Below are 56,113 nucleotides of genomic sequence, written 5' to 3'. Positions count from 1 at the left end.
CGAGCGCCATGCTCGCCCGGCATACGTCAACATACTTGGTCAGCAGACCATGGCGTATGCGGCCCAAGCGTCCACGCAGATGGTCGCTGGGTTTGACAAGACCTATGACACGCACACCTTACCCGGGGCGGGAAGGCTGTACGTGTCATAGCCGTGTCGACCCGCCCCTTTAGGAAATCCCTGATGCTGGACTCACTCCTCGTACCTACGGCGATCGTTGCGCTGGCCGAAATCGGCGACAAGACGCAATTGCTCGCGCTCATCCTGGCGGCTCGCTTTCGCAAACCCTGGCCGATCATCGCCGGCATCGTCGCCGCGACCCTGGCCAACCATGCGGCAGCCGGCGCGGTCGGCGCCTGGGTCAGCGGCTTTTTCTCCAACGCGGTCCTGCACTGGATATTGGCGGCCAGCTTCACGGCCACGGCACTGTGGACCCTGGTCCCGGACAAACTGGACGACGAAGAAGCCAACACGGCCCGCCGGTTCGGACCGTTCCTGACCACACTGATTGCGTTCTTCCTGGCGGAAATCGGCGACAAGACCCAGATCGCCACGGTGATGCTCGCCGCGCAATACCCGGAGCTGTGGCTGGTGATCATCGGCACCACCGTGGGCATGTTGATTGCCAACGTGCCGGTGGTCCTGGCGGGCAATTTCGCCGCCGAGAAGCTGCCCCTGACCCTGATCCGCCGCCTGGCCGCCTCGGCGTTCTTCGTCCTGGCGATCGTGGCGGTGTACAAGGCGATGCAGAGTAGTGGGTGGGTTTGATACCGCGTCATCGTTCATCGCGAGCAAGCTCGCTCCCACAGGGGCTGCAGATCATTGTGGGAGCGAGCTTGCTCGCGATGAGGCCGACAGCCTCACCACATGGCGATGCTTATTTCTTGGCCTGCTGATACAGCGGCATCACCTTCGGAATCGCCGCTTGCAACGAAGCGATACGACTGCTCGACGACGGGTGGGTGCTCATGAATTCCGGCGGCGCGCCTTCGGAAGCCTTGGCCATCTTGTTCCACAAGGTGATCGCCGCATTCGGGTCGTAGCCGGCACGGGCGGCCAGTTCGAGGCCGATCAGGTCGGCCTCGTTCTCGTTGCCACGGCTGTTGGGCAAGGTCATGCCGTAGTTGGCGACGGTGTCGGCCAATGCCAGGCTGTCCTGGCCAAGGCCGAACAAGGCACCGGCGCCCTGCTTGGCCATCTCGATGCCATAGGCCTTGGACATCGCTTCGCGCCCGTGCTCGCGCAGGGCGTGGGCGATTTCGTGGCCCATGATCGCGGCGATTTCAGCGTCGGTCAGCTTCAACTGGTCGATCAGGCCGGTGTAGAACATGATCTTGCCGCCAGGGCCGCAATTGGCGTTGAGTTCATCGCTCTTGATCAGGTTCACTTCCCAGTTCCACTGGGCCGAATCCGGGCGGAACACCGGCGCCTGGGCAATCAAGCGATCGGCAATGACCTGGATGCGCTTGGCATCGTTGCTGGTCTTGTCCAGCGCCCCCTGGGCTTTGGCCTCGCCCATCGTCTTTTGATAGGACTGGGCGTACATCTGGTTGACCTGGTCGGTCGACAGCATGCTGAACATGTACTGCTTGCGCTCCACACCCACGGCTCCGCCGCTGGTGGTGTTGACCGACTGGCAACCGGCGAGCAGCAGCGCCGCGCTCAGCGCACTCACCATCAATGTCTTGTTCATGAAAAAGAAGCTCCCTGGAAACGTGGGCGTATCCTAGGCCTTGATTTGTATCGGCGCCAGATACACAACGAGGGATTAGCGTTTTTTCGGACAGATCCCACCCTATCCATTTGCGACACCCACACAGCTATTAGAGTCACCCGACGAACAGCGCCTCATGCCGCGCCACAGAAACGCCGATAAAGAGCCCAGACGTCATTTCCGCGTCCGGAGCCTTTATGAAATTCAAATCGATCCAGTTTTCCGTGGCCGCCCTGGCCGGCGCCATCGTGCTCAGTGTGGTTGCCGCCCTTGTGCTGTACGCGCTGTTTGCCGGCGCCCGCACCCAGGAGATGGTGCAACAGCGCACCAAGGCGCAGTTCGAACAACTCATCGAACAACGCCTCAGCGCCCTGGCGCGCACCCAGGCCAGCCTGATCCAGCGGGAATTGGAGGCTCCGCTGCTGCTCGCCAGTGGCCTGGCCACCACGAACGCCTTGATGGGCATCAACGGCGCGGACGGCAACCCGCAACTGAAGGTGCCCCGCGAGCAGATGATCAGCCTGCTGCGGGAAACCGTGGTGCGCAACCCGAAGATCCTCGGCGCCTACATCGCCTGGGAGCCGAATGCCATCGATCACGACGACGCCAACTATGTAAACAGCCCGGTGGTGGGCATGGAAACCAGCGGGCGTTTCCTGCCGTGGTGGTTTCGCAACCAGGACGGCTCCCTGGGCCTGGAAAAACTCGCCGACGTGACCGACCAGAAACTGCTCTCCACCGGCATCCGCGCCAGTGAGTACTACCTGTGCTCCCAGGACAGCAAGAAAGCCTGCGTGATCGACCCGGCGCCCTATCGCGTCGGCAGCACGATGACCATGCTCGCCTCGTTCATCGAACCGATCATGATCGATGGCAAGTTCCAGGGCATCGTCGGCGCCGACCTGTCGGTGAACTTCATCCAGGACATGCTGGTGGCCGCCGATGGCAAGTTGTACGACGGCGCCGGGGAAATGGCCTTGCTCTCGAGCAACAACCGGCTGGTGGCCTTCACCAAGGACCCGGGCAAACTCGGGGAAAAGGCCAGCGACCTGCTGGATGCCAGCGAATTGGACAACCTGGCCAAGCTGGGCATCGGCGAGGTGCGCTACGACATCGACGAAGAACACGGGCATATCGAGGTGTACATGCCGTTCGGCATCGGCGAGACCAACGCCCGCTGGACGCTGATGCTGCAGTTGCCGCTGAATGCGGTCATGGCCGACCTGCAAGCCTTGCAGCAAGACCTCGACCATCAGCGCCAGGCCGATATCTTCGGCATGGCGATGGTGGGCCTGGTGATTGCCGGCATCGGTCTGCTGGTGATCTGGCTGGTGGGCCATGGCATTGCCCGGCCGCTCAAGCAAATGGTGGCGATGCTCGATGACATCGCCCAGGGCGAAGGCGACCTGACCCGTCGCCTGGTGAGCGACCGCGCCGATGAGCTGGGGGCGATCGCCAGGGGCTTCAACACCTTCCTGAGCAAGTTGCAGGGCATGATCACCCAAGTGGTGACCTCGGTGCAGAGCGTCAGCGATTCATCGGAGCACACGGCCGATATTGCGATCCGCACCAACCAGGGCGTGCACAAGCAAATGTCCGAGATCGATCAGGTCGCCACTGCGGTGCATGAAATGACCGCCACCGCCCAGGACGTGGCCCGCAACGCGACCCAGGCGGCCCAAGCCGCCAGTCATGCGGACCAGGCCGCCAGCCAGGGCATGCAGATCGTCCGGGATACCTCCACCTCCATTGGCGCCCTGGCCGTGGAAATCGGCAAGGCGGTGGGCGTGGTGCAGACCCTGGCCAAGGACAGCGAGAACATCAACGCGATCCTCACCGCCATCCGCGGGATCGCCGAGCAGACCAACCTGCTGGCCCTCAACGCGGCCATCGAAGCGGCTCGGGCCGGTGAGCAGGGCCGTGGTTTCGCGGTGGTCGCCGATGAAGTGCGCAACCTGGCGCAGAAGACGCAGCAGGCGACCGAAGAAATCCAGGCGATGATTCAGCAGCTGCAGCAAGGCACCCGGGATGTGGTGCGGGTGATGGAAGACAGCCAGCACCGTACCGATGAAAGCGTGCAGCATGCGGCGAAAGCGGCCCAGGCCCTGGAAACGATTACCCAGGCCGTGTCGGTGATCAACGACATGAACACCCAGATCGCCAGCGCCGCCGAGGAACAAAGCGCCGTGGCCGACGACATCAACCGCAACGTGATCAACATCGGACAAGTGGCGAACGAAGTGGCCAGCGGTGCCGATGAGTCCAGCGCGGCCAGCGCCGGACTGACCAAACTGGCGGAACAGCAGCGGCGGTTGATCAATCAGTTCAGGGTCTGATCCGAGGCCCCCATCGCGAGCAAGCTCCCACAGGGGAATGCGATCAAATGTGGGAGCGAGCTTGCTCGCGATGGCGTCAGTTCAGCCACCATGAAGTGACTGACACTACGCCTTCGCGAGCGAGCTCGCTCCCACAAGGTCAATGCAGGGTTTCAGAGTTCGCCGAGGGCTTCGATCAGGGCCTGGTTCTGCTCCGGTGTGCCGATGCTGATCCGCAGGAACTGGGCAATCCGTTCCTGCTTGAAGTGCCGCACGATCACCCCCTGTTTCCGCAGTTTCGCCGCCAACCCGGCCGCATCGTGCCGGGGGTGACGGGCGAAGATGAAGTTGGCCGCCGAGGGCAGCACTTCAAAACCCTTGGCTTCCAATTGGGCCACGACCCATTCACGGTGCTCGATGACTAACCGGCAAGTCCGGTCGAAATACTCGCGATCATCGAACGCCGCCGCGCCGCCGACGTTCGCCAGGCGATCCAGCGGATAGGAGTTGAAGCTGTTCTTGATCCGTTCCAGCGCTTCGATCAAGTCCGGATGCCCCACCGCCAGGCCCACCCGCAGCCCCGCCAGCGAGCGCGACTTGGACAATGTCTGGGTCACCAGCAGGTTCGGATAACGATCCACCAGGCTGATGGCCGTCTCGCCGCCGAAGTCGATGTAGGCCTCGTCGACCACCACCACCGAATCCGGGCTGGCCTTGAGGATCTGCTCGACCGCGTCCAGCGCCAGCAGGCAGCCAGTCGGCGCGTTCGGGTTGGGGAAAATGACCCCGCCGTTCGGCTTGGCATAGTCCGCCGGGTCGATGCGGAATTGTTCATCCAGCGGCACTGCCTCGAACTGGATGCCATACAACCCGCAATACACCGGATAGAAGCTGTAGCTGATGTCTGGGAACAACAACGGCTGGTCGTGCTGCAACAGGCCGTGAAAGATGTGTGCCAGCACTTCATCCGAGCCGTTACCCAGGAACACCTGGTTGCTCTGCACGCCGTAGTAGCGGGCCACGGCGCCTTTGAGCAGGTCACTGTTGGGGTCCGGATACAGGCGCAGGTTGTCGTTCAGTTCGGTCTGCATCGCCGCCAAGGCCTTGGGCGATGGGCCGTAGGGGTTCTCGTTGGTGTTGAGCTTGACCAGGCGGGTCAACTTCGGTTGTTCGCCCGGCACGTAGGGCACCAGGTTCTTGACGAACGGGCTCCAGAATTTACTCATTTCAGTTCCCCTGCCCTTTTACGGAGTTCTCATCAAGAATGCGGTACTCGGCGCTGCGGGCGTGGGCGCTCAGCGATTCGCCACGGGCCAGCACCGAGGCGGTCTTGCCCAGTTCGGAAGCACCCTGCTCGGAGCAGAAGATGATCGAGGAGCGCTTCTGGAAGTCATACACCCCCAGCGGCGACGAAAAGCGGGCGGTGCCGGAAGTCGGCAACACGTGGTTGGGCCCCGCGCAATAATCGCCCAGCGCCTCGCTGGTGTGGCGGCCCATGAAGATCGCGCCAGCGTGGCGGATCTGTGGCAGCCAGGCTTGCGGATCGGCAACCGACAACTCCAGGTGTTCCGGCGCGATGCGGTTGGCGACTTCGATGGCCTGTGCCATGTCATCGACCTTGATCAGCGCCCCACGGCCGTTGATCGAGGTGTTGATGATCTCGGCGCGGTCCATGGTCGGCAGCAGCTTGTCGATGCTGGCGGCGACCTTGTTGAGGAACTCGGCGTCCGGGCTGACCAGGATCGCCTGGGCGTCTTCGTCGTGCTCGGCCTGGGAAAACAGATCCATGGCGATCCAGTCCGGATCGGTCTGGCCGTCGCACACCACGAGGATTTCCGAAGGGCCGGCGATCATGTCGATACCGACCTGGCCAAACACGTGACGCTTGGCGGTGGCGACATAGATATTGCCCGGCCCGACCACCTTGTCCACCCGTGGCACGCTTTCGGTACCGTAGGCCAGCGCAGCCACGGCTTGGGCGCCGCCGATGGTGAACACCCGGTCCACCCCGGCGATGCAGGCGGCGGCCAGCACCAGTTCGTTGATTTCACCCCGCGGGGTCGGGACGACCATGACCACTTCAGTCACGCCGGCGACCTTGGCCGGGATGGCGTTCATCAGCACCGAGGACGGATAGGACGCCTTGCCGCCCGGCACGTAAAGACCGGCGCGATCCAGCGGCGTGACTTTCTGGCCCAGCACCGTGCCGTCGGCTTCGGTGTAGCTCCAGGAATCCTGTTTCTGCCTTTCGTGATAATCACGCACCCGCGACGCGGCTTTTTCCAAGGCTTCGCGCTGGGGCACGGTGATCCGGGTCAGGGCCAGCTCCAGGCGCTCGCGCGGCAGGATCAGGTCGGCCATGGACGCCACTTGCAGGCCGTCGAATTTCTGGGTGAATTCCACCAGGGCGGCATCGCCACGCTCGCGCACAGCCTTGATGATGTCCAGCACCCGCTGATTGACCGAGTCGTCAGACACGCTTTCCCAGCTCAGCAGATGATCCAGATGATGTGCGAAATCCGGATCGGCAGCGTTGAGTCGGCGAATCGAAGTGGGAGCGGTCATAGCGAGGGCCTCATTAATGGCAAATGCTCAGGCGCCCTAAGCTACCAGTCCATTCGCGTGGGCACCTGAGAAAATTGGCTATGACACGGATAGACGGGCGCGACTCGAGGTCGCGCAGGTGAATCAGCCGCGGTGTCGCGATTCCACTGCCTTGCGCAGGGTATCGATCAAAGCCTGGATACGAGCATGCTGCATTTTCATCGACGCCTTGTTGACGATCAACCGGGAGGTGATGTCGGCGATGAAATCCTGGGGCTCCAGACCATTGGCCCGCAGGGTGTTGCCGGTGTCGACCACGTCGATGATCTTGTCCGCCAGGCCGATCAGCGGCGCCAGCTCCATCGAACCGTACAGCTTGATGATGTCGACCTGACGGCCCTGCTCGGCGTAATACCGCTTGGCAATGTTGACGAACTTGGTCGCCACGCGCAAACGCCCCTTGGGCTCCGGCGCGCCGACTTTACCGGCGGTCATCAGCTTGCAACGGGCGATCCGCAGGTCCAGGGGTTCGTACAGGCCCTGGCCGCCGTATTCCATCAGCACGTCCTTGCCGGCAACGCCCAGGTCGGCGGCACCATGTTCCACATAGGTCGGCACATCGGTGGCACGCACGATCAGCAAGCGCACGTCGGCCTGGGTCGTGGGGATGATCAGCTTGCGGCTCTTGTCCGGATTCTCGGTCGGCACGATGCCCGCTTCAGCCAGAAGCGGCAGGGTGTCGTCAAGGATGCGGCCCTTGGACAGTGCGATGGTCAACATGGGAAACGTCAGTCCTTATCAAGGTACTCATGCCCGGTCGCAAGCGGCGCCGGACATACATCGAGGGTGCAACCACCCTCGAATGAAACGAAATCAACGGATGCGTCCCTGCATCCATGCAACCAGAACTAGCCCGGTACGCGGCGGATCTTGGCGCCAAGCATCTGCAGCTTCTCTTCGATGCACTCATAACCACGGTCTATGTGGTAGATGCGATCGATGAGGGTATCGCCTTCGGCAACCAGGGCCGAGATCACCAGGCTGGCCGAAGCCCGCAGGTCGGTGGCCATGACTGGCGCGCCCTTGAGCTTCTCGGTGCCAGTGACGATGGCCGTGTTGCCTTCGACCTGGATCTTGGCGCCCATGCGGTGCAGTTCGTAGACGTGCATGAAACGGTTTTCGAAGATCGTCTCGATGACCGCGCCCGTGCCTTCGGCAATGGCGTTGAGGGAGATGAACTGCGCCTGCATGTCGGTCGGGAACGCCGGGTATGGAGCGGTCCGCACGTTGACAGCCTTGGGGCGCTTGCCGTGCATGTTCACTTCGATCCAGTCTTCGCCGCAGGTGACTTCGGCACCGGCTTCCTTGAGTTTCTCCAGGACGGCTTCGAGGATGGTCGGATCGGTGTCCTTGACCTTGACGCGGCCACCGGTGACGGCAGCGGCCACCAGGTAGGTACCGGTTTCGATCCGATCCGGCATCACCTTGTAGGTGGCCGAATGCAGGCGCTCGACGCCATCGATGGTGATGGTGTCAGTGCCGGCACCGCTGATCTTGGCACCCATGGCGATCAGGAAGTTCGCCAGGTCGACCACTTCAGGCTCGCGGGCAGCGTTCTGCAGCACGCTGCGGCCCTTGGCCAGTGCGGCGGCCATCATGATGTTCTCGGTACCGGTCACGCTGACGGTATCGAAGAAGAAGTGCGCGCCGCGCAAGCCGCCTTCCGGCGCCTTGGCCTTGATGTAGCCGCCTTCGACGTCGATCACCGCGCCCATGGCTTCCAGGCCGCGGATGTGCAGGTCCACCGGACGCGAGCCGATGGCGCAACCGCCAGGCAAGGCGACTTCGGCTTCACCGAAACGGGCGACCATCGGGCCCAGTACCAGGATCGACGCACGCATGGTCTTCACCAGTTCGTACGGGGCGATCAGGGTCTTGATGGTGCGTGGGTCGATCTCGACGCTGAGCTTCTCGTCGATCACCGGCTCGATGCCCATGCGGCCGAACAGCTCGATCATCGTGGTGATGTCGTGCAGGTGCGGCAGGTTGGCCACGGTCACAGGACCATCGCACAGCAGGGTTGCGGCCAGGATTGGCAGGGCGGAGTTCTTTGCCCCGGAAATACGGATTTCGCCATCAAGACGAACGCCGCCGGTAATAATCAGTTTATCCATAAGAATCTCGAGGCCCTTGGGCTCAGGTGCGCTCGGCCCAGGCCGCGCTGCTGAAAAATTTCATCGTGACCGCGTGGATGCTGCCATCGGCAATCCATGGGTTCAAATGGGCATAGATGCTCTGCTGACGCTTCACTGGGCTCAATGCCGCCAGTTCATCGCTGATCACGTTCAGCTGGAAGTTGCAGCCTTCGCCTTCAACTTCCACCTGCGTACCAGGCAGCTTTCCTTCAAGGAAGCTCTTCACTTCTACAGCCTGCATGCTCAACCTCAATCGGCGCCCTGTGCGCGCGGGTCGCACATCATACAAAAAAGCCCCGCGCCTGCGAACCCCGCGAAGCAGGACTCTGACGGGGGGACTTTTCCGACAATGTGGGTCAGGAGTGCGCCAACAGCTCGGTCAGCTCGCTGACCTGGGCTATTTCGCGCATGTCTTCGGGCATCCCACGGATGCTCCACGTTTTGCCGGCCGCCTGGGCGTCCCGCATGAAGCACAGCAGCAGCGACAAGCCGACACTGCTGGATTTCTGCACCGCCGAGCAGTCAATGACCACCTCGGCGGCACCGACGGACTTGATCAGCGCCTGGCCCTGCTTGCGCAAGGCAGGGCCGGTGCGGTAGTCCAGCACGCCACTGAGCAGCAGCTCACCCGCGCCGCCCAGACGAACGGCCGACTCACTCACCGACTCGATCATTGTTCCTGCTTCTCTTTGGCTTCTTCGGTCACTTCCTTGGCCTTGGCGACTTCGCCGGCCCAACCGTCGATGGTCTTGTCCAGGTCGTTGCCATTGCGCTGCATCGCATCGGCGAACTGATCGCGGAACAGCTTGCCAATGTTGATGCCATTGATGATCACGTTGCGCACCTTCCACTCGCTGTTGATCTTCTCCAGCGTGTAGGAGACAGGGTAGACCGCGCCGTTGTTGCCCTTGACCTGCATGTCGACGCTGGTGCGGGTGCCGCTTTCGTCCTTGGCCGGGGAAACGGTGATGCCCTGGTTGTTGTATTCCAGCAAGGCGTTGCCATAGAACTGCATCAGGCTGCGCTTGAAGTTCTCCTGGAAGCGGGTCATCTGCGCCGGGGTTGCCTTGCGCGAGTACTTGACGGTCATGATGCTCTTGGAGATGCCATCGGCGTCCACCACAGGGCCGACGATGCCGTTCAGCGCATCATAGAACGCGCTGGGGTCTTGCTTGTACTTCTCTTTATTGGCGGCAAGGTCCGCCAACAACCGGGTGGTCGTGTCCTGGATGATGTCATGGGCCGAAGGCGCGGCCACGGCGTTGGCCATCAACGGCAGCGCCGCGAGCAGCACCAACAGGCTACGTCGCAAGATAGAGATCATTCAAAAGCTCCTCATTTGGCGTCTTTGCTAACGGTATTGAGCAGGAATTTACCGATCAGGTCCTCGAGCACCAGGGACGACTGCGTGTCATGGATGACCCCGCCGTCCTTGAGCACGGTGTCTTCTCCTCCCACGCTGATGCCAATGTATTTCTCGCCCAGCAGCCCGGCCGTGAGGATAGATGCCGTGGAGTCAGTCGGCAGGTTGTCCACGCGCTTTTCCAGCTGCAGCGTCACCCGACCGGTGAAATCCTCGCGGTTCAGATCGATTGCCGTGACCTTGCCGATGGTCACACCGGCCATGGTCACCTTGGCTCTGACCGTCAAACCGGCGATATTGTCGAAGTTGGCATAAAGTTTATAAGTATCGGTGCTTGCCGTCGGCGCCAGTCCACTGACCCGCAAGGCCAGCAGCAGCAAAGCCAGGATGCCAGCCAGCAAGAAAAGGCCGACACCGATTTCCAGGGTGCGGTTTTGCATCAGAAATCTCCAAACATCAAGGCGGTCAGAATAAAGTCAAGGCCCAGGACCGCCAGCGAGGCGTACACCACGGTCTTGGTTGTGGCACGGCTGATCCCCTCTGAAGTGGGGTCACAGTCATAGCCTTGAAACACGGCGATCCAGGTCACGACGAACGCGAACACGGCACTTTTGATCACGCCATTGAGGACATCGTCGAGGAAGTCGACGCTGTTTTGCATGTTCGACCAGTAGGAACCTTCATAGACCCCCAGCCAGTCGACGGCCACCCAGGAGCCGCCCCAGATCCCCACGACGCTGAAAATCATCGCCAGCACCGGCAGGGAAATGAAGCCGGCCCACAGGCGCGGGGCAATGATGTACTTGAGCGGGTCGACACCGATCATTTCCAGGCTGGACAGTTGCTCGGTGGACTTCATGTTACCGATTTCAGCCGTCAGCGCCGAACCGGCCCGCCCGGCGAACAGCAGCGCCGTCACCACGGGGCCGAGCTCGCGCAGCAGCGTCAGGGCGACCATCTGCCCGACCGCCTGCTCCGAACCGTAGCTGGACAAAATGCTGAAGCCCTGCAGCGCCAACACCATGCCAATGAAGATCCCGGAGACCACGATGATCACCAGGGACATCACGCCCACCGAGTGCAACTGCTTGACCAGCAGGCCAAAGCCGCCGCCTGTCGCGTTGCGACCGAGCAGGGCGTGCATCAGGAACAGCGAGGAACGGCCCAGCACCGCCACCACATCGATGCCGGAGCGACCAAACAGACGAACTCTTTCCAACAGTGACTTCTTGCGCATCAGCGCTTCCCCAGCAGATCGGTACGGTAATCCGTGGCCGGAAAATGGAATTCCACCGGGCCGTCCGGATCACCCTTCATGAATTGGCGAATACGCGGGTTGTCCGAATCCGCCAGTTCCTGCGGTGTGCCCTGCCCCAGCACCTGACCATCGCCGACCACATAGATGTAGTCGGCAATGCTGGCGGTTTCGGCCAGGTCATGGGAGACCACGATACTGGTGATGCCCAGCGCATCGTTGAGCAGGCGGATCAGGCGCACGAGTACACCCATGGCGATCGGGTCCTGGCCGACGAAGGGTTCGTCGTACATGAGGATCTTCGGATCGAGGGCAATCGCCCGCGCCAGCGCGACCCGCCGCTTCATGCCGCCGGACAGCTCGTCCGGCATCAGGTCGATGGCGCCGCGCAGCCCGACGGCCTGCAACTTGAGCAGGACGATGTCGCGGATCATTTCTTCCGGCAGGTCGGTATGGACCCGCAGCGGAAACGCCACGTTCTCGAACACATCGAGGTCGGTGAACAGCGCGCCGCTCTGGAACAGCACGCCCATGTGCTTGCGTGCATCGAACAGGTCGCTGCGAGACAACTGGGGAAGATTCTGGCCATTGACCCAGACTTCGCCGGCGCTGGGACGCAACTGCGCGCCTATCAGCCGCAGCAGCGTGGTCTTGCCACACCCGGAGGGCCCCATGATGCCGGTGACCTTGCCCCGTGGTATGCGAATATCGATGTCATTGAAAATGCTGCGCGTCCCTCGCTTGAAGGACAGTCCCTTCAGCTCGACCGCGTAGGCGTTGTCGGCACTCATCTAAACTCCTTGCGATGCAGCCTCACATTCGAATGCCCTGGGCAGCCGACAAGCGCCGGTACCGCCGGGCACGCGAACCGGCGGCGAACTATATCACTGCAACAGCCAAGCGCCCAAGGCCAACGCCCCGCCCGTTAAGCCTGGCTTAAGGTAAAAGCCACATTTTATGTCAAACGTTGCGGCCCCTTGAACAAAGCATGACGAACTTACGTGAGGGAATTGTTCATTACCGCTATAATCGCCGCCTTTTCATCGGGCTATACGATTCCAGACATGAGCCAATCCAGCGACCTGATTCAATCGGCACAACGTACCATCCGCCTCGAGCTCGAAGCCGTGCAAGGCTTGTTGCCCCATATCGACGCTGATTTCGTACGCGCCTGCGAGATGATTCTGGCCAGCAAGGGCCGCGTGGTCGTGGTCGGCATGGGCAAGTCCGGGCACATCGGCAACAAGATCGCCGCCACCCTCGCCAGCACCGGCACCACGGCCTTTTTCGTCCACCCGGCCGAAGCCAGCCATGGCGACATGGGCATGATCACCCGGGACGACATCATCCTGGCCCTGTCCAACTCCGGCTCCACCAACGAGATCATCACCCTGCTGCCGCTGATCAAGCGCCTGGGCATCCAGTTGATCAGCGTGACCGGCAACCCCGACTCGCCGCTGGCCAAGGCCGCCGAAGTGAACCTCAATGTCAATGTCGAGCACGAAGCCTGCCCGCTGAACCTGGCACCGACCTCCTCCACCACCGCGGCACTGGTCATGGGCGATGCCCTGGCCGTGGCGCTGCTGGAAGCCCGGGGCTTCACCGCGGAAGATTTCGCCTTTTCCCATCCCGGTGGCGCCCTCGGCCGTCGCCTGCTGCTGAAAGTCGAAAACGTGATGCACGCCGGCCAGGAACTGCCGCAGGTTGTGCGCGGCACGCTGCTCAAGGACGCGCTCATGGAAATGACCCGCAAGGGGCTGGGCATGACGGTGGTCCTGGAGGCCGACGGCAAGCTCGCCGGGATCTTTACCGACGGCGACCTGCGCCGCACCCTGGACCGCACCATCGACATCCACAGTGCGACCATCGAACAGGTCATGACCCCCCACGGCAAGACCGCCCGCGCCGAGATGCTCGCCGCCGAGGCCCTGAAAATCATGGAAGACCACAAGATCAGCGCCCTGGTGGTCGTCGATGACGAAGACCGTCCGGTGGGCGCCCTGAACATGCACGATCTGCTGCGTGCGGGAGTCATGTAAATGAACACAGACCTGTTGCAACGCGGCAAAGCCATCAAGCTGGCCGTCTTCGATGTCGATGGCGTGCTGACCGACGGTCGCCTGTACTTCCTCGAAGACGGCAGCGAATTCAAGACCTTCAATACCCTCGACGGCCAAGGCATCAAGATGTTGATGGCCGCCGGCGTGCAGACCGCTATCATCAGCGGCCGCAAGACCCCGGTGGTCGAACGGCGTGCGAAGAACCTCGGCATCCCGCACCTTTACCAGGGGCGCGAAGACAAACTGGTGGTGCTGGACGAGCTTCTGGGTCAACTCAACCTAAGCTATGAACAGGTGGCCTACCTCGGTGACGACCTGCCAGACCTGCCGGTGATTCGCCGGGTCGGCCTGGGCATGGCGGTCGCCAACGCGGCCAGCTTTGTCCGCGAGCATGCCCACGGCATCACCACGGCGCGAGGCGGCGAAGGTGCGGTCCGTGAATTCTGTGAACTGATCCTGCGCGCCCAGGGCCGCCTCGAAGCGGCCAACGCCGCGTACCTGTGAGCCATTTATGCTGAGCAAAAAGATTCGCACCATTGTGGTGTTTGCCTGTATCGCGGCGATTTTCGCCGCGGTGGGCTATTGGAACATCAGCCCCGAACGCTTTCTCGACCAGCCTGCGGCCCAGGTCGAGGAACGGATCGACTGGTACGCGACCAACACCCACACCCTGCAGTACCTGCCCGACGGCAAAGTGCAATATGAGATGACGTCCGACAAGGTTGACCACGTAAAGGCCACTGACATTACGCTGGTCACCAAGCCGGACCTGAACATGTTCCGCGGCACCGAATTCCCGTGGCACGTGCAGAGCGAGCACGCCGAAGTCAATTCCGGCGGCACCGAAGTGGAATTGATCGACTCGGTACGCGTCGCCCGAACCGACGAGAAAAACCGCACGACCATCATCACCAGCACACGCATGACCGTGTTCCCACAGCAAGAATATGCGCAGACCGAGCAACCCGTTAGAATCGACGGCGCCGGGGGTGTATCGACCGGCACGGGCATGAAGGCGTATTTGAAGGAAAGCAGGATACACCTGCTATCGAACGTAAGAGGACAGTATGAAGCTCGCTAAAACCCTCCCTATTTTGCTCAGTCTGGGCGCAGCACTGGGAAGCGCGAGCGCCTGGGCTCTTCCCAACGACCGCGACCAACCTATCCGCATCCAGGCCGACGACGCCCAACTCGACGACAAGAATGGCGTCGCCACCTATAAAGGTGACGTGATCATCACCCAGGGCTCGATGAAGGTCACCGGCAACACCGTGACCATCACCCGCACCCAGTCCGGCGACATCGACGTGGTGACCTCGGTGGGCAACCTGGCCTATTTCGAGCAACTGCAGACTGCGGGCGACACCAAGCCAGTACAGGGCTACGGGGTGACCATCCAATACCACGCCTCCCAGGATCGCGTGGTCCTGATCGACCGCGCCAAGGTCGTCGACAAGGACAACAACGTCACCCAGGGCGAGAAAATCGTCTACGACACCAACAAGAAACTCGCCAGCGCCGGCCGCGCCACCGGCAGCAAGGTGACCGAGCAGCGTCCGCGGATCGATATGGTGATCCAGCCTAAAAAGAAAACCGAGCAGAAGGCCCAGTAATGGCAACTCTGAAAGCCCAGCACTTGGCCAAGAGCTACAAGGGCCGGCAAGTCGTGCGTGATGTCAGCCTGTCCATCGACAGCGGCCAGATCGTCGGCCTGCTCGGCCCCAATGGCGCGGGCAAGACCACCTGCTTCTATATGATCGTCGGCCTGGTCCAGGCCGATCAGGGTCGCGTGCTGATCGACGACCTGGATGTCAGCCACCAGCCGATGCACGGCCGGGCGAAGGCCGGGATCGGCTATTTGCCGCAAGAAGCGTCGATCTTCCGCAAACTGTCGGTTGCCGACAACATCATGGCGATCCTCGAGACCCGCAAGGAGCTCGACAAGGCCGGCCGTCGCCAGGAGCTGGAAAGCCTGCTGCAGGAATTCCACATCAACCACATTCGCGACAACCTGGGCATGAGCCTGTCGGGCGGCGAACGGCGCCGCGTGGAAATTGCCCGCGCCCTGGCCACCGCACCGAAATTCATCCTGCTCGACGAACCGTTCGCCGGCGTGGACCCGATCTCGGTGGGCGACATCAAGCAGATCATCCATCACCTCAAGGCCAAGGGCATCGGCGTACTGATCACCGACCACAACGTGCGCGAGACCCTGGATATCTGCGAAACCGCCTACATTGTCAATGACGGCCAATTGATCGCCGAAGGTGACTCCGCCGCGATCCTGGCCAACGACCTGGTCAAGGAAGTGTACCTGGGCCATGAGTTCCGCCTGTAAGCACACGTGTATGGCGAATTGCCCGGGCGTCGTTTAACTTTATTATGGCGACGCTCTAGGCAAACACTTCGGTTTCAGGCATATAATTTGCTTAAGTTTGGCGCTCCGGCGCCCTGTAGTGGATGGCGCATGTGCGCCGGCGAATAAGGTGTTAAGCCCCTGCCATGAAACCATCGCTAGTCTTGAGAATGGGCCAGCAGCTGACGATGACACCGCAGCTGCAACAGGCCATCCGCCTGCTCCAATTGTCGACCCTGGACCTGCAGCAGGAAATCCAGGAGGCCCTGGAGTCCAATCCGATGCTCGAACGCCAGGAAGAAGGCGACGACTTCGATAACACCGATCCGCTGGCCGACAACGTCGAGCAGAAGACCAACACCGAGATCCCGGAACCGTCCTACCAGGAAGCCGCCCCGACGGTGGATAACCTCGAGGATGGCGAATGGAACGAGCGCATCCCCAACGAATTGCCCGTGGACACGGCCTGGGAAGATGTCTACCAGACCAGCGCCAGCAACCTGCCCAGCAGCGATGATGACGAGTGGGACTTCACCACCCGCACCTCGGCCGGCGAAAGCCTGCAAAGCCACCTGCTGTGGCAACTGAACCTGGCGCCGATGTCCGACACCGATCGCCTGATCGCCGTGACCCTGATCGATTGCATCAACAACCAGGGCTACCTGGACGAGACCCTCGAAGAAATCCTCGAAGCCTTCGACCCCGAGCTCGACATCGAGCTGGACGAGATCGAAGCCGTCCTCCATCGCATCCAGCAATTCGAACCGGCCGGCATCGGCGCCCGCAACCTGGGCGAGTGCCTGCTGCTGCAACTGCGCCAGTTGCCTGCCAAGACACCATGGCTGGCCGAAGCCAAGCGATTGGTCACCGATTACATCGACCTGCTGGGCGGTCGCGACTACAGCCAATTGATGCGGCGCATGAAGCTCAAGGAAGATGAGCTGCGCCAGGTCATCGAGCTGGTACAGAGCCTCAACCCGCGTCCCGGCTCGCAGATCGAATCCACGGAGCCTGAGTACGTTGTCCCCGATGTGATCGTGCGCAAGCACAACGATCGCTGGCTGGTGGAGCTCAACCAGGAGTCGGTGCCCAAGCTGCGGGTCAACGCCCAGTACGCCGGCTTCGTCAAGCGCGCCGACACCAGCGCCGACAACACCTTCATGCGCAACCAGTTGCAGGAAGCCCGCTGGTTCATCAAGAGCCTGCAGAGCCGCAACGAAACCCTGATGAAAGTGGCCACCCAGATCGTCGAGCATCAGCGCGGCTTCCTGGAGTACGGCGATGAGGCGATGAAACCGTTGGTCCTGCATGACATTGCCGAGGCAGTGGGTATGCACGAGTCGACGATTTCCCGGGTGACCACCCAGAAATTCATGCATACCCCCCGGGGCATCTATGAATTGAAATACTTTTTCTCCAGCCATGTCAGCACCTCCGAAGGCGGCGAATGCTCGTCCACGGCCATCCGCGCGATCATCAAAAAACTGGTGGCCGCGGAAAATCAGAAAAAGCCGTTGAGTGACAGCAAGATCGCTGGTTTACTGGAGGCACAAGGCATTCAGGTGGCCCGCCGTACCGTCGCCAAATACCGCGAATCCCTCGGGATCGCGCCTTCGAGCGAACGCAAGCGGTTGATGTAACAGGCCACGCCACAGCGTTCCAGTGGCAGGCATTTCTGCCTGCCGCTTTATGCACTGGCAACGAAGGAGAAGCTGTATGCAAGTCAACATCAGTGGACACCAACTGGAAGTGACCGAACCCCTGCGCACCTACATCGGCGAAAAACTCGACCGGTTGGAGAGGCATTTCGACAAGATCACCAACGTGCAAGTCACGATGAACGTCGAGAAGCTGCTGCAGAAAATCGAAGCCACGCTGCATATCCCCGGCGGAGAAGTGGTTGCCAACGCAGAGCACACAGACATGTATGCCGCGATTGACCTGCTGACCGACAAGCTGGATCGCCAACTCAAAAAGCATAAGGAAAAGACCCAGAGCCTCCTCCAGGGCGCGACCGGTCGTTAACCCCCCCAATCCATGATCCGACTAGAAACCATCCTGACCCCCGGCCGTTCCCTAGTGAACGCGCCGGGCGGCAGTAAAAAGAAAGCCCTCGAACAAACTGCCAACCTGATCCACCGCGAAGTGCCGGATCTGGGAATGCAGGATGTCTTCGAGGCGCTGGTTGCCCGTGAAAAACTCGGTTCCACCGGTTTTGGCAACGGCATCGCCATTCCCCACTGCCGCCTCAAGGGTTGCGCCGCACCCATCAGCGCACTGTTGCACCTTGAAGCCCCCATAGATTTCGACGCCATCGACGGCGCCCCGGTCGACCTGCTGTTCGTATTGCTGGTTCCGGAAGCGGCGACCGATGCGCACCTCGAGCTGCTGCGCCAGATAGCCAGCATGCTGGACCGCAAGGAAGTGCGCGAAAAACTGCGCAGCGCGCCGAGTAACGAAGCTCTGTACCAGGTGGTCCTGGACGAGCAGAACGGTCATTAAACATGCGCATGATCATCGTCAGTGGCCGCTCCGGCTCCGGTAAAAGCACGGCCCTCAACGTGCTTGAGGACAGCGGCTACTATTGCATCGACAACCTGCCCGCCGGCCTGCTGCCAGAACTGGCCGAGCGCGCCCTGATCCACACCGAGCTGGCACAGCCGCTGGTGGCGGTGTCCATCGATGCGCGCAACTTGCCGAGCCACCTGTCGCGTTTTCCCGAACTGCTCGAGGAAGTGCGCAGCCGGCATATTCAATGCGATGTGTTGTACCTGGATGCCGATGAAGAGACGCTACTCAAGCGTTTTTCCGAAACCCGCCGGCGTCACCCGCTGAGCAACGCCAACCGCTCCCTGGCCGAAGCCATTGAGGATGAAAGCCAGCTGTTGGGGCCGATCGCCGACCTGGCGGACCTGAAGGTCAACACCACGCACCTGAACCTGTATCAGTTGCGCGACACCATCAAGCTGCGCCTGCTGAACCAACCGGAGCCGGGCACGGCGTTCCTGGTGGAGTCGTTCGGCTTCAAGCGTGGCATGCCGGTAGACGCCGACCTGGTGTTCGATGTGCGTTGCCTGCCCAACCCTTATTGGAAACCGGAACTGCGCGAGCAGTCCGGGCTCGATCAGCCGGTGATCGACTACCTGGCCGCACAGCCGGACGTCGAGGAAATGTACCAGGACATCTCCAGCTACCTGCTTAAATGGCTACCCCGCTTTGCCGCGAGCAATCGCGCCTATGTCACGATCGCCATCGGCTGTACCGGCGGTCACCACCGCTCCGTCTACCTGACCGAACGCCTCGGCCAGCTCCTGCAAAAATCCCTGAAGAATGTCCAGGTTCGCCACCGCGACCTCAGCTAAAGGATTCACACCGCGATGCCTGCTCAGGAAATTGAAATCATCAACAAGCTGGGCTTGCATGCCCGAGCGTCGGCCAAGTTTGTCGGAGTCGCGGGACAGTTCAAGGACACCACCATCAGGGTCGGCCGCACGCCGGAGTCCACGGTCGACGGCAAAAGCATCATGGCGATGATGATGCTCGCCGCCGGCAAGGGCACCAAGATCTACCTGAGCACCGAAGGGGATCAGGCGAAGGAAGCGATGGATGCCCTGGTGGACCTGATCAACCGATACTTCGACGAAGGCGAATAACCCCTGTGGCGAGGGGATTTATCCCCGCTGGGGTGCGAAGCAGCCCCCCAAAAAAGGGCCCATACAATCGACCAGAGATACCGCGAGAGTAGGTTTTTGGGCTGCTTCGCAGCCCAGCGGGGATAAATCCCCTCGCCACAAATGGTCCCTTCCTACGGATGGTCCCTGTCACACAGATTCCCCCTGTCACGCCAACGCCGTATCCAGCACCATCATCAGGCAAAACCCCACCAACAACCCCAGGCTCGCCAGCTTCTCGTGACCATTGCGGCGGGATTCGGGAATGACTTCGTGGGTCACCACCAGCAGCATCGCCCCAGCCGCCAACGCCAGGCCCAGGGGCAAGAGCAGCTCGGCCAGACTCACCAACCAGGCGCACAGCAGCGCGAACACGGGCTCGACCAACCCTGACGCCGCGCCAATCAGGAAAGCCCTGACCCGCGACATGCCCGCCGTGGCCAGCACCAACGCGATCACCAGCCCTTCGGGGACATCCTGCAAGGCGATGCCCATCGCCAGGCTGTCGGCATCCGGCATGCCGCCGCCCGCCGACACACCCACCGCCATGCCTTCTGGAATGTTGTGGGCGATGATGGCGAACACGAACAACCAGATCCGCGGCGCTATGATCGGACGGCCTGGCGCCGCCACCACCCTTTCCGGGCTGGCCGAGACCTTGCGGTCCACCAGGTACAGCCCGAACGCCCCCGACAGAATGCCAAAGCAGATAAGGCCGCTGGCTGCCCAAGGCGTGAATCCCAACTGCTCGGCCGCGGCAATGCCCGGCACGATCAGCGAAAACGCCGTGGCCGCGAGCATCACTCCGGCACCGAAGCCCAGCAGCGAATCGCTCACGGTCTGGGGCATGCGCCGGATGACCAGCACCGGCACAGCCCCCAGCGCGGTGCCCAAGGCACAAAGTCCGCCGCCTTGCAGGGCTCGCAACAGCCTGGGCTCCAGGTCCAGCCACGCCAGGCCCTGGGCCGCCAACAACGTCATCCCGGCCAACAGCAGCAATGACCCCAAGGCATAGCGGAACATCCGCCCGCTTCCAATCGCCAGTGTTTGAGTATCCATAGTCAGCCTTGGAGGGTGTTCATGAAGGACTCGACGCCAGCGCCGCCTGATAGCGCCGGGCGACTTCAGGCCAATTGATCACGTTGTAGAAGGCGCTGATGTATTCCGGACGACGGTTCTGATAGCGCAGGTAGTAGGCATGCTCCCAGACGTCCAGGCCAAGAATCGGCGTGTTGCCATTCATCAGCGGACTGTCCTGGTTGCCGCTGCTTTCCACCACCAGGGTCTTTTGCGGGGTCACGCTCAACCACGCCCAGCCGCTGCCGAAACGGGTCAGTGCCGCTTTGGTGAACGCTTCCTTGAAACGCTCGATACCACCCAGTTGCGCATCGATCGCCGCCGCCAGGGCGCCCTCGGGCAGGCCGCCGCCCTGGGGCGTCATCACCTCCCAGAACAAAGAATGATTGGCATGGCCACCGCCCTGGTTGATGACCGCCGCCTTCAGGCTGGGCGGCAACTGCTCCACGCTGGACACCAGTTTTTCGACGGGCCATCCGGCGTATTCGGTGCCGTCCACCGCCGCGTTGAGGTTATTGATGTAGGTCTGGTGGTGCTTGGTGTAATGGATCTCCATGGTTTGCGCATCGATGTGCGGTTCCAGGGCGTCGTAGGCGTAGGGCAATGCAGGCAAGGTAAAAGCCATGTTCAATGAACTCCATGATGAAGAGGAGCATTGCGCTGCCGGGACGTAGCGGCATTGCAATGCAGCAGGCGCTGGGTGCGTGGGTACTCACCGTGCTCGCTGATGAAATTCAGCAGTTCGACGTAGGTCTTGTGGCTCTGGCGTTGCGCGGCGGCGCGCAGGGCCGGTGCCAGGCGTTCGTCCTGCATCGTCTGCAACAACCGTTGGTGGATCGCACACAAATATTCGGCGCTCTCCTCCGGTTGGTTCAGGCGCAAGTGCAGGTCCGCCAGGTTGTGATGGGAGACGACGCAAGCAGCGACCGCTTCGTCGGCATCGGCCCAGCGCTCGAACAACACTTGGGCCAGCGCCAGGGCTTGCAGGTAGGCTTCGCGGGCATCCACCAGCTCGCCCAGCATGAAACAGCGATTGGCCCGTTCGATCGTACGTTTCCAGTGTTCCATGGTGAGTCCTCCACACAGGTGTCGGGTTACACGCCGCCAGCGGTGAGCTTCTCCGGGTCCAGCAGGACTTCGAGTTCGCTGCGAGACAGGTCGGTGTGTTCCAGGGCGACATCGATGACCGGTCGGCCTTGCTGATAAGCCTTCTTGGCGATTTCAGCGGCCTTCTGGTAACCGATGATCGGATTCAGCGCGGTCACCAGGATCGGGTTGCGCGACAATGCTTCCTTGAGCCTGGCTTCGTTGACCTTGAACGTGGCGATGGCCTTGTCCGCGAGCAAGCGGCTGGCGGTGGACATCAGGCCGATGCTGCTCAGCAGGTTCTGGGCGATGATCGGCAACATCACGTTCAATTCGAAGTTGCCCGATTGACCGGCAATGGTGATCGCCGTGTCGTTACCGATCACCTGGGCCGCGACCATCGCAGTGGCTTCAGGAATGACCGGGTTGACCTTGCCGGGCATGATCGAGGAGCCCGGCTGCAAGCCTTCGAGCTCGATTTCACCCAGGCCCGCCAGCGGCCCGGAGTTCATCCAGCGTAGGTCGTTGGCGATTTTCATCAGCGACACGGCCGTGGTCTTGAGCTGCCCGGAAACCGCCACGGCGGTGTCCTGGGAGCCGATCAGCGCGAACAGGTTCTTGCCCGGGGTGAATTGCACCTGGGTCAATTGCGTCAGTTGTTGGCTGAACAACTCGGCGAAGCGTGGATGGGCATTGACCCCAGTGCCGACCGCCGTACCGCCCTGGGCCAGGGATTGCAGGCTCGGCAACAAGTCCTGCAAGTGGCCGATGTTAGCCTTGAGTTGTTGCGCCCAACCGTCGAGCACCTGGCTCAGGCGCACTGGCATGGCGTCCATCAGGTGGGTGCGACCCGTCTTGATGAACGGGTGGACTTCTTCGGCCTTGCGCTCGATCACCTGCACCAGGTGCAACAACGCCGGCAGCAGTTGCTCATGCAGGGCCAGCGCGGCACTGACATGAATACTGGTGGGGATGATGTCGTTGCTGCTCTGGCCGCAGTTGACATGGTCGTTCGGGTTGATCGCCTCTCCCAGCAGGCCGCTGGCGAGGGTGGCGATCACTTCGTTGGCGTTCATGTTGGAGCTGGTGCCCGAGCCGGTCTGGAAGATGTCCACCGGAAAATGATCCATGAAACGACCTTCGAGCAACCCCAGGGCGGCATCGACGATCGCCTTGCCCTGGGCCGCGCTGATCTGTTCCAGCTCTACGTTGGCCCGGGCGGCCGCAGCCTTGGCCAGGATCAGGGCGCGGATGAATGGCGCCGGCATGCGCTGGCCGCTGACCGGGAAGTTATCCACGGCACGCTGGGTCTGGGCGCCATAGAGGGCGTCCACCGGGACGTGCAGCTCGCCCATGCTGTCGCGTTCGATACGGGTATTACTCATCGGGAGATCCTTGCACCAGTTCAATAAGGGGAATCGATGGCGCCAGGGCGCAGGTCGCCAGCGCCCAGGCATGGCTCTGCCAGCGCTTGAGGCGGCAGCGGCACAGTGATTGGCGTTCGAGATCACGCAGGGGGCGCCAGGCCTGGTCGAGGCAGAGGCTGCGCCAATGCCAGGGCAGCGCGACATCCGAGGCGGTGTCGAGCAGCAGGCGGAAGGCGGTTTCGGAGATCATCCACGGCGAGGTGGCGGTGCAACAGGCCAGGTAGCGACCCTCGGCCAGATAATGCTCGATCAACCGCGGCTCGTCCGGATTCATCGCGCATCGGATCTGGCGGCTCATCCAGCGCCAGCTTTCAAGGTAGGGTTGTTCGTGCAGGGCAGAACTCATGACCGGGGCTCACTCGGCGAATGAGATTCATTATTAGATGATAATAAGAAGCAACACAAGCCTGGGAGCGCATCATTGTGGCGAGGGGATTTATCCCCTCACCACAGGGTGTCCACCGTGTCCCCCGGTCCAAACAGGGATCTGCGAACATAAAAAAGGCGCGTCATCCGCTTGAATGACGCGCCTTTTTTCTGCGCTTGAGGGTCAGCTACCCGCCACCGTCATCCGCTCGATCAGTACCGAGCCGGTGCGGATGTTGCTGCGCAGTTCCAGGTCATTGCCCACGGCCACGATCTGCTTGAACATGTCGCGCATGTTCCCGGCGATGGTGACTTCCTGGACCGGGAACTGGATCTCGCCGTTCTCGACCCAGAAACCCGCCGCGCCACGGGAATAGTCGCCGGTGACCATGTTCAGGCCATGGCCCATCAGTTCCGTCACCAGCAGGCCCCGGCCCATGCGCCGCAGCAAGGCGGCCTGGTCTTCTTCGCCATGGGTCACGAACAGGTTATGCACGCCACCGGCATTGGCGGTGCTCGGCATGCCGAGTTTGCGTCCCGAATAGGTGCCGAGAATGTAGGACACCAGCTCGCCCTTTTCCACGAACGGCTTGGCATAGGTGGCCAGGCCATCGCCATCGAACGCCGAGCTGCCCATGGCCTGCATCAGGTGCGGACGCTCGTCGATGGTCATCCATTCCGGGAACAGTTTCTGGCCCAGCGCGCCCTCGAGGAACGACGACTTGCGGTACAGGTTGCCGCCAGACACCGCCGACAGGAAGCTGCCGAACAGACCACCGGCCAGCTCGGCAGAAAACAGCACCGGCACTTCGCAGGTCGGCACCGGCCGTGCACCCAGGCGACTGGCCGCCCGTTGCGCGGCTTTCTGGCCGATGCTCACCGGGTCCGCCAGCAAGGTGCCCTGGCGGTTGACGTCATACCAGTAATCACGCTGCATCTGGCCGTTGGCTTCGGCGATCATGACGCAACTGAGGCTGTGGCGGGTCGATGCATAACCGCCGATGAAACCGTGGCTGTTGCCGTAGACGCGGCAGCCTTGGTGGGTGTTGAGCGTCGTACCGTCGGCATTCTTGATCCGCGAGTCGGCATCGAACGCCGCCGCTTCGCAACGCAGCGCCTGTTCGATGGCCTGTTCAGGGGTGATGTCCCAGGCGTGAAACAGGTCGAAGTCGCGCAGTTCCTTGCACATCAGTGCGGCATCGGCCAGGCCCGAGGCTTCGTCTTCGGAGGTGTGCTGGGCAATCGCCAGTGCCGCGGCGACGGTTTCGCGAATAGCGTCCGGGCCGCTGGCCGACGTGCTGGCCGAGCCTTTGCGCTGGCCCACGTACAAGGTGATGCCAAAGCCCTGGTCGCGGTTGAATTCGACGGTTTCCACCTCGCGCTGGCGTACCGACGTCGACAGGCCTTGCTCCAGGGACACCGCCACCTCGCACGCACTGGCGCCTTGTCGCTTGGCCTCGGCGAGGATCTGCTCGACTTGTTCCTGCAGTGCCGGCAATGCTTGCGGGCCGACGCTTTGAACTGCACTCATGGTGTTCTCCACTCAAATTCTGTTTTCGGTGATGGCCATCGAGCGACCGGGCCGGACAAGCGGCCCCCGACTGGTTATCATGGCGGCGTTTCTTTGCGGACTGCCACCATGGTTGATTCTTACGACGACTCCCTCTACGAGGGTGAAAAAAGCAAATCCCAGGTCAAACGCGAGCTGCATGCTCTGGTTGACCTCGGCGAGCGCCTGACAACACTCAAGCCTGACTTGCTGGCCAAATTGCCTTTGACCGACGCCTTGCGTCGGGCCCTGGCCGATGCGCCCAAGCACACCGCGCATATCGCGCGTAAACGGCACCTGCAGTTCATCGGCAAACTGATGCGCGATCAAGACACTGACGCCATCCTGGTGCTGCTCGATCAACTCGATGCTTCCACCCGGCAGTACAACGAACGCTTCCATAACCTGGAGCGCTGGCGCGATCGCTTGATCGCAGGCGACGACGGCGTGCTGGAAAAATTCGTCATCGACTACCCGGAGGCCGATCGCCAGCAATTGCGCTCCCTGATCCGTCAGGCCCAGCACGAACTGGCGCAGAACAAGCCACCAGCTTCGAGCCGTAAAATCTTCAAGTACATCCGTGAGCTGGACGAAACTCAACGCGGCTTGCGCTGAGTTTCACCTGGTCCGTAGGAGCTGGCGAAGCCTGCGATCTTTTGATCCTTCGCTTGGGATTCAAGGGTTTTTGGAAAGATCGCAGCCTCGTTGCACTCGACAGCTCCTACGCTCATACACCAGCTCCTACGCAGCTCATAGGGGACCGTATCATCCTTACGCGCCCGTGCCACCCACGGTAATCGCATCGATCTTCAGGGTCGGCTGACCGACGCCAACCGGCACCGATTGTCCGTCCTTGCCGCATGTGCCCACCCCGCTGTCCAGCGCCAGGTCGTTACCGACCATCGACACCTTGCTCATCGCCTCCGGCCCGTTGCCGATCAGGGTCGCACCCTTGACCGGTGCGGTGATCTTGCCGTCTTCGATCAGGTAGGCCTCGCTGGTGGAGAACACGAACTTGCCGCTGGTGATGTCCACCTGACCGCCGCCGAGGTTGGCGCAATAGATGCCTTTTTTCACCGAGGCGATGATTTCCGCCGGGTCGCTTTGACCGCCCAGCATGTAAGTGTTGGTCATGCGCGGCATCGGCAGATGCGCATAGGACTCACGACGACCGTTGCCGGTGCGAGCCACGCCCATCAGCCGGGCGTTGAGCTTGTCCTGCATGTAACCCTTGAGCACCCCGTTCTCGATCAGCGTGGTGCATTCGGTTGGCGTGCCTTCATCGTCGACGCTCAGGGAGCCACGACGCCCGGCCAGGGTGCCGTCATCGACAATGGTGCAGAGTTTCGAAGCGACCATTTCCCCCATGCGCCCGCTGTAGGCCGAACTGCCCTTGCGGTTGAAGTCGCCTTCCAGGCCATGGCCCACCGCTTCGTGCAGCAGCACACCGGACCAGCCGGAGCCGAGCACCACCGGCAACGTGCCGGCCGGGGCCGGGATGGCTTCCAGATTGACCAGGGCCTGGCGCAACGCTTCGCGGGCGTAGCCCATGGCGCGGTCTTCACTGAGGAAATAACGGTAATCGGTGCGCCCGCCACCGCCATGGCCGCCGCGCTCACGGCGACCGTTCTGTTCGACGATCACGCTGACGTTGAAGCGCACCAGCGGCCGTACGTCCGCCGCCAGGCCGCCATCGGTGGAAGCCACCAGGATCCGCTCCCAGACCCCGGCCATGCTGACCGACACCTGCTGAATGCGCGGGTCAAGGGCGCGGGTGGCGACGTCAATGCGCTTGAGCAATTCGACTTTCTCGGCGCGGCTCATGACTTCCAGCGGGTTGTCCGGGGCATAGAGTTGCGCCACGTCCTGGCTGCTGAACGCCTGTACCGTGCCATTCTGCCCGGCGCGGGAGATCGAGCGGGCCGCACGGGCCGCAGCGCCGAGGGCTTCGAGGGTGATGGCGTTGCTGTAGGCAAAACCGGTCTTTTCCCCGGACTGGGCACGCACGCCCACACCCTGGTCGAGGTTGAAACTGCCTTCCTTGACGATGCCGTCTTCCAGCGACCAGGACTCGGAAATCTGCCCTTGGAAATACAGGTCGGCGGCATCGATGCCCGGGCCGGCCAGGTCGCCCAGCACGCCTTGCAGGCTTTCAAGCGTCACGCCGCCAGGGGCTAAAAGGTGTTCACTGACTGAGGATAACAACCCGCTCATATGTTTTACGCCTTGAATTCGTCGTCTTGGACAGGCCGCTGTCGAGCGCCCTGCGAGAAAAAGCGCCGATGGCTGGCCACCGGCATGCGCGCCCGGATGGACGCTTGTTCGCTGCTGTCGCGCTCGGCCACCAGCACGGCCTCGCCTTGATCCTGTTGTGCCAGCACGCGGCCCCACGGGTCGACAATCGCGGCATGGCCAAAAGTTTCCCGAGGCCCCGGATGCACGCCACCCTGGGCGGCCGCCAGCACGTAGCACTGGGTCTCGATGGCCCGGGCGCGGATAAGCACGTCCCAATGGGCAGCACCGGTCACCGCGGTAAACGCCGACGGTGCCGTGATCAGCTCGGCCCCGGCCGCCCGCAACTCGCTGTAGAGCTCCGGGAACCGCAAGTCATAACACACCGTCAGGCCCACCCGGCCGACGGGGGTATCGGCAACCACCACGTTGGCACCATAAGCATAGTCATCCGACTCGCGATAGCGCGCGCGATTGTCCGCCACATCCACATCGAACAGGTGCAGCTTGTCGTAGCGCGCCACGATCTGGCCCTGATCGTCGACCAGCAACGAACAGGCATGGGACCTGGCCTCGGGCTGGTCCACCGGCGGTAACGGCAGCGTACCGGCCACAATCCATAACTTGAGGTCACGGGCGACCTGTTTCAACCACGGCAGGATCGGTCCCTGACCAAAGGCTTCGGCACGGCCGATATCGGCGATGTCCCGTCGCCCCATCGCCGCGAAATTCTCCGGCAGCACCGCCAGCCTCGCGCCGCCGGCGGCAGCCTGCTCCAGCAGCACCCGGGCACGGGCCAGGTTGGCGAGCACGTCGCTTTGGCTGACCATTTGAATCACGGCGACTGGCATGGTGTTTCCCTCATTTTTTGCATCATCCCCTGTGGGAGCGAGCTTGCTCGCGATAGCGCAGGATCAGCAAAGGAAATGTGACTGATACACCGCTATCGCGAGCAAGCTCGCTCCCACAGGGGTTATCCCATCGTCTATCAGAACGGCTTGTCGAAAGTGATCTTCGGCTCTTTCCACGGCCCCTTGACGTCGTATCTTACGCTGGCAAAACGCGCCACGCGGTCGCCGATCAGTTTGTCGATCAGAAACAGTGCCCCACCCACCGCCGGTGCACCGACGATCAGCGCGGCGATCGGCAGGTTGTTGGTCACCGGCAACGTCACCAGCAGCTTGGCGTCGACGCGGTCGGCCACCATGTCCAGGGTGCCGTTGAGTTCCAGGTTGCTCGACGGTCCGGTCAGGGTAATGGGTTCGCGGGTCACGTACACCCCGTCGCTCGCCACCAGCAGCCCCTTGACCCGGTCGTAGCTCAAGCCCTTGCCGAACAGGTCGGAGAAGTCCAGGCGCAGGCGTCGGCCGATGGAGTTGAAGTTCAGCAAACCAAATACCCGCAACGCCTGGGCGCTGCCTTCGACTTCGACGAACTGGCCCTTGGTCAACGACGCGTCGAGGCTGCCGGAGAAGCGCTTGGTGGCGACCCACGCCGGCGAACCGGGCCAGCGGCCATCGACATCCAGGCGGAATGCCTGGCTGGTCACGCTCGGTGCGAACCCCCAGCCCTTGAGCACATCGGCCAGGTTCTTGCCGCCGATCCGTCCCTTGTACCAACTGCTGGTGGCGCCAGGCGTACCTTCCCAGCCGCCGCTGCCGTTCAACACCATGCCCTTGAGGCCCATGTCCAGGTTGTTCAGCGCGATGCCCTTGGCGGTCGGTCGCACTTGCAACGACCACGCGCCGATGAGATCGGGGCCTTGGAACAATTGGTCGATGGCGATATCCATCGCCGGGATCTTGCCGGGATCGACCGACGCCAACGGGTCCGGGGCGTTCTCATCGGCCTGGACCGTCGGGTCTGTGGCCGGCAGGCGAACGTAGTCAAGCTTGATGCCAATCGGCGCGGCCTTGGCGTCCGGCAGGCTGACATTGCCTTTGGCCTGCTGGCTATCGAGCCGCAAGGCCCAGGCGTTCGGCTTGCGATCCAGTTGCACAGACGCCTGGTCCAGGGTGGTGCCCATGGCCGTGAGTTTGCCGACGGTCAGATCGACGCTGCTGAGCAATTGCTTGGCACTGCCGCCCGGATCCTGGCCGGCGTACTTGTTCACCAGGTCCTGCCAGGGACTTACGTCCAGTTCCGACAATGTGCCACGCAGTCGCAGCCCCTTGGCCCCAGGCAGCACCGCATCGCCGGCCCCCAGCAGCAACTCGCCGCGGCCGTCGGCGACTTTCCCGCTGGGTGCGGCGTAAGTGAAGCTGGCCAGGTCACCATAATCGACCCAATAACGCCGTTCCGGCCCCTGCAGGGTCATGCGAAACACCGTGTCGCGCCCGACATCGGCGGCCATGCCGAAGGGGGCCGGCAGGTCGACGGCCACGCCCTTGAGGCTGGAACTGACCGACAACTGGCTGTCGGCGCCGTCGAGGATCACTTGCAACTGGTAGGGCACGACACCCGATACCGGCAACGGTTGGGTGACGTTCAGCCAACTGGTGAGCTTGTTGATCTCCACCTGCCCGGACGCGGCGACCCGCGTATTGAGCGCACCGGCACGGCCCTCGGCGAAAATCTGCGCGGTCACGGGCCGGTCGAATGCCCGGGCGCTGATGCCCTTGCCGCTCAACCCCTTGTTGCTGTCGAAGCGGAAATCGCCCTTGAGCTGGGTCAGCTCCAGCGCCGGCTCGCTGAGTTTGAGACGAGCCTGGTCGGTGGCGAAGTCCACCAGGATCTTCGGTTGCTCGCCTTTGACCAGCGGTATATCCAGCTTCACGCTGCCTTTCAGGTCGCCCTCGCCTTCCCAGCCGGCGAACGTCTCGGCGGTCCCGATCGGTGCGCTCTGGAGGATTTTCAAACCGTCGCCCAACCCACCGGCGAACCCGCCGTCCAGCAGCAGATGAGAGCTCTGGCCGGTCGGTACATGGGGAATGTTCACCGAAACATCCTTGACCTGGGTATCGAGCAACTGCCCCTGGCTGGCATAGATGCGCACGCCGCTGTCTTCGACGAAGACATCGCCGCTGACCTTGCTGACCGAAGGCCAGCCCGGCTGGAACGCCAGTTCGGCGTCATGCACCTTGAAAAACAGGCTGATGCTGCGCGCCGCGTCCCCGGCACCGTGATTGAGCGAGCCTTGATACTGGAAAAAGCCTTGGTCCACCGCGCCCTTGACGATGGCCGTGCGCAACCACTCATCCAGCGCCGGACTGAGGACCGCCGGCAGGTACTTGGCAGTGTAACGCCCGTCACCGTCCACCAGGCCGACCCGCAGGTCCATGTAGTCCTCCTGGCTGTGGTCCAAATGCAGGCGAATCAGGAAGTCGCCGGCGATCCGACCCTCCTCGCCCAGCACCTTCAGATACGGCGCGATCAGGGTGAAGCTTTGCTTGTCGAGCTTCCAGGTCAGCCGGGCATTGGCCTGCAAGTACTGCCAGGGCTTGGCGAAGATCGGGTCCAGGTGCAGGGAAAAGTCCTTGCTGTCCATGCGCAGTTCGCCGCCGCCCAGGTCGCCGCTCAGGCTGCCGGAGACGTTGCGCGCCGCCGGAGCCCCGCGATAGGCATCAAAGCCGACAGTGTCCAGGTTGGTGGCGAAGCTGACTTTCTGGTCACCGGTGTTCTGCGGCCGGTAGTCCAGCAGCACGTTGCGCAGGCCACCGGTCACCTTGAGCCGATCAATCGTCGTGGCCAGGCCGTCGGGCAACGGTGCCAGGGCATTGAGCAAAGGCGTGAGCGGGGTCAGGTCGAGGCGGTCGGCCTGCAGGTGCCAACGCTCCTCGGCCTGCTCGGTGGCGGCGGTTTGTTGCAGTTGCAGGTGCGATTCCCAGCGGGTCTCGCCCAGGTTCATCGCCAGGGAATCGAAGGTCGCGGTGAACCCTTGGCTACCGCGCTGGAAATAAGCGTTGAGGGCCAGGTTGTGGATCTGTACCGGCTTGCGTTCGCCGTAGGCGCCCTGGAGCTGCGGCGCGTTCAGGCGCATGGCTGCGCTTTGCACCGTGCCCTCGCCCCAACTGAGCCAGAACTCACCGCCGGCCTGGATCCGGGAGAAATTCCATTGTTGGGTCAGGCGTTTCGGCAGCCATTTGGACCAGTCGCTTTGCGGCAGGCTCAAATAGGCATCGGCCTGGCCGTTCTTCCAGTCGCTGGCGCGCAGGCGGGTGCGCAGGTTGATCGCCACCGGCTGCCCGTCAGGCAGGGTCAGGCGTGCATCCAGGCGCTGGCGGGTGGCGCCGGTGCGCAGGCTCAAGCCGACGTAGGTCAAGGTCAACGGCGGTTGCTCGACGGGTTGCAAGGTCACCTGGCTATCGAGCACCGAGAGCTTGGCGACCACTTGCATGCGTTCGAGCAGTTGCTGCGGATCGAGGGGCTGCTCGTCCTTCACCGGCAGGCCTTCCAAAGCCCACTTGCCGTCGGCGCCTTCCTTGAGGCTGATCTTCAGGCCACTGACTTCCAGGTGGGCGATGCGCACCTGACGCGCCAGCAGGCTGCCCCACAGGTCAGGCACGGCCCGCACCTGGTCCAGGTGCAAGGCATTGGGGCCCTCGCCGACCACCACGTCGCGCGCCGCCAGGATCGGTGCCAAAGCGTCCCAACTGCCGTCCAGGCTGCCGATGTGCACAGGCATGCCCAAGGCGGCACCCGCGCGGGTCTCGACCTCGGCGCGGTATTCGGCCACCAGCGGGACCAGCTCGCGACCGAGGCTGACGTACAACGCCAGCAACACCAGCAACAGGGCGCAAAGCCCCAGCCCCCAACGGGTCAGCGTCGCAATCATGCGTGTCAGACGCTCCATGTCAGTGGGCTCCCCTGGCAAAGACAATCAAATCCGCGGGCCCGCCGCTTCCCAAGCTCTTCAGAGCAACACCACGTCGTATTGTTCCTGGGAATACATGGTTTCGACCTGGAAACGAATGGTGCGTCCGATAAACGCTTCCAACTCCGCGACATTGCCTGACTCCTCGTCGAGCAGGCGATCCACCACTTTCTGGTTGGCCAACACTCTATAGCCGGTCGCCTGGTAGGCGCGCGCCTCCCGGAGGATTTCCCGGAAGATTTCGTAACACACGGTTTCCGGGGTCTTGAGCTTGCCGCGCCCCTGGCAACTGCTGCACGGCTCGCACAGCACCTGCTCGAGGCTTTCGCGGGTGCGCTTGCGGGTCATTTGCACCAGGCCCAGTTCGGTGATCCCGATGATGTTGGTCTTGGCGTGATCGCGTTCGAGTTGTTTTTCCAGGGTCCGCAGCACCTGGCGCTGGTGCTCTTCATCTTCCATGTCGATGAAGTCGATGATGATGATCCCGCCCAGGTTGCGCAGGCGCAGCTGGCGGGCAATCGCCGTGGCGGCTTCCAGGTTGGTCTTGAAGATGGTTTCTTCCAGGTTGCGATGGCCGACGAACGCCCCGGTGTTGACGTCGATGGTGCTCATGGCTTCGGCCGGATCGACCACCAGGTAACCGCCGGACTTGAGCGGCACCTTGCGCTCCAGGGCTTTCTGGATTTCGTCCTCGACCCCGTACAGGTCGAAAATCGGCCGCTCGCCAGGGTAATGTTCCAGGCGATCGGCGATTTCCGGCATCAGTTCGGCGACGAACTGCGTGGTTTTCTGGAAGGTTTCCCGGGAGTCGATGCGGATTTTCTCGATCTTGGGGCTGACCAGGTCCCGTAGCGTGCGCAACGCCAGGCCCAGGTCTTCGTAGATCACGCTGGGGGTGGCGATGGTCTTGATCTGCGCGGCGATCTGGTCCCAGAGCCTTCGCAGGTAGCGGATGTCCATGAGGATCTCATCGGCTCCGGCCCCTTCGGCGGCGGTGCGCAGGATGAACCCGCCAGTTTCTTTGATACCTTCTTTTTCCACACAATCGCTGACCACCTGCTTGAGGCGCTCGCGCTCGGCTTCGTCTTCGATTTTCAGGGAAATACCGACATGGGCGGTACGCGGCATGTACACCAGATAGCGCGACGGAATCGACAACTGCGTAGTCAGGCGCGCGCCCTTGGAGCCGATGGGGTCCTTGGTGACCTGCACCACCAGGCTCTGGCCTTCATGCACCAGCGCGCTGATGCTCTCCACGGCCGGCCCTTCGCGCATGGAAATTTCCGACGCATGGATGAACGCCGCGCGGTCCAGGCCGATGTCGACGAAGGCCGCCTGCATGCCCGGTAGCACTCGCACCACCTTGCCCTTGTAGATATTGCCAACGATGCCACGCTTTTGCGTGCGCTCGACGTGGACCTCTTGCAGCACACCGTTTTCAACCACCGCCACGCGCGATTCCATCGGCGTGATGTTGATCAGGATCTCTTCACTCATGGCAGGGTCTCGTTCAGGCATGTTCACGATAATGGCCGCATCAAGTCAGACGGCGCTCAGCGCGCGCTCAAGGTTTGCCAACAGGGTATGCCGAAATGGCCCAGCAGTTCTGCGGTTTCGCACAGGGGCAGGCCGACCACGGCTGAATAGCTGCCTTCGAGCCCGGCGACGAACACCGCGCCCAGCCCTTGGATACCATAGCTGCCGGCCTTGTCCCGGGGTTCGCCGCTGGCCCAATAGGCCAGCGCTTCCTGTTCGGTGATGGGACGAAAACGCACCCGACTGCGCACCACCTGTGACTCGCAGCGCGAGCCGTCCAGCACGGCAATGGCGGTCAGCACTTCATGGTCGCGACCGGACAGGCTCAGCAGCATGGACAAGGCGTCGGCCTGGTTCACTGGCTTGCCGAGAATCCGCCCCTCCAACACCACGGCGGTGTCCGCACCGAGCACGCAGCCCTCCACACCGGCGTCCAGGGCTCGTCGTCCAGCCTCGGCCTTGCCGCGCGCCAGGCGCTCGACATAGGCCGAGGGGGTTTCGTGATCCTGGGGTGTTTCATCGATGTCCGCGCCAATGGCGGTAAAGGGCACGCCGATCTGCGTGAGCAGCTCACGCCGACGCGGCGAGCCTGAGGCGAGGTAAAGCGGTTTCATCAAGACATCTCCCTATCAAGGCCAATGCCTGACCGAATCAGTTGATTTTGAAACGCAGGCGCAGGCCACGCAAACCGAAGCTGACCCATGGCCAGAGCAAGGCACTGACCAGGGCTGGCAAGACCAGCGCCAGGGTTGGCTGGCGATTGCCGGTCAGCGCGCTGAGCCACAGCTGCACCAGTTGCGCCAGGCCGAAGATCACCAGGATCACCAGGCACTGCTGCCACATGGGGAACATCCGCAGGCGTTGTTGCAGCGACAGCACCAGGAAGGTGATCAGCGTCAGGATCAACGCGTTCTGCCCCAGCAACGTGCCGTAAAGCACGTCCTCGGCCAGGCCCAGGCACCAGGCGGTAACCATGCCGACCTTGTGGGGCAAGGCCAGCGCCCAGAAGGCCAGCAACAGGGCCAGCCACAGGGGGCGCAGGATTTCCATGAACTGGGGCAGCGGTGAAACGCTGAGCAACAGGCCGATGGCGAAGGTCAACCAGACCATCCAGCCGTTACCGGATTGGGTACTGCTCATTCTTCTCGTGCTCCCCTGATGGCTGGCGCGGTGGCCGGCGTGGAGGCTGGCGGTTTGGCCGCGGGCCGGGCTGGCTGAGCAGGCTGCGCGGCGGGCGCGTGGGTGGCCGACCGGGTCGGTTTCGCAGCAGGCGCGGCCGGTGCGGCCGCCGGCGTTGCTGCCGGAGCCGCCGGAGCCGGTGCAGGCACGGGTGGTTTTGGCACGATGGCAGGGACTGGCGCCGGCGCAGCCGTAGCGGCCGACTCGCCGCCCTGCCGGTCCTGGGCTTCCTGGGCCACTGCAGCGTCGTTGGCGCGCTCTTCGGGCGTGCGGTTGTCGCTGAAGACCAGCAGCAGGTAGCGGCTGCGATTCAGCGCCGCTGTCGGCACCGCGCGCACAATGGCGAACGGCTGGCCGGAGTCATGGATGACTTCCTTGACCGTCGCCACCGGATACCCAGCCGGGAAACGCTGGCCGAGGCCGGAACTGACCAGCAGGTCGCCTTCCTTGATATCGGCGGTATCGGCCACGTGCCGCAGTTCCAGGCGCTCCGGATTGCCGGTGCCGCTGGCAATCGCCCGCAGGCCGTTGCGGTTGACCTGCACCGGAATGCTGTGGGTGGTATCGGTCAACAACAGCACGCGAGACGTATAGGGCATCAACTCCACCACCTGGCCCATCAGGCCCCGGGCATCGAGCACCGGTTGGCCGAGGACCACACCGTCGCGCTCGCCCTTGTTGATCAGGATGCGATGGGTGAAGGGGTTGGGGTCCATGCCGATCAACTCGGCCACTTCGACCTTCTCGTTGACCAGTGCGGAGGAGTTGAGCAACTCGCGCAGTCGCACGTTCTGCTCGGTGAGGGCCGCCAGCTTCTGCATGCGCCCCTGCAACAGCAGGTTTTCGGTCTTGAGTTTTTCGTTTTCGGCGACCAGTTCGGTCCGACTGCCAAATTGGCTGGCGACACCTTGCCACAAGCGCTGCGGCAGGTCGGTGATCCAATAGGATTCCATCAACACCAGCGACATCTGGCTGCGTACAGGCTTGAGCAGCGTGAAGCGGGCATCGACCACCATCAGCGCGACCGATAGCACGGTCAGCACCAGCAGGCGCACACCCAATGAGGGGCCTTTGGCGAAAAGCGGTTTAATAGGCCGCTCCTCCCAGGCAAATGTTTTCTTTATTCATACGGCATCAAACCGGCCTGGATACGAATGACAGAAGATAAACGCCAACGGGCAGCACTGCAAAGTGCTGCCCGAGAGCGAACAACATAGGCCACTGCGCCAGACTTATTCGCTGGAGAGCAGGTCCATGGTGTGTTTGTCCATCATTTCCAATGCACGGCCACCGCCGCGGGCAACGCAGGTCAACGGGTCTTCGGCAACGATCACCGGCAGGCCGGTTTCCTGGGCCAACAGCTTGTCGAGGTCACGCAACAGCGCACCACCACCGGTCAACACCAGGCCGCGCTCGGCGATATCCGAGGCCAGTTCCGGCGGCGACTGCTCCAGGGCGCTCTTGACGGCCTGGACGATGGTCGCCAGCGACTCTTGCAGCGCTTCGAGCACTTCGTTGGAATTGAGGGTAAAGGCCCGTGGAACGCCTTCGGCCAGGTTGCGACCGCGCACGTCGACTTCACGCACTTCACCGCCTGGGTAGGCCGTGCCGATTTCCTGCTTGATACGCTCGGCGGTGGATTCGCCGATCAGGCTGCCGTAGTTGCGACGTACATAAGTGATGATCGCTTCGTCGAAACGGTCGCCGCCCACACGTACGGATTCGGCGTAGACCACACCGTTGAGGGAGATCAGCGCGATTTCAGTGGTACCACCACCGATGTCGACGACCATCGAGCCGCGGGCTTCTTCCACCGGCAGCCCGGCACCGATGGCAGCGGCCATGGGTTCTTCGATCAGGAACACTTCACGGGCACCGGCACCGAGGGCCGATTCACGGATAGCGCGACGCTCTACCTGGGTGGACTTGCATGGAACGCAGATCAGCACACGAGGGCTGGGCTGCAAAAAGCTGTTTTCGTGAACCTTGTTGATGAAGTACTGCAGCATCTTTTCGCAGACGCTGAAGTCGGCGATCACGCCGTCCTTCATTGGGCGAATGGCCGCGATGTTGCCCGGTGTACGGCCCAGCATGCGCTTGGCTTCCGTACCGACAGCCACGACACTCTTCTGGTTACCGTGGGTGCGGATGGCCACGACCGAGGGTTCATTCAGGACGATACCGCGCTCGCGCACGTAAATAAGGGTGTTGGCAGTGCCCAGGTCGATTGAAAGATCGCTGGAAAACATGCCACGCAGTTTCTTGAACATGGGAAAGGGACCCTAGGCAACGCGTGGGTAAAAAAGTGCGGCAAACTCTAACAACGACAGGGATTTTGGGCAAGGCGCCAATATGTTAAATTGGCTGCTTTTCTGTGCACCAAACCCCACAATCGCGGCCGTAAGACCGTAGAAATGCGGTAGTGTTCCGACAATCTAACACACGGACAGACTGCGTCCGTTTTGTTTTCCACTGGAGAATCCCATGGCGCTTGAACGCTCCGACGTGGAAAAAATCGCTCATCTGGCCTGTCTGGGCCTCAATGAAGCCGATCTTCCACACATTACTTCTGCCCTGAACAGCATTCTGGGGCTGGTCGACGAGATGCAGGCGGTCGACACCGACGGTATCGAACCGCTGGCCCACCCACTGGAAGCCAGCCAGCGCCTGCGCGCCGACGTCGTGACCGAGTCCAATCACCGCGAGGCCTACCAGTCCATCGCACCAGCGGTCGAAAACGGCCTGTACCTGGTTCCGAAAGTCATCGACTAAAGGGAAAGAGCCTCTCATGCATCACATGACCCTGGCCGAGATCGCCCGCGGACTCGCCGACAAAAAGTTTTCTTCCGAAGAGCTGACCCAGGTCCTGCTGGCGCGCATCGCCCAACTCGACCCGCAGCTCAACAGCTTCATCAGCCTCACCCAGGAGCTGGCCCTGAGCCAGGCCAAGGCCGCCGACGCCCGTCGCGCCAACGGTGAAACCGGCGCCCTGCTCGGTGCGCCGATTGCCCACAAGGACTTGTTCTGCACCCAGGGCATCCGCACCAGCTGCGGCTCGAAGATGCTCGACAACTTCAAGGCCCCGTACGATGCCACCGTGGTCGCCAAGCTGGCCGCCGCTGGCACCGTGACCCTGGGCAAGACCAACATGGACGAATTCGCCATGGGCTCGGCCAACGAGTCGAGCCACTACGGCGCCGTGAAGAACCCGTGGAACCTGGAACACGTACCGGGCGGCTCGTCCGGCGGTTCCGCCGCCGCCGTGGCCGCGCGCCTGTTGCCGGCCGCTACCGCCACCGACACCGGCGGCTCGATTCGCCAGCCAGCGGCGTTCACCAACCTCACCGGCCTCAAGCCGACCTACGGTCGTGTCTCGCGCTGGGGCATGATCGCCTACGCCTCCAGCCTCGACCAGGGCGGCCCGCTGGCGCGCACCGCCGAAGACTGCGCGATCCTGCTGCAAGGCATGGCCGGCTTCGACCCGAACGATTCCACCAGCATCGATGAGCCCGTGCCGGACTATAGCGCCAGCCTCAACGGCTCGCTGCAAGGCCTGCGCATCGGCGTGCCGAAGGAATACTTCAGCGCCGGCCTCGACCCGCGCATCGCCGAGTTGGTCCACAACAGCGTCAAAGAGCTGGAGAAGCTCGGCGCGGTCATCAAGGAAATCAGCCTGCCGAACATGCAGCACGCGATTCCGGCGTACTACGTGATCGCCCCGGCGGAAGCGTCCTCGAACCTGTCGCGCTTCGACGGTGTGCGCTTCGGCTATCGCTGCGAGAACCCGGAAAACCTGATCGACCTGTACAAGCGCTCCCGTGGCGAAGGCTTCGGTGCCGAAGTGCAGCGCCGGATCATGGTCGGCGCCTATGCGCTGTCCGCCGGTTACTACGACGCCTACTACCTCAAGGCGCAGAAAATCCGCCGCCTGGTGAAGAACGACTTCATGGCCGCCTTCAACGAGGTCGACATCATTCTCGGCCCGACCACGCCGAACCCGGCCTGGAAGCTCGGCGCCAAGAACAGCGACCCGGTCGCCGAATACCTGGAAGACGTCTACACCATCACCGCCAACCTCGCCGGCTTGCCGGGCCTGTCCATGCCGGCCGGTTTCGTCGATGGCCTGCCGGTAGGTGTACAGTTGCTCGCGCCGTACTTCCAGGAAGGCCGCCTGCTCAATGTGGCGCACCAGTACCAGCAGAACACTGACTGGCACACCCGCACCCCAACCGGCTTCTGAGGAGAAACACATGCAATGGGAAGTCGTGATCGGGCTGGAGATTCATACCCAGCTCACCACCCGGTCGAAAATCTTTTCCGGTAGCTCCACCACATTCGGCTCCGAGCCCAACACCCAGGCCAGCCTGGTCGACCTGGGCATGCCCGGCGTGCTGCCGGTGCTCAACGCCGAAGCCGTGCGCATGGCGGTGATGTTCGGCCTGGCGATTGACGCCGAGATCGGCCAGCACAACGTGTTCGCCCGCAAGAACTACTTCTACCCGGACCTGCCCAAGGGCTACCAGATCAGCCAGATGGAACTGCCGATCGTCGGCAAGGGCCACCTGGACATCGCCCTGGAAGACGGCACGGTCAAGCGTGTCGGCATCACCCGGGCGCACCTGGAAGAAGACGCCGGCAAAAGCCTGCACGAAGAGTTCAACGGCGCCACCGGCATCGACCTGAACCGTGCCGGCACGCCGCTGCTGGAGATCGTCTCCGAGCCGGACATGCGCAGCGCCAAGGAAGCCGTGGCCTACGTCAAGGCGATCCACGCACTGGTGCGCTACCTGGGCATCTGCGACGGCAACATGGCCGAAGGCTCGCTGCGCTGCGACTGCAACGTGTCGATCCGGCCCAAGGGCCAGGTCGAGTTCGGCACCCGCTGCGAGATCAAGAACGTCAACTCGTTCCGCTTCATCGAGAAGGCGATCAACAGCGAGATCCAGCGCCAGATCGAACTGATCGAGGACGGCGGCAAGGTCATCCAGCAAACCCGCCTGTATGACCCGAACAAGGACGAGACCCGTCCGATGCGCAGCAAGGAAGAAGCCAACGACTACCGTTACTTCCCCGACCCGGACCTGCTGCCGGTGGTCATCGAGGACTCGTTCCTCAATGACGTGCGCGCCACCCTGCCGGAACTGCCGCCGCAGAAACGCGAGCGCTTCCAGGCGCAGTTCGGCCTGTCGAGCTATGACGCCAACGTCCTGGCCACCAGCCGCGAACAGGCCGATTACTTCGAAAAAGTCGTGAGCATCGGCGGCGACGCCAAGCTGGCGGCCAACTGGGTGATGGTCGAGTTGGGCAGCCTGTTGAACAAGCAGGGCCTGGAAATCGATGAGTCGCCGGTCTCGGCCGAGCAACTGGGCGGAATGCTGCTGCGGATCAAGGACAACACCATTTCCGGCAAGATCGCCAAGATGGTGTTCGAAGCCATGGCCAATGGTGAAGGCAGCGCCGACGAGATCATCGAGAAGCGCGGCTTGAAGCAGGTCACCGATACCGGGGCGATCAGCGCCGTGCTCGATGAGATGCTCGCGGCCAACGCCGAGCAGGTCGAACAATACCGCGCGGCAGACGAAGCCAAGCGCGGCAAGATGTTCGGCTTCTTCGTCGGCCAGGCCATGAAAGCCTCCAAGGGCAAGGCCAACCCGCAACAGGTCAACGAACTGCTGAAAAGCAAGCTCGAGGGCTGATTGCTAGACGGTGATCGTTCCCACGCTCTGCGTGGGAACGCCTCACTGGACGCTCCGCGTCCGCTTTTTGTGACGCAGAGCGTCACGGGCTGCATTCCCACGCAGAGCGTGGGTACGATCATGGGGTCATTGAATGAAGCGTCTCCTCGGCGCCTGCGCCCTGCTGTCCTTGCTGGCCGGTTGCGCCAGCCAGAGCGGGACGGTCGATCCACACGGCTACGACCAGACCGGCGTCGCCTCTTATTACGGTGCCAGGCACCATGGCAAGCGCACCGCCAGCGGCGAGCGTTTCAACCAGAACGGCCTGACCGCCGCCCATCGCCAGTTGCCGTTCGGCACTCGGGTGAAAATCACCAACCTGGGCAACAATAACAGCGTGGTGGTGCGCATCAACGACCGTGGCCCATACTCCCGAGGCCGTTTGATCGACGTGTCCCGCGAAGCCGCCGAGCAACTGGGCATGCTGCGCAGCGGCACCGCACGGGTGCGCGTGCAAGCCCTCGACGATTGATATACGGAGCCCGGCCATTTCCCTACTCACCGCCCTACCGCTGCTCAGCCTGATGGAATTGCTCGGCGCTCTGCTGTTGCTGATCGGCGGCGCCGAACTGCTGGTGCGCGCCGCCGTGGGCCTGGCGGCCCGCTTGCAGGTACGACCACTGATCATCGGCCTGACCGTCGTCGCCTTCGGCAGCAGCGCGCCGCAAATGGCCGTCAGCCTGCAGGCGACCCTGGCACAGAACGCCGACATCGCCGTGGGCAGCGTGATCGGCAGCGGCATCTTCAACATCCTCGTCACCCTCGGGTTGTCGGCGCTGATCATTCCGTTACGCGTCTCGCGCCAACTGGTGCGCCTGGACATCCCACTGATGATCGGTGCCAGCCTGCTGGTGTTCGTGCTGGCCTGGAACGAAGAACTGACCCGGTTGGACGGCGTCTGGCTTCTGCTGGCCCTGGCGGTGTACCTCGGGCTGTTGCTGCGCCAGTCACGGCATTCGGGGCGACCGCACCCGGTGGGGGGCGACGTGGCCCACCTGTCCTGGCTCAAGAGTGTGTTGATGATTGCGTCGGGCCTGGCGATGCTGGTTTTCGCCGGGCACCTGTTGCTGGGAGCGGCGGTGGAAGTGGCGACGGACCTCGGGCTCTCGGAACGCATCATCGGCCTGACCATCGTCGCCGTCAGCACCTCGCTGCCGGAGCTCGCCACTTCGCTGATCGCCGCTTTGCGGGGCCAGCGGGACATTGCGGTGGGCAACGTGATCGGCAGCAACCTGTTCAACCTGCTGGGCGTGCTGGGGGTCACCGCCCTCGCCGCGCCCACGCCACTGTCGGTCTCGCCGAACGCCCTGGATTTCGACCTGCCGGTGATGCTCGGCGTGGCGGTGCTGTGCCTGCCGGTGTTCTATTCCGGTTATCGCGTCACCCGTGCCGAAGGCCTGTTGTTCCTGGGCTTGTACCTGGCCTACGGGCTGCACGTGGTGTCGTTCACCACCGGCATGCCCCTGGCCGGCCAACTGGAACGGCTGATGCTGTTCTATGTGCTGCCGGCCCTGCTCGCGTTTTTGCTGTTCACCTCCCTGCGCGCCTGGCGCCGCCAACATCACAAGAGGGATTTGCCATGACCGACACTCCAAAGACCGGCCTGGACATGCGTCGCCAGGTCATGGGCGACGCGTTCGTCGACCGCGCCCTGGGCAACGCCACCGAGTTCACCCAGCCGTTGCAGGACTTCGTCAACGAACATGCCTGGGGCAGTGTCTGGCAACGCGAGGGGCTGCCGCTGAAGACCCGCAGCCTGATCACCCTCGCCGCCCTCACCGCCCTCAAGTGCCCGCAGGAACTCAAAGGCCACGTGCGCGGCGCGCTGAACAACGGTTGCACGGTGGAAGAGATTCGCGAGGCGTTGCTGCATTGCGCGGTGTACGCGGGCGTACCGGCGGCGATCGATGCGTTTCGGGCGGCGCAGGAAGTGATCGATAGCTACCAGAAGCCGGAGTGATCGTTAGATCGCTATCGCGAGCAAGCTCGCTCCCACAGTTGACCGGCGCTGAACACAAAATTTGTGTACGCCACGAACCTCCTGTGGGAGCGAGCTTGCTCGCGATTGGCCCTCAAGCACACCGTCCTCTCAGAACCTAGATCCACCCACCCCACTGCAACACAAAGATCCCCAGGTTGGTGGTAATCGCCGCCATCAAGGTGGTGATCACGATGATCGCCGCCGCCAGTTCATGGTTGCCATCGGCCGCCCGTGCCATGACGAAGCTCGCGGCGGCGGTGGGGCTTCCGAAGTACAGGAACAGGATCCCCAGTTCCGCCCCGCGAAAGCCCCAGAGCCAGGCACCGAGGGTAGCCACCAGCGGCAGGCCGACCATTTTCACCAGGCTCGAACTCAGGGCCATCTTGCCGCTCTTGCGCAGGGCCGCCAGCGATAGCGTGCCGCCGATGCAGATCAGCGCCAGGGGCAAGGTCATTTGCGACAGGTACTTGGCCGAGGTCTCGAACCAGTTGGGCACGCCGATCTGCCAGTAGGCGAACGGCGCGGCGACGATCACGCTGATGATCAGCGGATTGCTGATCACGCTTTTGCAGATGCTCCACGGGTCGGACTTGATCACCGGGCTGTAGACCGCCAGGACGATGGTCGACAAGGTGTTGTAGAACAGGATGACCAGCGCCGCGAGAATCGCCCCCAGGGAAATCCCGTAGTCGCCATACATGCTCGCCGCCAGCGCCAGGCCGATGACCCCGTTGTTGCCGCGGAACGCACCTTGGGTGTAGATGCCGCGATCTTCCCGCGGGCAACGCCAGATCGCCCAGCCCCAGGCCATCGCAAAGCTCACCAGGGTGGCGACGGAGAAATAGATCAGCAGGTCAGGTTGCAAGGCCGCATGCAAGTCGGCATGCAGGATGCCAAGGAACAACAGCGCCGGCATGGTGACGTTGAACACCAGGGACGAGGCGATGTGGATGAAGTTGTCGTTGATCCAGTCGATGCGCTTGAGCAACACCCCCAGAAACAGCATGGCAAACACCGGCGCGGTGACGTTCAGGGTTTCGAGGAAAATTGCCAGCATGCCGGGGACCTTGAGAGGGGTGTCGTTAGGTGGCTAATGATAAGCCACTTTCCCACTGATCGTTCCCACGCTCTGCGTGGGAATGCAGCCAAGGACGCTCCGCGTCCCAAGATCCGAACGCGGAGCGTCCGCAGAGGCATTCCCACGCGGAGCGTGGGAACGATCAACGACAACGCTAGGTCAGGTAATCGGCGCCGGGTTGAACAAGGTGATGTCGTTGTACAGCTTGTGCCGCTCGGCCCAGGTTTGCTTCTTGCCGCTGGCCACGTCCAGGTAGTAGTGGAACAGCTCCCAACCCAACTCTTCGATGGTCGCCCGTCCGGTGGCGATCCGACCGGCGTCGATGTCGATCAGGTCCGGCCAGCGCTGGGCCAGTTCGGTACGGGTCGAGACCTTCACCACTGGGGCCATGGCCAAGCCGTACGGCGTGCCCCGGCCGGTGGTGAACACATGCAGGTTCATCCCCGCCGCCAGTTGCAAGGTGCCGCAGACAAAATCACTGGCCGGCGTGGCGCAGAAGATCAGGCCCTTTTGCTTGAAGCGCTCGCCCGGACCGAGCACACCGTTGATCGCGCTGCTGCCAGACTTGACGATCGAGCCCAGGGATTTTTCGACGATGTTCGACAGCCCGCCCTTCTTGTTGCCAGGCGTGGTGTTGGCACTGCGATCGGCCTCGCCCTTGGCCAGGTAGCGGTCGTACCAGTCCATCTCCCGCACCAGCTCCTGGGCGACTTCCTGGGTTTGCGCCCGGGAGGTCAGCAGGTAGATCGCATCGCGCACTTCGGTGACTTCAGAAAACATCACCGTCGCCCCCGCCCGGAGCAACAGGTCCGAGGCATAACCCAGGGCCGGGTTGGCGGTGATGCCGGAAAACGCATCGCTGCCGCCGCACTGCATGCCCAGGATCAGCTCCGAGGCCGGCACGGTTTCGCGACGGCGCAGGTCGAGTTTCTTCAGGCGGGTCTCGGCCAATTCCATGATCTGCTCGATCATTTCGGTGAAACCGTGACTCGAATCCTGCAAGCGATACAACCACGGCTCGCTGAGGTCCACCGAACTGTCGCCCTCATGCATCACCTGCCCGGCCTGCAATTTCTCGCAGCCCAGGCTGATCACCAGCGCTTCACCCCCCAGGTTCGGGTTGCGTGCCAGGTTGCGCACGGTACGAATCGGGATGTAGGCGTCGGTGGCGGTGATCGCCACGCCACAGCCATAGCTGTGGGTCAGCGCCACCACGTCATCGACGTTCGGGTACTTGGGCAGCAGCTCATCCTTGATGCGCTTGACCGCATGGTCCAGCACCCCGGTCACGCACTGCACCGTGGTGGTGATGCCCAGGATGTTGCGCGTGCCGACGGTGCCGTCGGCGTTGCGATAACCCTCGAAAGTGTAGCCCTCCAGCGGCGCATCGGCCGCCGGCACATCGGTGGACAGCGGCAGGCTGTCCAGCGGCGGCGCGGTGGGCATGCGCAACTGGTCTTCCTTGACCCAGCTGCCACGGGGGATCGGTTGCAACGCGTAGCCAATGACCTGGCCGTAGCGAATCACCTCGCCACCCTCGGGAATATCCTGCAGCGTGACCTTGTGGCTCTGGGGCACAAAGTCCACGGTGACCAGGCCGTCCGGGAACTCGGTCCCGGCCGGTACGCCCTGGTCGTTGACGACGATCACCACGTTGTCCCGCTCATGCAAGCGGATGTAACGGGGCGAGTCGGCATGTTCAATCAATTGCATTGCTGCCGCTCCTTCAGGATTTAGCTTCGGACAGGCTGGAGATGCCGGCATCCTTGGCCGTTGGTTCCTTGAGCACGACACGCTTGATCGGCCCGACGATGACCAGGTAGCTGAACACCGCCATCAGCGCGTTGCAACCGACGAACACCAGTGCCCATTTGAACGAGCCAGTGGAGCTGATGATGTAGCCGATGACGATTGGCGTAGTGATCGATGCCAGGTTGCCGAAGGTGTTGAACAGGCCACCACTCAGGCCGGCGATCTGTTTTGGCGACGTGTCGGAAACCACGGCCCAGCCCAGCGCGCCGACGCCTTTACCGAAGAAGGCCAGGGCCATGAAGCCCACCACCATCCATTCGATGTCCACGTAGTTGCACGCCACGATGCTGCTGGACACCAGCAGGCCGGCGATGATCGGCGCTTTGCGGGCGAAGGTCAGCGAGTGGCCCTTGCGCAGCAGGTAGTCGGAAATCACCCCGCCCAGCACGCCGCCGATGAAACCGCAGATGGCCGGCAAGGACGCGATGAATCCGGCCTTGAGGATGGTCATGCCGCGTTCCTGCACCAGGTACACCGGGAACCAGGTCAGGAAGAAGTACGTGATGCCGTTGATGCAGTACTGGCCCAGGTATACGCCCAGCATCATGCGGTTGGTCAGCAGTTGACGGATGTAATCCCACTTCGGACCGTCGGCTTTCTTTTCCTTGCCCTTGTCCTGGTCCATGTCGACCATCGCGCCGTTGGCGGCGATGTGATTGAACTCGGCCTCGTTGATCATCGGGTGCTGACGCGGGCTGTAGATCACTTTCAGCCAGATCAGCGAGAACACGATGCCGATCACGCCCATCACGATGAACACGTGCTGCCAGCCGAAACGGTAGACGATCCAGCCCATCAGCGGTGCGAACAACACGGTGGCGAAATACTGCGCCGAGTTGAAGATCGCCGAGGCGGTGCCGCGTTCTGCGGTGGGGAACCAGGCGGCGACGATCCGTGCGTTGCCCGGGAAGGACGGCGCTTCGGCCAGCCCAACCAGGAAGCGCAGCATGAACAGCGCAACCACAGCCGTGGACATGCCGAATTCACCCACATAGCCTTGCAGCACGGTGAACAGCGACCAGGTGAAAATGCTCAAGGCATAGATTTTTTTCGAGCCGAAACGGTCGAGCAACCAGCCGCCGGGAATCTGCCCGGCCACATAGGCCCAGCCGAAAGCGGAGAAGATATAACCGAGGGTGACGGCATCGATACCGAGGTCTTTTTGCAGGCTGGAGCCAGCGATGGCGATGGTGGCACGGTCGGCATAGTTGATCGTCGTCACCAGAAACAGCATGAGCAGGATCAAATAGCGGACGTGTGTCGGCTTGGTCGCTTGCATGTAGATGTACTCCCACTATTTATTTTTATGCGGGTAAATGTCGTGTTATGCCCGTGTAGGAGCTGCCGAGTGCAACGAGGCTGCGATCTTTCCCCAGACAATTGAGTCATGAGCGAACACCTCACAAATCAAGGTCAAAAGATCGCAGCCTTCGGCAGCTCCTACAGGGTTCTGCGGTGTTTCAGGAGCCGATGTAAGAAGTTTTAACCACGGTGTAGAACTCTTGCGCGTAGCGACCTTGCTCACGCGAACCATAGGACGAGCCTTTGCGCCCGCCGAACGGCACGTGGTAATCCACGCCGGCGGTGGGCAGGTTGACCATCACCATGCCCGCCTGGGAATGGCGCTTGAAGTGGTTGGCATACTTCAGCGAGGTGGTGGCGATACCAGCCGACAGACCGAACTCGGTGTCGTTGGCCATGGCCAGCGCAGCCTCGTAGTCGGCCACGCGCACGACGTTGGCCACCGGGCCGAAGATCTCTTCGCGGCTGATGCGCATCGAGGCTTCGCTGTCGGCGAACAGGGTCGGCGCCAGGAAATAACCTTCGGTATCGCACGTCACCAAACCACCACCGCTGACCAGCCGCGCGCCTTCGCTCTGGCCGATGTCGATGTACTTCAAGTCCTGGTTGAGCTGGGCTTCGGAAACCACCGGGCCGATGTCGGTGCCGGCCTTCAACGCATGACCGACCTTGATCGACTGCATGCGCTCGGCCATGGCCGCAACGAACTTGTCGTGGATGCCGGCGGTGACGATCAGGCGACTGGAGGCCGTGCAACGTTGACCGGTGGAGTAGAACGCGCTCTGCACCGCCAGTTCGACGGCCTGCTTGAGGTCGGCATCGTCGAGGATGATCTGCGGGTTCTTGCCGCCCATCTCCAACTGCACCTTGGCCTGGCGTGATACGCAGTTGACCGCGATCTGCCGGCCCACACCCACGGAACCGGTGAAGCTGATGCCGTCGACTTTCGGACTATTGACCAGGACTTCACCGACGACGCGGCCGCTGCCCATCACCAGGTTGAACGCACCGGCCGGGAAACCGGCACGGGAAATGATTTCGGCCAGGGCCCAGGCACAGCCTGGCACCAGCTCGGCGGGCTTGATCACCACACAGTTGCCGTAGGCCAGGGCCGGGGCGATCTTCCACGCGGGGATGGCGATCGGGAAGTTCCACGGGGTGATCAGGCCGACCACACCGAGGGCTTCGCGGGTGACTTCGACGTTGACGCCTGGGCGCACCGACGGCACGTAGTCGCCCGACAGGCGCAGACATTCACCGGCGAAGAATTTGAAGATGTTGCCGGCGCGGGTCACTTCGCCGATGGCTTCAGGCAGGGTCTTGCCCTCTTCCCGGGCCAGCAATTGGCCGAGCTCTTCGCGGCGGGCGAGGATCTCGCTGCCGACTTTGTCCAGCGCATCGTGACGGGCCTGGATGCCCGAGGTCGACCAGGCCGGGAACGCGGCGCGGGCGGCTTCGATGGCGGCGTTGACTTGCGCTGCGTCAGCCTTGGCGTATTCACCGATGACATCGGACAAGTCAGACGGGTTGATGTTGGTGCAATAGTCGGCACCGGCCACCCACTGACCGTTGATGTAGTTATCGAAACGCTTTGCATCTGCCACGGAGCTACTCCTTCTACAAAAGCTGTCTAGGAACGCCGAGCGTCCCTGGCTGCATTCCCACGCAGAGCATGGGAACGATCGAGCCTTACGCAAAAAGCCGCTGATTACTCAGCGGCCTTGTCGGGTCTGTTATTGCTTGCCTTGCTTGTCGATCAGCGCGGCCAGGGCTTCGTATTCTTCTGGCAGCAGATCGGTCAGCGGCGTGCGCACAGGACCTGCGTCGTAGCCAACGATTTTCGCGCCGGCCTTGACGATGCTCACGGCGTAACCGGCCTTGCGATTGCGGATGTCCAGGTAAGGCAGGAAGAACTCGTCGATGATTTTGCCGACGGTCTGATGATCGTCGCGGGCAATGGCGTGGTAGAAGTCCATCGCGGTTTTCGGGATGAAGTTGAACACCGCCGAGGAGTAGACCGGCACGCCCAGGGCCTTGTAGGCCGCGGCGTAGACTTCAGCGGTCGGCAGGCCGCCCAGGTAGCTGAAACGATCGCCGAGGCGACGACGGATCGACACCATCAGTTCGATATCGCCCAGGCCATCCTTGTAGCCGATCAGGTTCGGGCAGCGCTCGGCCAGTTGTTCCAGCTGAGTGGCGTTCAGGCGGCAGACGTTACGGTTGTACACCACCACGCCGATTTTTACCGATTTGCACACGGCTTCAACGTGGGCGGCAACGCCGTCCTGGCTGGCTTCGGTCAGGTAGTGCGGCAGCAGCAACAAGCCCTTGGCGCCCAGGCGCTCGGCTTCTTGAGCGTATTCGATGGCCTGGCGGGTGGCACCGCCAACGCCGGCAAGGATTGGCACGCTGGTGGCGCAGGTATCGACGGCGGTCTTGATAACCTGCGAATACTCGCTAGCGGCCAGGGAGAAGAATTCACCGGTGCCGCCCGCTGCGAACAGTGCAGAGGCGCCATACGGGGCCAGCCACTCGAGGCGTTTGATGTAGCTGTCGCGATTGAAATCGCCTTGGGCAGTGAAATCGGTGACCGGGAACGACAGCAGGCCAGACGAGAGGATGGACTTCAGTTCTTGTGGATTCATTATTCGAACACCCTGGGACGCAAAATGTGTATGAGATGGTTAAGCTTCGGCCAGAAGTTGTAGGTCATCGTACAACTTAAAATGTAGACGTCAACTGTATTTCGTCCTTTGTCAGGTGTGAGGGCATGGAGGTTGGTCGCGAAGCCTTGTAAATCGGGCCATCGGCGAATTGAGAGCCAATGAAACTTGGGAGCGAGTCCCCCGGACCGCTCATCGCGACTGTCAACTCTGTCAGTAGGCGAGATTACGGGAAGGAGGCATAACGGCAGTGTGGCCGTGCGACGCCCGGCTATGGTCCTTTTCTGAAATCTTTAAAGTGAGTCGCCCGTACGCAACGATCAAGGCCGCCTCACAAGGAGTGACATCATGGCGAAGACGTATGCGAAACCGATGCTCAAGGATTTTCCAGCCACCGGGGAAGTCACGATCAGCTTGGCAAAGACAAAGACGTTAACCGTGAAAATTCCGGATGCAGCTTTCGACCCGTACTCGAACGCCCGACTGACTCTGGGCGTCGGCTCGACGCCTCCCACTCCGGTAGGCGCGTTTACACCTCTGACCGACGGCGAGGAAGGTACGCCACGCAAGGATGTGACAATGACGCTAACCAATACCGACTTGGCAGCTTACGTCGGCCAATTGGTTGAGCTTCGTTATGAGGTTAGCTACGAGAGCTGGGATCCCGATACATCCGAGCCGCAAATGTTGCGGATCAGCGCGTAGGACGGCGTGCCTGTTATTTGGTCAGACAGGCGCACACCATTTCCCTGTGGCGAGGGGATTTATCCCCGTTGGGTTGCGCAGCGACCCCAGAAGTGACGATCAGATCAACCTGATACACCGAGGTATCAGTCTTGGGACTGCTTCGCAGTCCAGCGGGGATAAATCCCCTCGCCACAGCATGTGTCCAACGTGTCCGAGCACATTTCAGCCTTGGGCCTGGGCCTCTTCATGGGCCTGGCGCAGCCTTTCGCGGCTGTTGGTCAGGTGCAAGCGCATGGCCGCACGGGCCGCGTCGGAGTCCTGGCGGGCGATGGCTTCGTAGATTTCCTCGTGCTCGCGGCTCAGGCGATCCATGTAGTGCTGGTGGTCGTCGTGGGCCAGGCGCGCCGAGTTCAGCCGGGTACGCGGGATGATGCTGGTGCCCAGGTGGGTCATGATGTCGGTGAAGTAGCGGTTGCCGGTGGACAGGGCGATTTCCAGGTGGAAGGCGAAGTCCGAGGCCACCGCGTCGCTGGCGTGGGCGGCGCTTTCCTTCAAGGCGTCGAGGGCGGCGCGCATCGTCGCCAGTTGCTCTTCGCTGCGGCGCTGCGCCGCTAGCCCGGCGGATTCCACTTCCAGGCTGATGCGCAACTCCAGGATCGCCAGTACGTCCCGCAAGGTGACCACCGTGGCCGGGTCGATGCGAAAACCGCTCGGGCTGGGCGTGTCCAGCACGAAGGTGCCGATGCCATGGCGGGTTTCCACCTGCCCGGCGGCCTGCAACCGGGAAATCGCCTCGCGCACCACGGTGCGGCTGACGCCATGGGCTTCCATGATCGCCGACTCGGTGGGCAATTTATCGCCACGCTTGAGCAGGCCGTCGCGAATCTGCTCGGTCAGCACCGTCACCAGCTCCTGCGCCAGGCTGCGGCGCTTGCGGGGAAGGCGGGGTACGTCGATCGGGTTTTCCATTGTGTCTGTGTCTCGGCAAGCGGCTGAATGACAACATCATAGCGCAACGTGGTTGTACGATCACCGCCCAACCGGGCAGCCCTCGCTGAGGACTGCCGTTGTGGCGAGGGGATTTATCCCCGTTGGGCTGCGTAGCAGCCCCTTGATAGGTCAACAGGCCGCATGGGTAGGGACCTGTGATTTGATGGGGCGCTTCGCGCCCAGCGGGGATAAATCCCCTCGCCACAGTAATGCTCGGCGATGGTCATCAAGCGGTCACGGTGCGCTCCACCAGTTGGCCATTTTCGATACGCACATGTCGCGGATGGAAACGTTTCAAACTGCTTCGATGGCCGACGCTGACGATGCTCAGGCCCGGCAACTGGTCGATCAGCGCCTGGTACAGCGTCGCCTCGTCTTCTTCGTCCATCGCCGACGTGGCTTCGTCCATGTACAACCATTGCGGTGCATAAAGCAATGCACGGGCAAAGGCCAGGCGTTGCTGCTCGCCAGGCGAGAGCATGCGCTGCCAGTGGTTGCTTTCATCCAGCCGCGGGATCAAGTGCGGCAGGCGGCAGGTTTCCAGCACCTGTGCATAACGTTCGTTGGGGTAGACGTCGCCAGCCTGTGGATAACTCAACACTTCCCGCAGGCTGCCAATGGGCAGATAGGGTTTCTGCGGCAGGAACAGGTAACGCGCCGCCGGAAGCCGGATCGTCCCGTGCCCCGCGGGCCACAAATGCCCCATCGCGCGAAACAGGGTGGATTTGCCACTGCCGGAACGACCGCTGAGCATGACCCGCTCGCCCGGCGCCACGCTCATATCGGCGTTGTCGAGCAGGTGACGACCGTCGGCCAGGTCCAAGCCAAGGTTATGAACCGCCAACGCACTGCCCTGGTTCTGCACATCGATGGCCGGCACGCGGTCTTCGTTGTCGCTCATGGCCTGGCGGAAGCTCAACAGACGATCGCAGGTGGCGCGCCACGCGGCAAGGTCGGCGTAGGCGCTGATGAACCAGCTGAAGTTCTCCTGCACATTGCCGAAGGCCGAGTTGATCTGCATGAGCTCGCCCAGCTGGATCTTGCCGGCGAAGTAGCGCGGTGCGGCAACGATGAACGGGAAGATGATCGCGATCTGGCCGTAGCCGGAGGTGAAGAACGTCAGGCGCTTGGACACCCGCATGATGTCCCAGAAGTTATGCCAGACCAGGCCGAAGCGCCCGCTCAGGCGGCGGTTCTCGTTCGGTTCGCCGTTGTACAGCGCAATGCTTTCGGCGTTTTCACGCACCCGGACCATGGAGAAACGCAGGTCGGCTTCGAAGCGTTGCTGATTGTTGTTCAGCCCGATCAGGCGTCGGCCGATCAGGTGCGTCAGCCAACTGCCCACCGCCGCATACACCAGGGCGCACCAGAACATGTAGCCGGGGATGGTGTAGCCGAACACTTCGATGCTGCCGGACACGCCCCACAAGATGATCGAGAACGACACCAGGCTGACCACGGTGCGCAGCAATCCCAGCCCCAGGCCCAGGGTATTGGTGGTGAAACTGTTGAGGTCTTCGGAAATCCGCTGGTCCGGGTTGTCGGTATACCCCCCTTGCTCCAGCCGGTAGTAATTCTTGTTGCCCAGCCAGCGAGCGAAATGCTGCTCGGTGAGCCAGGCCCGCCAACGAATGGTGAGCATCTGCGTGAGGTACAAGCGATAGACGGCGCCGAGGATCGCCACCGCTGCGATGCCGCAGAAATACAGGATCAACTGCCAGAACGCCGCGCTGTTCTTCTCTTGCAGGGCGTTGTAGAAATCCTTGTACCAACTGTTGATCCACACCGAGATCGCCACGCTGAACAACGACAGCGCGATGACCGCGATCAACAGCGTCCAGGCCTTGCCCTTCTCCTCACTGCGCCAGTACGGCGTGGTCATTTGCCAGACACGGCGGAAAAACTGCCCGCGCACCGCGTCATTGACCGCGGAATATTCAGCGTTCTGATTCATGGTTAAGGCTCGATAAAGAATAAAACAGACTCGGGCCGATCATAAAGCAACGGCCCGATGTGTCGCGAGGGTGGACAACACCTGTTCAGCGCAGGTTCAGCGACGCACGGGACGCTTTTGCAATTTGCGCTGCAAGGTCCGCCGGTGCATGCCCAGGGCACGGGCGGTGGCGGAGATATTGCCTTCGTGCTCGGTCAGCACCCGCTGGATATGCTCCCATTGCAGGCGATCCACCGACATGGGGTTTTCCGGCACCAGGGTGTCGAGGTCGGCGTGCTCGGACAACAGCGCCGCCAGCACGTCATCGGCATCCGCCGGTTTGCACAGGTAATTGCAGGCGCCGCGCTTGATGGCCTCGACCGCGGTGGCGATGCTCGAATAACCGGTGAGGATCACCACCCGCATCTCCGGGTCCAACTCCAGCAACTTGGGCAACAGCACCAGGCCCGAATCGCCGTCCATTTTCAGGTCCAGGGCGGCATAGTCGGGCAGGTCGGCCTGGGCGATGGTCAGGCCCTCCTCGGCGGAACCTGCGGTACTCACGCGAAAACCGCGGCGGGACATGGCCCGGGCCATGACGCGGGTGAAGGTGGCGTCGTCATCCACCAGCAACAGGTGCGGCAGTTCTTCGCCGTCGACTTGGATCTCGTCACTCATGTTTCGTCTCCTCGGTCGGCATGGGGCAGGCGCAGCTCGGTGAGCGTGCCGCCTTCCTCATGGGGGTAGAGTTTCACCGAGCCGCCGGCGCGTGTCACGCTGGCTTTGCTCAAGAACAGGCCCAGGCCGAAACCTTTGCCCTTGGTGGTATAGAACGGCTTGCCGATCTGCTCGGCAATCGCCAGCGGCACACCGGCGCCGTGGTCGCGAATGCAGATGGTCAGTTCATAAGCGTTCCAGTCCAGCGCCACTTCCAGGTTGTCGGGACAGGCATCGGCGGCATTGTTCAGCAGGTTCAACAGCGCCTGGGTCAGGTCCGGCGGCGGCGCCATGCGCGGCACCACGCCCTTGCCCAGGCACTGGAAGCGATAACTGGCTTCCGGGCGCATCAGGTGCCAGCGGTTCAGGGCATCGTCGAGCCAGAAGGTGACCGCCTGCATGTCGATGTCCAGCCGGCGATTGGCCTCGGCGGCACGCACCAGGTATTGCAGGGTTTCCTTGCAGAGCTTGACCTGATCCTGAAGCACGCTGAGATCGTCCTGCAGTGCCGGGTCATGATGGTCCTGGCGCATTTCCTTGAGCAGCACGCTCATGGTCGCCAGCGGTGTGCCCAGTTCGTGGGCGGCGCCGGCGGCCTGGGTCGCCACGGCCAGCAATTGCTCGTCCCGCAGGCCCTCTTCACGGCGGATGGCCCGCAGCTCTTCCTGGCGGCGCAACTCCTCGGCCATGCGCGCGGCAAAAAAAGTGATGACCGCCGCCGCCAGGGCGAAACTCAGCCACATGCCGTAGATCTGCAGGTTCTCCCGGGCGATGGGGAAGGTTTCCAGCGGGTAGAAACGCGCCAGCAGCAAGGTGTACAGCGCCAGGGCGATGCCGGAAAGGATCAGCGAATACCGCCACGGCAATGTCACGGCGGCGATGGTCAGCGGCACCAGGTAATAAGAGACGAAGGGGTTGGTGGAGCCGCCGGAGAAATACAGCAGCGCGCTGTGGATAAACAAGTCGCCGGCCAACTGCACCGCATATTCCAGCTCGGTCACCGGCCACGAGGCACGCAGGCGAATCGCCGTCAGCGCGCAGAGCACACTGGAACAGACCAGGGTGATCGCCAACTGCAGCCAGGGCAGCGGCAGCAGGTCGAACCAATAGGCGAGCCCCACGGAGCCGGCCTGGGCCGCCAGGACCAGAATACGGATGAATGTCAGGCGCCAGAGGTTCTGGCGGGAAGCGGAAGTCATTTGCAAAGGGGCGAGCATGAGCTCTCCTGATGAGCGCTCCAGGCGGATCGCACGGAGTATAACCAAGGCGCGGGTTGCAGCGGCAGATATGCGGCAAAGCGCCACAGCCTCCAGCCTCGCTGCATTCCCTTGTGGCGAGGGGATTTATCCCCGCTGGGGCGCGAAGCGGCCCCCAAATTTTACAGGCAAACATCTTAGGGACTGCTGCGCAGTCCAACGGGGATAAATCCCCTCGCCACAAAAGCGCCACTGACCTTCGCATCTGTATAGAAGTTGTAACTGTGCGAACTCGCCCATAAAAGCTAGAGTCTTATCCTTCACGCAGGCCCGGACCTCACCCCTGCGCCCCCATCCCAAGGAGCTTTCATGCACACGTTCAGTCGCCACGTCGCCCTGCTCGCCTTCAGCCTCGGCACCGCCGCCAGCCTGCCGGCCCTGGCCGCCGATGAGCTGCACTACAACCAGATTTCCCTGCGCGCCGAAGTCAGCCAGGAAGTGGCCCGCGACCTGATGATCGTGACCCTCTACACCGAAGAACAGAACACCGACCCGGCCAAACTCGCCGCCGCTGTCAGCACTACGGTGAACAAAGCCATCGGCCAGGCCAAAGAGGTCAAGGACATCACCCTGCGCCAGGGCAGCCGTAACAGCTACCCGATCTACGACAACAAGGGCCAGAAAATCACCGGCTGGCGCGAGCGCGCCGAACTGCGCCTGGAAAGCGCCGACTTCGCCGCCCTGTCCAAACTCACCGGCGAGCTGCTGGGCGACATGAAAATGGGCGGCATGGACTTCGCCATCGCCACCGCCACCCGCCAGAGCAGCGAAGACGCCCTGCTCAAAGACGCCGTCAACGCCTTCAAGGCCCGCGCTCAACTGGCCACCGAAGCCCTGGGCGGCAAGGGCTACAAGATCGTCAACCTGAACTTCAACACCAACGGCTACCCACAACCGTACATGCGCCCGCAGATGATGATGAAAGGCGCGTCCATGGATGCGGAGTCGGTGACACCTGACGTGGAAGCGGGCACCAGCAAGGTGACGATGACGGCGGATGGGGTGGTTGAGGTGTTGTTGCAGTAACCCGCCTGATCGTTCCCACGCTCCGGCGTGGGAATGCCTCCACGGACGCTCCGCGTTCGGCTTTGGAAAGGGACGCAGAGCGTCCCGGGCTGCATTCCCACGCAGAGCGTAGGAACGATCAAACCTCAATACCAACGGCTACCCACAACCGTACATGCGCCCGCAGATGATGATGAAAGGCGCGTCCATGGATGC

General features: G+C 62.4%; 55 protein-coding genes and 1 riboswitch (1 of these 56 cut by a window edge). Of the genes, 21 read left to right on the top strand and 34 right to left on the bottom strand.

Going from position 1 to position 56,113, the window contains the following annotated elements; all coding sequences use genetic code 11:
• Positions 1-93: riboswitch (yybP-ykoY riboswitch) on the top strand (it extends 28 nt beyond the left edge of the window).
• A 90-nt stretch (positions 94-183) separates the two neighbouring features.
• Positions 184-768: a TMEM165/GDT1 family protein gene (locus BM317_RS21990; protein ID WP_072410896.1), complete on the top strand. Its 585-nt coding sequence runs from the start codon at positions 184-186 to the stop codon at positions 766-768.
• 109 nt (positions 769-877) lie between these two features.
• Here BM317_RS21990 and BM317_RS21985 read toward each other — a convergent pair whose 3' ends face one another.
• Entirely contained in the window at positions 878-1,693 is an 816-nt protein-coding gene (locus BM317_RS21985; protein WP_072410894.1) for a M48 family metallopeptidase, read from the bottom strand.
• Positions 1,694-1,911: 218 nt separating this feature from the next.
• On the opposite strand from BM317_RS21985, the gene BM317_RS21980 reads away from it, so the two are divergent.
• A complete protein-coding gene (locus BM317_RS21980; protein ID WP_092476192.1) occupies positions 1,912-4,050 on the top strand; it encodes a methyl-accepting chemotaxis protein in 2,139 nt (712 codons plus the stop codon).
• Positions 4,051-4,202: 152 nt separating this feature from the next.
• Here BM317_RS21980 and hisC read toward each other — a convergent pair whose 3' ends face one another.
• The 10 genes from hisC to BM317_RS21930 form a co-directional block, all read right to left on the bottom strand.
• A complete protein-coding gene (gene hisC, locus BM317_RS21975; RefSeq protein WP_092171573.1) occupies positions 4,203-5,255 on the bottom strand; it encodes a histidinol-phosphate transaminase in 1,053 nt (350 codons plus the stop codon).
• Between the two features lies 1 nt (position 5,256).
• Positions 5,257-6,594 carry a histidinol dehydrogenase gene (gene hisD, locus BM317_RS21970; RefSeq protein WP_092171569.1) on the bottom strand — a complete coding sequence of 446 codons (1,338 nt, stop codon included), beginning with the start codon at positions 6,592-6,594 and terminating at the stop codon, positions 5,257-5,259.
• A 123-nt stretch (positions 6,595-6,717) separates the two neighbouring features.
• On the bottom strand, positions 6,718-7,353 hold the full coding sequence (hisG, locus tag BM317_RS21965; protein ID WP_047228656.1) for an ATP phosphoribosyltransferase: 636 nt from the start codon (positions 7,351-7,353) through the stop codon (positions 6,718-6,720).
• A gap of 128 nt (positions 7,354-7,481) precedes the next feature.
• Entirely contained in the window at positions 7,482-8,747 is a 1,266-nt protein-coding gene (gene murA, locus BM317_RS21960) for a UDP-N-acetylglucosamine 1-carboxyvinyltransferase (RefSeq protein ID WP_018614024.1), read from the bottom strand.
• A 22-nt stretch (positions 8,748-8,769) separates the two neighbouring features.
• Positions 8,770-9,009: a BolA family protein gene (locus BM317_RS21955; RefSeq protein ID WP_007953556.1), complete on the bottom strand. Its 240-nt coding sequence runs from the start codon at positions 9,007-9,009 to the stop codon at positions 8,770-8,772.
• Between the two features lie 115 nt (positions 9,010-9,124).
• Positions 9,125-9,430 carry an STAS domain-containing protein gene (locus tag BM317_RS21950; RefSeq protein WP_092171733.1) on the bottom strand — a complete coding sequence of 102 codons (306 nt, stop codon included), beginning with the start codon at positions 9,428-9,430 and terminating at the stop codon, positions 9,125-9,127.
• Between the two features lie 8 nt (positions 9,431-9,438).
• Positions 9,439-10,092 carry an MlaC/ttg2D family ABC transporter substrate-binding protein gene (locus BM317_RS21945; RefSeq protein ID WP_060739150.1) on the bottom strand — a complete coding sequence of 218 codons (654 nt, stop codon included), beginning with the start codon at positions 10,090-10,092 and terminating at the stop codon, positions 9,439-9,441.
• An 11-nt stretch (positions 10,093-10,103) separates the two neighbouring features.
• Positions 10,104-10,571 carry an outer membrane lipid asymmetry maintenance protein MlaD gene (gene mlaD, locus BM317_RS21940; protein ID WP_003178020.1) on the bottom strand — a complete coding sequence of 156 codons (468 nt, stop codon included), beginning with the start codon at positions 10,569-10,571 and terminating at the stop codon, positions 10,104-10,106.
• Positions 10,571-11,368: a lipid asymmetry maintenance ABC transporter permease subunit MlaE gene (mlaE, locus tag BM317_RS21935; RefSeq protein ID WP_092171564.1), complete on the bottom strand. Its 798-nt coding sequence runs from the start codon at positions 11,366-11,368 to the stop codon at positions 10,571-10,573. Before mlaE ends, mlaD begins: the two co-directional genes overlap by 1 nt.
• Positions 11,368-12,177, bottom strand: coding sequence for an ATP-binding cassette domain-containing protein (locus tag BM317_RS21930; RefSeq protein WP_060739152.1), 810 nt, complete (start codon positions 12,175-12,177; stop codon positions 11,368-11,370). Before BM317_RS21930 ends, mlaE begins: the two co-directional genes overlap by 1 nt.
• 273 nt (positions 12,178-12,450) lie before the next feature.
• Between BM317_RS21930 and BM317_RS21925 the strand changes: the two genes are divergently transcribed.
• The 10 genes from BM317_RS21925 to BM317_RS21880 all read left to right on the top strand — a co-directional run bounded on the left by BM317_RS21925 (position 12,451) and on the right by BM317_RS21880 (position 19,455).
• Positions 12,451-13,425 (top strand): KpsF/GutQ family sugar-phosphate isomerase, encoded by a 975-nt coding sequence (locus BM317_RS21925; RefSeq protein ID WP_092333299.1) that lies wholly within the window; start codon positions 12,451-12,453, stop codon positions 13,423-13,425.
• Positions 13,426-13,950 carry a KdsC family phosphatase gene (locus BM317_RS21920; protein WP_092476189.1) on the top strand — a complete coding sequence of 175 codons (525 nt, stop codon included), beginning with the start codon at positions 13,426-13,428 and terminating at the stop codon, positions 13,948-13,950.
• Between the two features lie 7 nt (positions 13,951-13,957).
• Positions 13,958-14,527, top strand: a complete 570-nt coding sequence (gene lptC, locus BM317_RS21915) for an LPS export ABC transporter periplasmic protein LptC (protein WP_060739155.1) — start codon at positions 13,958-13,960, stop codon at positions 14,525-14,527.
• On the top strand, positions 14,514-15,059 hold the full coding sequence (gene lptA, locus BM317_RS21910; RefSeq protein ID WP_092171556.1) for a lipopolysaccharide transport periplasmic protein LptA: 546 nt from the start codon (positions 14,514-14,516) through the stop codon (positions 15,057-15,059). The genes lptC and lptA overlap by 14 nt, the downstream gene beginning before the upstream one ends.
• Entirely contained in the window at positions 15,059-15,784 is a 726-nt protein-coding gene (gene lptB / locus BM317_RS21905) for an LPS export ABC transporter ATP-binding protein (RefSeq protein ID WP_060739157.1), read from the top strand. The genes lptA and lptB overlap by 1 nt, the downstream gene beginning before the upstream one ends.
• 164 nt (positions 15,785-15,948) lie before the next feature.
• Positions 15,949-17,442 carry an RNA polymerase factor sigma-54 gene (locus tag BM317_RS21900; RefSeq protein ID WP_072410874.1) on the top strand — a complete coding sequence of 498 codons (1,494 nt, stop codon included), beginning with the start codon at positions 15,949-15,951 and terminating at the stop codon, positions 17,440-17,442.
• Between the two features lie 76 nt (positions 17,443-17,518).
• Positions 17,519-17,827, top strand: coding sequence for a ribosome hibernation-promoting factor, HPF/YfiA family (gene raiA / locus BM317_RS21895; RefSeq protein WP_003178005.1), 309 nt, complete (start codon positions 17,519-17,521; stop codon positions 17,825-17,827).
• A gap of 12 nt (positions 17,828-17,839) precedes the next feature.
• Positions 17,840-18,304, top strand: coding sequence for a PTS IIA-like nitrogen regulatory protein PtsN (ptsN, locus tag BM317_RS21890; RefSeq protein ID WP_092476185.1), 465 nt, complete (start codon positions 17,840-17,842; stop codon positions 18,302-18,304).
• Positions 18,305-18,306: 2 nt separating this feature from the next.
• Positions 18,307-19,164 carry an RNase adapter RapZ gene (gene rapZ / locus BM317_RS21885; RefSeq protein ID WP_092171547.1) on the top strand — a complete coding sequence of 286 codons (858 nt, stop codon included), beginning with the start codon at positions 18,307-18,309 and terminating at the stop codon, positions 19,162-19,164.
• Between the two features lie 15 nt (positions 19,165-19,179).
• A complete protein-coding gene (locus tag BM317_RS21880) occupies positions 19,180-19,455 on the top strand; it encodes an HPr family phosphocarrier protein (RefSeq protein WP_092333309.1) in 276 nt (91 codons plus the stop codon).
• A 186-nt stretch (positions 19,456-19,641) separates the two neighbouring features.
• On the opposite strand, the gene BM317_RS21875 is transcribed toward BM317_RS21880, so the two are convergent.
• From BM317_RS21875 to pmbA, 6 genes are all read right to left on the bottom strand, one after another.
• Positions 19,642-20,532, bottom strand: coding sequence for a ZIP family metal transporter (locus BM317_RS21875; protein WP_092171540.1), 891 nt, complete (start codon positions 20,530-20,532; stop codon positions 19,642-19,644).
• Between the two features lie 19 nt (positions 20,533-20,551).
• Entirely contained in the window at positions 20,552-21,175 is a 624-nt protein-coding gene (locus BM317_RS21870; protein ID WP_060739162.1) for a superoxide dismutase, read from the bottom strand.
• A 2-nt stretch (positions 21,176-21,177) separates the two neighbouring features.
• Positions 21,178-21,618, bottom strand: coding sequence for a hypothetical protein (locus BM317_RS21865; protein ID WP_092171538.1), 441 nt, complete (start codon positions 21,616-21,618; stop codon positions 21,178-21,180).
• Between the two features lie 26 nt (positions 21,619-21,644).
• Complete coding sequence (locus BM317_RS21860) at positions 21,645-23,021, bottom strand: class II fumarate hydratase (RefSeq protein ID WP_092476183.1); 1,377 nt, start codon at positions 23,019-23,021, stop codon at positions 21,645-21,647.
• The gene (locus BM317_RS21855) at positions 23,014-23,409 is read right to left on the bottom strand and encodes a hypothetical protein (protein ID WP_053118468.1); all 396 of its coding nucleotides are present in this window, start codon (positions 23,407-23,409) and stop codon (positions 23,014-23,016) included. The genes BM317_RS21860 and BM317_RS21855 overlap by 8 nt, the downstream gene beginning before the upstream one ends.
• A 204-nt stretch (positions 23,410-23,613) precedes the next feature.
• Positions 23,614-24,960: a metalloprotease PmbA gene (gene pmbA, locus BM317_RS21850; protein ID WP_060739165.1), complete on the bottom strand. Its 1,347-nt coding sequence runs from the start codon at positions 24,958-24,960 to the stop codon at positions 23,614-23,616.
• Positions 24,961-25,068: 108 nt separating this feature from the next.
• Between pmbA and yjgA the strand changes: the two genes are divergently transcribed.
• Positions 25,069-25,593, top strand: coding sequence for a ribosome biogenesis factor YjgA (gene yjgA / locus BM317_RS21845; RefSeq protein WP_072410857.1), 525 nt, complete (start codon positions 25,069-25,071; stop codon positions 25,591-25,593).
• Between the two features lie 156 nt (positions 25,594-25,749).
• Here the strand turns inward: yjgA and tldD are convergent, their stop codons facing one another.
• The 8 genes from tldD to mreB form a co-directional block, all read right to left on the bottom strand.
• A complete protein-coding gene (tldD, locus tag BM317_RS21840; protein WP_003197828.1) occupies positions 25,750-27,192 on the bottom strand; it encodes a metalloprotease TldD in 1,443 nt (480 codons plus the stop codon).
• A gap of 5 nt (positions 27,193-27,197) precedes the next feature.
• Positions 27,198-28,061 (bottom strand): carbon-nitrogen hydrolase family protein, encoded by an 864-nt coding sequence (locus BM317_RS21835; RefSeq protein ID WP_092171532.1) that lies wholly within the window; start codon positions 28,059-28,061, stop codon positions 27,198-27,200.
• 137 nt (positions 28,062-28,198) lie between these two features.
• Positions 28,199-32,002, bottom strand: coding sequence for a YhdP family protein (locus tag BM317_RS21830; protein WP_092171529.1), 3,804 nt, complete (start codon positions 32,000-32,002; stop codon positions 28,199-28,201).
• Between the two features lie 60 nt (positions 32,003-32,062).
• Entirely contained in the window at positions 32,063-33,520 is a 1,458-nt protein-coding gene (gene rng / locus BM317_RS21825; RefSeq protein WP_053118461.1) for a ribonuclease G, read from the bottom strand.
• Positions 33,521-33,576: 56 nt separating this feature from the next.
• Positions 33,577-34,173, bottom strand: a complete 597-nt coding sequence (locus BM317_RS21820; protein ID WP_092476180.1) for a Maf family protein — start codon at positions 34,171-34,173, stop codon at positions 33,577-33,579.
• Between the two features lie 37 nt (positions 34,174-34,210).
• The gene (gene mreD, locus BM317_RS21815; protein WP_003197820.1) at positions 34,211-34,699 is read right to left on the bottom strand and encodes a rod shape-determining protein MreD; all 489 of its coding nucleotides are present in this window, start codon (positions 34,697-34,699) and stop codon (positions 34,211-34,213) included.
• Positions 34,696-35,829, bottom strand: a complete 1,134-nt coding sequence (gene mreC, locus BM317_RS21810) for a rod shape-determining protein MreC (RefSeq protein WP_092476177.1) — start codon at positions 35,827-35,829, stop codon at positions 34,696-34,698. Before mreC ends, mreD begins: the two co-directional genes overlap by 4 nt.
• 141 nt (positions 35,830-35,970) lie before the next feature.
• Positions 35,971-37,008, bottom strand: a complete 1,038-nt coding sequence (gene mreB, locus BM317_RS21805; protein ID WP_002555108.1) for a rod shape-determining protein MreB — start codon at positions 37,006-37,008, stop codon at positions 35,971-35,973.
• Between the two features lie 214 nt (positions 37,009-37,222).
• Here mreB and gatC point away from each other — a divergent pair, with 214 nt between their 5' ends.
• The 6 genes from gatC to BM317_RS21775 all read left to right on the top strand — a co-directional run bounded on the left by gatC (position 37,223) and on the right by BM317_RS21775 (position 42,433).
• Complete coding sequence (gene gatC / locus BM317_RS21800; protein WP_020297123.1) at positions 37,223-37,510, top strand: Asp-tRNA(Asn)/Glu-tRNA(Gln) amidotransferase subunit GatC; 288 nt, start codon at positions 37,223-37,225, stop codon at positions 37,508-37,510.
• 16 nt (positions 37,511-37,526) lie between these two features.
• Positions 37,527-38,978, top strand: a complete 1,452-nt coding sequence (gatA, locus tag BM317_RS21795; RefSeq protein ID WP_092171518.1) for an Asp-tRNA(Asn)/Glu-tRNA(Gln) amidotransferase subunit GatA — start codon at positions 37,527-37,529, stop codon at positions 38,976-38,978.
• Positions 38,979-38,988: 10 nt separating this feature from the next.
• Positions 38,989-40,434, top strand: a complete 1,446-nt coding sequence (gene gatB / locus BM317_RS21790; protein WP_060739170.1) for an Asp-tRNA(Asn)/Glu-tRNA(Gln) amidotransferase subunit GatB — start codon at positions 38,989-38,991, stop codon at positions 40,432-40,434.
• 133 nt (positions 40,435-40,567) lie between these two features.
• Complete coding sequence (locus tag BM317_RS21785) at positions 40,568-40,945, top strand: septal ring lytic transglycosylase RlpA family protein (protein WP_092171513.1); 378 nt, start codon at positions 40,568-40,570, stop codon at positions 40,943-40,945.
• Between the two features lie 49 nt (positions 40,946-40,994).
• Positions 40,995-42,056: a calcium/sodium antiporter gene (locus BM317_RS21780; protein ID WP_092171508.1), complete on the top strand. Its 1,062-nt coding sequence runs from the start codon at positions 40,995-40,997 to the stop codon at positions 42,054-42,056.
• Positions 42,053-42,433 carry a carboxymuconolactone decarboxylase family protein gene (locus BM317_RS21775; RefSeq protein WP_025211835.1) on the top strand — a complete coding sequence of 127 codons (381 nt, stop codon included), beginning with the start codon at positions 42,053-42,055 and terminating at the stop codon, positions 42,431-42,433. Before BM317_RS21780 ends, BM317_RS21775 begins: the two co-directional genes overlap by 4 nt.
• A gap of 136 nt (positions 42,434-42,569) precedes the next feature.
• On the opposite strand, the gene BM317_RS21770 is transcribed toward BM317_RS21775, so the two are convergent.
• The 5 genes from BM317_RS21770 to kdgD all read right to left on the bottom strand — a co-directional run bounded on the left by BM317_RS21770 (position 42,570) and on the right by kdgD (position 49,291).
• A complete protein-coding gene (locus BM317_RS21770) occupies positions 42,570-43,511 on the bottom strand; it encodes an AEC family transporter (protein ID WP_092476174.1) in 942 nt (313 codons plus the stop codon).
• Between the two features lie 180 nt (positions 43,512-43,691).
• The gene (garD, locus tag BM317_RS21765; protein ID WP_092476171.1) at positions 43,692-45,245 is read right to left on the bottom strand and encodes a galactarate dehydratase; all 1,554 of its coding nucleotides are present in this window, start codon (positions 45,243-45,245) and stop codon (positions 43,692-43,694) included.
• 13 nt (positions 45,246-45,258) lie between these two features.
• Positions 45,259-46,623, bottom strand: coding sequence for an MFS transporter (locus BM317_RS21760; RefSeq protein WP_060739175.1), 1,365 nt, complete (start codon positions 46,621-46,623; stop codon positions 45,259-45,261).
• 181 nt (positions 46,624-46,804) lie between these two features.
• The gene (locus BM317_RS21755) at positions 46,805-48,250 is read right to left on the bottom strand and encodes an aldehyde dehydrogenase family protein (protein WP_092476168.1); all 1,446 of its coding nucleotides are present in this window, start codon (positions 48,248-48,250) and stop codon (positions 46,805-46,807) included.
• A gap of 129 nt (positions 48,251-48,379) precedes the next feature.
• Positions 48,380-49,291 carry a 5-dehydro-4-deoxyglucarate dehydratase gene (gene kdgD / locus BM317_RS21750; RefSeq protein WP_092476165.1) on the bottom strand — a complete coding sequence of 304 codons (912 nt, stop codon included), beginning with the start codon at positions 49,289-49,291 and terminating at the stop codon, positions 48,380-48,382.
• 366 nt (positions 49,292-49,657) lie between these two features.
• Here kdgD and BM317_RS21745 point away from each other — a divergent pair, with 366 nt between their 5' ends.
• A complete protein-coding gene (locus tag BM317_RS21745; protein ID WP_092171489.1) occupies positions 49,658-50,014 on the top strand; it encodes a hypothetical protein in 357 nt (118 codons plus the stop codon).
• 204 nt (positions 50,015-50,218) lie between these two features.
• On the opposite strand, the gene BM317_RS21740 is transcribed toward BM317_RS21745, so the two are convergent.
• From BM317_RS21740 to BM317_RS21725, 4 genes are all read right to left on the bottom strand, one after another.
• Positions 50,219-50,965, bottom strand: coding sequence for a FadR/GntR family transcriptional regulator (locus tag BM317_RS21740; protein ID WP_092171484.1), 747 nt, complete (start codon positions 50,963-50,965; stop codon positions 50,219-50,221).
• A gap of 247 nt (positions 50,966-51,212) precedes the next feature.
• Positions 51,213-52,940, bottom strand: a complete 1,728-nt coding sequence (locus tag BM317_RS21735; protein WP_072410830.1) for an ABC transporter ATP-binding protein/permease — start codon at positions 52,938-52,940, stop codon at positions 51,213-51,215.
• Positions 52,941-53,036: 96 nt separating this feature from the next.
• A complete protein-coding gene (locus tag BM317_RS21730) occupies positions 53,037-53,597 on the bottom strand; it encodes a response regulator transcription factor (protein WP_003177957.1) in 561 nt (186 codons plus the stop codon).
• On the bottom strand, positions 53,594-54,853 hold the full coding sequence (locus tag BM317_RS21725; protein WP_092171480.1) for an ATP-binding protein: 1,260 nt from the start codon (positions 54,851-54,853) through the stop codon (positions 53,594-53,596). The genes BM317_RS21730 and BM317_RS21725 overlap by 4 nt, the downstream gene beginning before the upstream one ends.
• Before the next feature lie 348 nt (positions 54,854-55,201).
• Between BM317_RS21725 and BM317_RS21720 the strand changes: the two genes are divergently transcribed.
• On the top strand, positions 55,202-55,918 hold the full coding sequence (locus BM317_RS21720; RefSeq protein ID WP_092171475.1) for an SIMPL domain-containing protein: 717 nt from the start codon (positions 55,202-55,204) through the stop codon (positions 55,916-55,918).
• Positions 55,919-56,113 lie beyond the last annotated feature (195 nt).

It is taken from the genome of Pseudomonas sp. NFACC24-1 (assembly GCF_900115235.1).
GTDB lineage: Bacteria > Pseudomonadota > Gammaproteobacteria > Pseudomonadales > Pseudomonadaceae > Aquipseudomonas > Aquipseudomonas fluorescens_AA.
The sequence above is the reverse complement of the archived record's forward strand: the minus strand, read 5'-3'. Positions and strand labels throughout refer to the sequence as shown.

What these genes read in the sequence shown, in the direction of transcription:
- BM317_RS21990 (WP_072410896.1), top strand. Translation starts at nt 184, where the DNA reads ATGCTGGACTCACTCCTCGTACCTACGGCGATCGTTGCGCTGGCCGAA.
- BM317_RS21985 (WP_072410894.1), bottom strand. Translation starts at nt 1,693, where the DNA reads ATGAACAAGACATTGATGGTGAGTGCGCTGAGCGCGGCGCTGCTGCTC.
- BM317_RS21980 (WP_092476192.1), top strand. Translation starts at nt 1,912, where the DNA reads ATGAAATTCAAATCGATCCAGTTTTCCGTGGCCGCCCTGGCCGGCGCC.
- hisC (WP_092171573.1), bottom strand. Translation starts at nt 5,255, where the DNA reads ATGAGTAAATTCTGGAGCCCGTTCGTCAAGAACCTGGTGCCCTACGTG.
- hisD (WP_092171569.1), bottom strand. Translation starts at nt 6,594, where the DNA reads ATGACCGCTCCCACTTCGATTCGCCGACTCAACGCTGCCGATCCGGAT.
- hisG (WP_047228656.1), bottom strand. Translation starts at nt 7,353, where the DNA reads ATGTTGACCATCGCACTGTCCAAGGGCCGCATCCTTGACGACACCCTG.
- murA (WP_018614024.1), bottom strand. Translation starts at nt 8,747, where the DNA reads ATGGATAAACTGATTATTACCGGCGGCGTTCGTCTTGATGGCGAAATC.
- BM317_RS21955 (WP_007953556.1), bottom strand. Translation starts at nt 9,009, where the DNA reads ATGCAGGCTGTAGAAGTGAAGAGCTTCCTTGAAGGAAAGCTGCCTGGT.
- BM317_RS21945 (WP_060739150.1), bottom strand. Translation starts at nt 10,092, where the DNA reads ATGATCTCTATCTTGCGACGTAGCCTGTTGGTGCTGCTCGCGGCGCTG.
- mlaD (WP_003178020.1), bottom strand. Translation starts at nt 10,571, where the DNA reads ATGCAAAACCGCACCCTGGAAATCGGTGTCGGCCTTTTCTTGCTGGCT.
- mlaE (WP_092171564.1), bottom strand. Translation starts at nt 11,368, where the DNA reads ATGCGCAAGAAGTCACTGTTGGAAAGAGTTCGTCTGTTTGGTCGCTCC.
- BM317_RS21930 (WP_060739152.1), bottom strand. Translation starts at nt 12,177, where the DNA reads ATGAGTGCCGACAACGCCTACGCGGTCGAGCTGAAGGGACTGTCCTTC.
- BM317_RS21925 (WP_092333299.1), top strand. Translation starts at nt 12,451, where the DNA reads ATGAGCCAATCCAGCGACCTGATTCAATCGGCACAACGTACCATCCGC.
- BM317_RS21920 (WP_092476189.1), top strand. Translation starts at nt 13,426, where the DNA reads ATGAACACAGACCTGTTGCAACGCGGCAAAGCCATCAAGCTGGCCGTC.
- lptC (WP_060739155.1), top strand. Translation starts at nt 13,958, where the DNA reads ATGCTGAGCAAAAAGATTCGCACCATTGTGGTGTTTGCCTGTATCGCG.
- lptA (WP_092171556.1), top strand. Translation starts at nt 14,514, where the DNA reads ATGAAGCTCGCTAAAACCCTCCCTATTTTGCTCAGTCTGGGCGCAGCA.
- lptB (WP_060739157.1), top strand. Translation starts at nt 15,059, where the DNA reads ATGGCAACTCTGAAAGCCCAGCACTTGGCCAAGAGCTACAAGGGCCGG.
- BM317_RS21900 (WP_072410874.1), top strand. Translation starts at nt 15,949, where the DNA reads ATGAAACCATCGCTAGTCTTGAGAATGGGCCAGCAGCTGACGATGACA.
- raiA (WP_003178005.1), top strand. Translation starts at nt 17,519, where the DNA reads ATGCAAGTCAACATCAGTGGACACCAACTGGAAGTGACCGAACCCCTG.
- ptsN (WP_092476185.1), top strand. Translation starts at nt 17,840, where the DNA reads ATGATCCGACTAGAAACCATCCTGACCCCCGGCCGTTCCCTAGTGAAC.
- rapZ (WP_092171547.1), top strand. Translation starts at nt 18,307, where the DNA reads ATGCGCATGATCATCGTCAGTGGCCGCTCCGGCTCCGGTAAAAGCACG.
- BM317_RS21880 (WP_092333309.1), top strand. Translation starts at nt 19,180, where the DNA reads ATGCCTGCTCAGGAAATTGAAATCATCAACAAGCTGGGCTTGCATGCC.
- BM317_RS21875 (WP_092171540.1), bottom strand. Translation starts at nt 20,532, where the DNA reads ATGGATACTCAAACACTGGCGATTGGAAGCGGGCGGATGTTCCGCTAT.
- BM317_RS21870 (WP_060739162.1), bottom strand. Translation starts at nt 21,175, where the DNA reads ATGGCTTTTACCTTGCCTGCATTGCCCTACGCCTACGACGCCCTGGAA.
- BM317_RS21865 (WP_092171538.1), bottom strand. Translation starts at nt 21,618, where the DNA reads ATGGAACACTGGAAACGTACGATCGAACGGGCCAATCGCTGTTTCATG.
- BM317_RS21860 (WP_092476183.1), bottom strand. Translation starts at nt 23,021, where the DNA reads ATGAGTAATACCCGTATCGAACGCGACAGCATGGGCGAGCTGCACGTC.
- BM317_RS21855 (WP_053118468.1), bottom strand. Translation starts at nt 23,409, where the DNA reads ATGAGTTCTGCCCTGCACGAACAACCCTACCTTGAAAGCTGGCGCTGG.
- pmbA (WP_060739165.1), bottom strand. Translation starts at nt 24,960, where the DNA reads ATGAGTGCAGTTCAAAGCGTCGGCCCGCAAGCATTGCCGGCACTGCAG.
- yjgA (WP_072410857.1), top strand. Translation starts at nt 25,069, where the DNA reads ATGGTTGATTCTTACGACGACTCCCTCTACGAGGGTGAAAAAAGCAAA.
- tldD (WP_003197828.1), bottom strand. Translation starts at nt 27,192, where the DNA reads ATGAGCGGGTTGTTATCCTCAGTCAGTGAACACCTTTTAGCCCCTGGC.
- BM317_RS21835 (WP_092171532.1), bottom strand. Translation starts at nt 28,061, where the DNA reads ATGCCAGTCGCCGTGATTCAAATGGTCAGCCAAAGCGACGTGCTCGCC.
- BM317_RS21830 (WP_092171529.1), bottom strand. Translation starts at nt 32,002, where the DNA reads ATGGAGCGTCTGACACGCATGATTGCGACGCTGACCCGTTGGGGGCTG.
- rng (WP_053118461.1), bottom strand. Translation starts at nt 33,520, where the DNA reads ATGAGTGAAGAGATCCTGATCAACATCACGCCGATGGAATCGCGCGTG.
- BM317_RS21820 (WP_092476180.1), bottom strand. Translation starts at nt 34,173, where the DNA reads ATGAAACCGCTTTACCTCGCCTCAGGCTCGCCGCGTCGGCGTGAGCTG.
- mreD (WP_003197820.1), bottom strand. Translation starts at nt 34,699, where the DNA reads ATGAGCAGTACCCAATCCGGTAACGGCTGGATGGTCTGGTTGACCTTC.
- mreB (WP_002555108.1), bottom strand. Translation starts at nt 37,008, where the DNA reads ATGTTCAAGAAACTGCGTGGCATGTTTTCCAGCGATCTTTCAATCGAC.
- gatC (WP_020297123.1), top strand. Translation starts at nt 37,223, where the DNA reads ATGGCGCTTGAACGCTCCGACGTGGAAAAAATCGCTCATCTGGCCTGT.
- gatA (WP_092171518.1), top strand. Translation starts at nt 37,527, where the DNA reads ATGCATCACATGACCCTGGCCGAGATCGCCCGCGGACTCGCCGACAAA.
- gatB (WP_060739170.1), top strand. Translation starts at nt 38,989, where the DNA reads ATGCAATGGGAAGTCGTGATCGGGCTGGAGATTCATACCCAGCTCACC.
- BM317_RS21785 (WP_092171513.1), top strand. Translation starts at nt 40,568, where the DNA reads ATGAAGCGTCTCCTCGGCGCCTGCGCCCTGCTGTCCTTGCTGGCCGGT.
- BM317_RS21775 (WP_025211835.1), top strand. Translation starts at nt 42,053, where the DNA reads ATGACCGACACTCCAAAGACCGGCCTGGACATGCGTCGCCAGGTCATG.
- BM317_RS21770 (WP_092476174.1), bottom strand. Translation starts at nt 43,511, where the DNA reads ATGCTGGCAATTTTCCTCGAAACCCTGAACGTCACCGCGCCGGTGTTT.
- garD (WP_092476171.1), bottom strand. Translation starts at nt 45,245, where the DNA reads ATGCAATTGATTGAACATGCCGACTCGCCCCGTTACATCCGCTTGCAT.
- BM317_RS21760 (WP_060739175.1), bottom strand. Translation starts at nt 46,623, where the DNA reads ATGCAAGCGACCAAGCCGACACACGTCCGCTATTTGATCCTGCTCATG.
- kdgD (WP_092476165.1), bottom strand. Translation starts at nt 49,291, where the DNA reads ATGAATCCACAAGAACTGAAGTCCATCCTCTCGTCTGGCCTGCTGTCG.
- BM317_RS21745 (WP_092171489.1), top strand. Translation starts at nt 49,658, where the DNA reads ATGGCGAAGACGTATGCGAAACCGATGCTCAAGGATTTTCCAGCCACC.
- BM317_RS21740 (WP_092171484.1), bottom strand. Translation starts at nt 50,965, where the DNA reads ATGGAAAACCCGATCGACGTACCCCGCCTTCCCCGCAAGCGCCGCAGC.
- BM317_RS21735 (WP_072410830.1), bottom strand. Translation starts at nt 52,940, where the DNA reads ATGAATCAGAACGCTGAATATTCCGCGGTCAATGACGCGGTGCGCGGG.
- BM317_RS21730 (WP_003177957.1), bottom strand. Translation starts at nt 53,597, where the DNA reads ATGAGTGACGAGATCCAAGTCGACGGCGAAGAACTGCCGCACCTGTTG.
- BM317_RS21725 (WP_092171480.1), bottom strand. Translation starts at nt 54,853, where the DNA reads ATGCTCGCCCCTTTGCAAATGACTTCCGCTTCCCGCCAGAACCTCTGG.
- BM317_RS21720 (WP_092171475.1), top strand. Translation starts at nt 55,202, where the DNA reads ATGCACACGTTCAGTCGCCACGTCGCCCTGCTCGCCTTCAGCCTCGGC.